The organism is Mycobacterium sp. 1245499.0 (genome assembly GCF_001673615.1).
Taxonomy (GTDB): domain Bacteria; phylum Actinomycetota; class Actinomycetes; order Mycobacteriales; family Mycobacteriaceae; genus Mycobacterium; species Mycobacterium europaeum_A.
This window is the reverse complement of record NZ_LZMG01000191.1, coordinates 1-55,877: the sequence shown is the minus strand read 5'-3', so window position 1 is coordinate 55,877 and position 55,877 is coordinate 1. Positions and strand designations below refer to the sequence as shown.

Here is a 55,877-nt window from a genome sequence, read left to right as displayed (position 1 = left end):
ACAGGTGCAGGTCGTGTTCCCAGGTGACACCGATACCACCGTGCATCTGCACACAGGCCTGGACGATCTGGCCCGCCATCTCTCCCACGTAGGACTTGGCGATGCTGGCCGACAGGTTCGCTTGCGGCGCGCGGGCCGCCACGTCGGCGACGGCCGCCGAGGTGGTGGCGCGACAGGCTTCCAGCCAGAGCTTCATGTCGGCGAACTTGTGTTTGAGGGCCTGGTAGGACGCCAGCGGACGACCGAACGTGTGCCGGTCGAGTGCCCACTGCACGGTGAAGTCGAACACCGTCTGCAAAGCGCCGACCACCTCGGCGCATTGCAGCACCTGAGCGATCTGGCTCTGTCGCTCGACGAGCACCGCCGCCTCGTCGGCGGTGCCGACGGCCGCGGAGTGCGGCACCACGACCCCGTCGAAGTGCACACGGGCGTATTGCTTGACCAGATCGACCGACTGCTGGGGTTCGATCCGGACGCCAGGGGCGTCCGTCGGGACCAGGAACTGACGGATCTGCGCGCCGCTGCGCGCCACCACGAGCAGCACCGCACTCTGGGCGCCCGCCTCGACGCGGTCCTTGCTGCCGTCGATGCGGTAACCGGAGTCGGTCTCGGTGGCCGTCACCGAGGGATTCAGCGGTGCCCAACCCTGCCCCGGCTCACACACCGCCCACGACGCCACGGTTTCACCGGAGACCAGCGCCTCGATGGTGTCGGCGTGCTCGCCGGAATTTGCGCACTCGACAAGGCCGGCGAGCACGGCGCTGACCGGATACAGCGGCCCTGGCGCCACCGTCTTCCCGAGTTGTTCGGCGACCGTGGCCAGGTCGGCGAAGCCGTTCCCCGACACGCTTCCGCCGCCCAACTCCTCCGGGACCAACAGCGCGGTCCAGCCGAGCTCCGCGGCGCGCCGCCACCATGCGGGGTCGAACGAGGTGCCCTCGGCGTGCAGCTCCCGCACCCGGCGCAGCGGCGCTTCCTTGTCCAAAAAGGCCTGGGTGGTCGAGGTGAAAAGAATCTTCTCCGGAGAGTCGAGGGTCGTCATGGTGCCGAGGGGATCCTTCTTGACATTCGATCGCTGCGGCTGCAACGGAAACGGTTTGAGTGTTTGATCATCCGCCCGATCGGTCCTCGGTTGGCTGGCGTTTCTGATGTTAGCAACGCGCAATACGGTAAGAGATACCGGAGCTCAGTCGGTAAAAATTGGGACGGGCACGCCCTCCGGTGAGTCCGCCTCGTCGCCCGGCATCACCGGGGCGCGGCTGCGCTACATGGCGAACACGCGGCGCAGGGCCTGCGCATGCAGCGCCCGATTCTCCTGGGAAACAATCCAATCCGGCACCATCGAGTCGAAGCCGTTGAAGGTCGCGGCGATCACATGCAATTCGGTATGGACGTATGCGTGCAACAGCCGGTTGGCGTAGTCGATGGCCTCGTCGCGACAGGGATCGATCTCGGAGCAGCTGACGAACGTCGGCGGCAGGCCTTCGAGGTTGGCGCGGTGCGCCGGCACGTGCTGACCGTTGGCGCTGGCGTGGCCGAGGTAGTGGTTCCACGCCCGGCTCACCGCCGGACCGTTGAGGCCGGGGGTCCGCTGGAATTCCCGACGCGAGGGCGTGGCGTCGGAATCGAGCATCGGCTGGTGCAGGATCTGCATCAGAATCGCCGGACCTTCCTGGTCGAACATGCGCTGGGTCAGTCCCGCGACCAGCGCCGCACCGGCGTCGCGGCCCATTACCGCGATGCGGGCGGCGTCGGCATCCAGCTCCGCGCTGTTGTCGACCGCGTAGCGCAAGGCCGCTTCGACGTCGTCGAGCGCCGCCGGGCACGGATGTTCCGGCGCGAGCCGGTAGTCGACCGAAACAACCAGGCAGCCGCCGTCACGGGCGAGCTCCACGCAGTGCGCGTGGTCGGTCTCCAGGTTTCCGGTGACGAACCCGCCGCCGTGGGCGTAGATCACCACCGGCGCGGCGGATTCGGTGTGGCCGCGATACAACCGCAGCTCCAGTTGCTGACCGTCCGGGCCGGCGATGGATCGGGAGTCGACGGACACGCCGGTGGTGTCGGCCGACGCGGCGCGCTGGGTGGCCAGCAGGTTGGCGTGTTCACGCTCGGCCGGAAGCGTCTCGGCGCGGAATTCGAAGGCACCCAACGCCACGGCGGCGTCGCGCAGCACCGGATCGATGCGAGTGAGGCCGTGTGGCCGGGCCAGATTCGTCTGTGTCATGTCCACTCATTTTTCGGGCTCGTCGGGCGGGCTCATCGGCGGTTTCGAAAGGTAGGCCTTACCGGAAACCATCTTCAAGGTAGACCCGCGTTTTCGGGGGTCGACACACGCGGTGCTCGTCGCGGGGGAACGTGCCAGGCGTCGCAGTGCGACGGAAAGCGTCCGAGCCATTGGGCTACGTTGCTATCTATACTATGATAGCTATTTTCCGCTCGGTTCCACCCGCCGTGGACTTCGCGGGCACTCGCTTTTGGTCCGCGTGAACGGCCTTATCGGTTGTCTCAGGAGGAGCGCTGATGACGCTCAGCACTGGCCCGAACGGTCAGCCCGTCGCACCTGCATTGGATTTCACCGGCGAAACCAGCCCCTATCCCTTCTTTGAGCACATGCGCCACACCGACCCGGTATGGCACGGTTCCCTGGGCGATAACAGCCAGCTGCCAGAAGAGCTGCGGCCCAACGACGAATGGGTCCTGTTCGGTTACGACGGTGTCTCGCAAGCTTTTCGCGACGACCGCGTCTTCACCTCGGCCGCGTACGACAAGACGATCGGGCTGGTGATGGGACACACCATCCTGGCGATGGGCGGCAGGGAACACCACGACCACCGCAACCTGGTGGCCAAAGCGTTCCGCGCGACGGCGCTGGAGCGCTGGGAGCCGAAGGTCATCGGGCCGGTCTGCGACCAACTCGTCGACGAAATCAAGAACGACGGTCACGCCGATCTGGTGAAGGCGGTGACCTTCGAATTTCCCACCAGAATCATCTCGACGCTGCTCGGGCTGCCCGCCGAGGATCTCGACCTGTTCCGGCGTCTGTCCCTCGACCTGATCTCGATCCCCACCGACATCGTGGCGGGATTGAACGCCGCCACCGAGCTCTACGACTACTTCCTCAAACAAGTCGAACAGCGCCGGCGCAAGCTGACCGATGACATCATCGGCGACCTGGTTGCCGCCGAGATCGACGGGGAAAAGCTCACCGACGAGGCCATCATCGCCTTCTTGCGGTTGTTGTTGCCGGCCGGCTTGGAGACCACCTATCGCTCGTCGGGCAATCTGTTGTACCTGTTACTCACCCATCCCGAACAGCTGGCCATGGTGTATCAGGATCGGTCGCTGATACCGATGGCGATCGAGGAAGGCCTGCGGTACGAGACGCCCCTGACCATGGTCATGCGCACCACGACCGAAGAGGTCGAAATCGGCGGCAAGACAATCCCGGCCGAGGCGCAGATCGACATGTGTATGGGTTCGGCCAATCGCGACGAGAGCCGCTGGACCGATCCGAACACCTTCGACATTCGCCGGCCGCGCCAGTCCCACATCGCCTTCGCCGGCGGTATCCACATGTGCCTCGGCATGCACCTGGCCCGGCTGGAAACGCGCGTCATGCTGAACAGCCTGTTCGACCGCGTCGAACGGCTGGCGTTCGTGCCCGACGACGGAACCGGCGAGGAATCCAGGATCGTCGGGCTCACCTTCCGGTCGCCGAACAAGCTTCCGGTCACGTTCGCCCCCGCCACATGAGAAGCCGCGCGGCGATCCTGCACGACGTCGGCGGGCCGTGGTCCGTCGAGGAATTCGAGCTCGATCCCCCCAAGGCCGGCGAGGTCCTGGTACAGATGGCAGCCGCCGGCCTGTGCCATTCCGACGACCACATCCTCAAGGGCGACATGTCGGCGCCCAATGAGGTGATGCGATCCATGGGGCTGCCGACCATGTTCCCGACGATCGGCGGTCACGAGGGATCTGGCATCGTGCGTGAGGTCGGCCCCGGCGTCACCGACTTCGCGCCGGGTGATCACGTGGTGATGTCGTTCGTCGCCGTGTGCGGCCAATGCCGTTGGTGCGCCAGCGGAATCGAATACCTCTGCGATGTCGGCATCGGCACCATGATCCCGGGGATGCCGACCGACGGCACCTTCCGCCACCACACCGCCGACGGCCGCAGCCTCGGCCACATCGCCAAGATCGGCGCATTCGCCGAACACACTGTGGTGTCGACGAATTCACTGGTGAAGATCGAGCAACACCTGCCGCTGACGTCGAGCGCGCTGCTGTCCTGTGCCATCCCAACCGGTTACGGCTCCGTCGCCAACCGGTCGAACATGCGCGCCGGGGACACCGTCGCGGTGATCGGTGTCGGCGGGATCGGGACGGGCGCGATCCAGGGCGCCCGGATCAACGGCGCCGCCCAGATCGTGGCCGTCGACCCGGTGGACTTCAAGCAGAAATCGGCGCTGCAGTTCGGCGCCACGCACACCGCGGCGACGATCGACGAGGCGCTGGACCTGGTGCGCGGTCTGACCTACGGAGTGATGGCCGACGCGGTGGTGGTCTCGCCGTCGCTGATCACTCCGGCAGACGTACGCGACGCGGTGAAGCTCACCCGCAAGGGGGGCACCTGCGTGCTCACCGGCATGACCTCGCAGTTGACCCGGTCGGTCAAGATCGACCTGCAGGACTTCATCCTGATGAACAAGACGTTGGCGGGCACCATATTCGGCTCGTGCAACCCCAAGGCGGACATCTCCAGGCTGGCCAAACTTTATGAGACGGGCCAGCTCCAGCTCGACGAGATGATCACCAAGCGCTATCGCCTCGACGAGGTCAACGACGCCTACGACGATTTGCTCAACGGCAGAATCGTGCGGGGCATCATCGATTTCGGGATCTGCTGAACCACGCCGGCTATATCTTGATCGCGGGAATCAGCCTGCTGAGATTCCAGAGCCGGTCTCTGCGCGCCGACAGGCACGAGATCGCCAGTGCGACAGCCGTTATCCCGGCCAGCACCGTGATCGCCTGCCATAGCCGGGCGTCGACACCACCGAGTATCAGCTGCCGGAGTCCGTTGACGCCGTAGGTCATCGGGTCGAAGCGGTGCAGGACCTGGAACGGCCGCGAAGTGGTCTCCACGGGGTACAAGCCGCCCGCGCTGACGAGCTGCAACATGAGCAGGGCCATGATCAGCACCCGGCCCACCGCCGGACCAACCAGCGCATTGATGGCTTGCGTGGCGGCCACGAACGCGGCGGAAATCAGCATCATGAACCCCAGCATGGCCGCCGGGTGCACCGCGTGCACACCGAGAGCGAACCGGACCACGCAGTAGAGAATGGCGGCCTGGAATACCGCGATCGCGGCGGCGGGCAGGTAGCTGGCGAGCACCACGCGGATCGCGAGCACCTCCGCGGCGATCGCGCGAGTCTGCAAGGGCCGCAGCACCATCCACAGCACCAAGGCGCCGAAGAACAGCGCGAGCGTCAGGAAGAACGGAGCCATCCCGGTGCCGAAGTTGGGCGCGGCGTTCTCATGTGAAGCCTCGAGTTGCACCGGACCGCCGATGGTGTCGGCGACCGCATCCTTTTGCTGGCTTGTCCAGTTGGGTACCTGCTTGGCCCCCTCGGCGAGTTTGGTCGCCAGCTCGGCCGATCCCGTTTTGAGCTGGCGCGCGCCGTCGTCGAGCTTGCCGATGCCGCCGGCCAATTCGGCGTTACCGGTAGCGACTTGCTGGGCCCCGTCGCGCAGTTGGGTGAGCTTGTTCGTCAACTCCTGTCCCTTACCGCCGACCTGGTCGAGAGCCGACGCGAGCGGACTGCCCGGGTTGCGCAATCCCGATGTCATGGCGATCGCCGCGTTCTGCGCATCGGTGAGCTGCTGGCGGATCTGGGGCGTGAACTGGTGGCCCCGCAGCTGATCCTGGATGCCGCGCAGGTTGTTCGCCAGCGGATCCTGTCGGGCGGCGAGCTGATCGATCACCGATGACAGCGAGCTCGCGGCGGCGTCCTGCGCCGCGGCGATGGTGCCGAGCTGATCGTTGGCCTGCGCAAGCGCGGTGGCACCCTGTTGCAATTGCTGCGTGCTGCCACCGATTTGGGACACCGCCTTGGTCACCGCGAGCAGCGGGTCGGTGGCCTGGTTGATTCCGTCTGACAGTTGCTTGGCACCGGCGGCAAGCGTCGCCGAGCCGGACCGCGCGCTGTCCAGGCCGGCCACCAGCTGACCGGCACCGTCATCGAGTCGGGCCGCCCCGTCCGCGGCCTGCTTGATACCCGATCCCGACGAAACCACCACCGACAACATCTGATTGACGGCCTGACCCGAGATCCGGCTGGATACGGCGTTGAGTACCTGGCCGATGGCGGTACGGCCGATACTCGTCGAGATGTAGTTGTTGGCGTCGTTGTAGACGGCGATCAGGTTGGCCTTCTTCGGTTGCCCGGTCACCGGCGACGCGATCGCCGCGCTGAAGTCCGGCGGCAGCTCGACCATGAAGTAGTACTTACCGTGGTCGACTCCGTTGCGCGCCTCGGCTAAGTCCACGACGTGCCAGTCCAGGCCGCCGTCCGCGGTCAGGCTCTTGGCGATCTCCGCGCCGGCGTTGAACTGCTGCCCGGACACGACGGCGCCACGGTCGGAGTTGACCAGCGCCACCGGCATCTTGTTGGTGTGGCCGAACGGATCCCAGAACGCCCAGAGGTACAGCGCCCCGTACACCAGCGGTAACAGCATCAGTACGACGATGGCCACGCGCGTCAATCGGCTACGGCCGAAGCGTTTGATCTCTGAGCCAAAGGCGAGTCCAGCCAGCATCTTTCAGCCCTCTCCGGTCAGGATGCGGTGATCGTGTAGTTCGTGGTCGGGTGCGTCCGTGCCGAGCGGGTTGGTCACCCCGACGACGACGGTGCGCTGTCTCGCGATCACGCCGAGCCGGTCGGCGGCGATCGTTCGCCGGGAATTGTCCCGAACCTGTTCGAGGTCGCCGACCACCAGGATCGGACGGTTCGACAGCAACGCCAGCGTGATTCGCAGCAAGAACAGTTCGAGGTCTGACAGTTCGACGATGTAGGTGTCGTTCGACGGCGGGGCCATCTCGCCGAAGACCTCGGTGAGCTCGGCCGGACCCGATTGCAGCGGCACCGATGAATACCACGGCGCCAGCCACCGGCGCTGCTCGGCGAGCACTGTCCCCACGGTCACCGAATCCTCCAGGTCATCGATGTCATCGAAGGCCGCGATGGAGCACTGCCGGCGAATCGCGCGCGGGGTTGTCTCGCCGAGGACGGTGAGCGTGCCGTGGCTCGGCTTGAAACGCCCCGCGAGTGTCAGCAGCAGGGTGGTCTGCCCGTGCCCGCCGGGCATCTGGATCGCGTGAAAACCCGGCGTCAGGGTCAGGTCGACCCCCGAGAACAACGGCCCGTGCTCACCGTCGACCCCCAATCCGGTGGCGGTGATGACCGGTGCGATGTCGTCCGGTTCGTCCTTGGCATCCATGGTGTGGCTTTCCCTAATACCCTTTAAACCGGAATCGATTCCAGTAGTGCGGTGATCAATTGCGCGAGCAGATCGGGGTTGATGGTTCCCGGACGCAACACCTCTTCCATCGCGACCCCCAGGTTGATCGTGACGACGAGCTGGGCTACGTCGGTCAGTCGCCGGTCGCCCGGCACGGCGTCGGTCGATTCGACGATGTGCAGTGCCTGGTCGGCCGCGGCGCGGCGGCGCCCGATCAGGCGTTCCCGTAACTGTGGATCGCGCTGGGCGCGCAACCAGTACTCGACGAGCAGTACGTAGTAGTCGGAATGTTCGCGGACCGAGTCGAGCACCGATCGGCTCACCTCTCGCGCGGCCGCGGCGCGGTCGCCGTCGCTGCGGCCCAGCGCAATCGCGATCTGCTCGCCGCGCAGCTCGAACTCGCGGTCGAGCAGGGCCAGGAACAGCTCGTCCTTGGATTCGAAATTCGAATACACCGCACCCTTGGTGAAGCCCGCGGCTTGGCCGATGGCGTCGATGGTGGCACCGGCGAACCCTTCGGCGGCGAAAACCTTCGACGCCGCGTCCAGGATCCGGTCGCGAACCTCGCCCCGGGTGGGGCGGCTGCGAAGCGGCTTGACAGGTGACATGTGCAGCAGCATACCGTTCGGTATCGGTTAGATACTACGGAGTATCGAAGATCACCCCGACGGAGCCGTCAGCCGAGCCTGAACGCGGTGCGCTCCCACAGTTCGGCGGCCAATCGCGGGTCCTCTGCCAGACGGCTGGTGTTGGCGACCTTGCGCTTGGCGTAGTACGCGCCGGGTGTCCACTCAGAACCGGGCGTGCTCGACGCCAGCCGCACCAACTGGTCGGCGCCCTGGTCCGGGGTCGAGATGAACAGCACCGCCGGGGTGTACCGCTGCATGAAGACCAGGAATCGCGAACCCGACGCGACACCGATGTTGGAGTTGACGTTGCCGGGATGCACGCTCGCGACGGAAAGTCCGCCGGCATGGTAGCGCCGGTGTAATTCCTTGGTGAACAACATGATTGCCAACTTCGACAACGCGTAGGCGGCGGCCGGCCGACGGCTGGCGGTGTTCTCGAGGTCGTCGACGGTGGCCCGGAAAATCAGCTTGTGCGACGAGCTGGTGGTGTTGACGATCGTGGCGTGCGACTGCAGCAGCACATCCAGCAATTGGGTGGTCAGCAGGAACGGCGCCAGGTAGTTGACCTGATAGGTGCGTTCGTAACCGTCGGCGGTCAGCTCGATCTTGCTGGCCATCCTGCCCGCATTGTTGAGCAACACGTCGATGCGCGGGTATTGCGAACGAATCTTTTCCGCCAGCGCCCGCACCTGGGACAGGTCGGCGTAATCGACGACGAAGTAGTCCGCGTCCAATTCGGCGGCCACCGCGGCGGTCTTGGTTGGGGAGCGGCCCACCACGACGATCTGGTCGCCGGTGCGGCTGAGGCGACGGGCCGCGGCTGCGCCGATGCCGTCGCTGGCGCCGGTGATGACAATCGTCCTGCGCGTCATTGCGAGACCTCCACACCGGAGTGTATCGAGGACCCCGACGCAACGGTGCGCCCGCGCTCAGGTCAGCGAGTAGCGCACCGGAAGGTGTTTGAGGCCGCCCACGAAGGTGGTGGCGACCAATTCCGGATCACCGGTCAGTTCAATGGATTCCAGGCGGGGCAGCAACTCGGAGAAGAAACTGTTGACCTCCATGCGGGCCAGCGCCGCACCCATGCAGAAGTGCACACCGTAACCGAAGGCAAGGTGCTTGTTGGGGTCGCGACCGACGTCGAAGCGGAACGGATCGCTGAAGACGTCCTCGTCACGATTGGCCGAAACATAGGACAGCAGCACCGAATCGCCCGCGGCGATGGGCACTCCCCGCACGGTGGTGTCTTTGGCGGCGGTCCGCATGAATTCCTTGACCGGTGTCACCCAGCGGATCATCTCCTCGGTGGCCAGCGGCATCAGGTCCAGGTTGTCGCGCAGGCGCCGGCATTGATCGGGGTTCTCGATAAGGGCGTGCAGCCCACCGGAAATGGTCGCGCTGGTGGTGTCGTGGCCCGCGGTGGCCACGATCAGGTAGTAGGACACCGTGTCGATGTCCGACAACGGTTCGCCGTCGACCCGGGCATTCGCGATCGCCGACGCCAGGTCCTCGGTCGGGTGCTCACGACGAGACGCCGTCACCCCGTTGAAGTACTGGAACATGTCGAACAGCGCCGGCAGCTGATCCTCGTTGGTGCTCCCGCGTTTGAATTCGGAGTCGTCACTGCCGAACAACTCCTGGGTCAGCTTGAGCATCCGCGGGAAATCGGCCTCGGGCAGCCCCAGCAGCGACATGATGACGTAGAGCGGGTAGTTGACCGCGACCTCCTGCACGAAGTCGCATTCTGGGCCGACCGCCATCATCTTGTCGACATAGGTCTTGGCCAGTTCGTCCACCCGAACCTTCAACGCCCGCATCGCCTTTGGGCGAAACCAGTCGGAGCCGATCGCGCGCACCACCCGGTGCTGCGGGTCGTCCAGGTGAATCAGCGTCCGCACCCCGGCGGCCGCCTGCATCTCGTCACCTTCGGCGGTGGTCAGCACCGGCCGGGGCCAGTTGGTGAAGAGCATGTTTTCGCGTTCGATATCCATGATGTCGGCGTGTTTGGTGATCGCCCAGAACGGCCGGTAATTCGGGACCTCTACCCACGACACCGGGGCGTTGGCGCGCAAGTGCGTCAGCGCGGCATGCAGCCGCCGCTCGTCGGTGTACGCCAACGGGTCCGCCAAGAGCTTCGCGGCCTCGTCCATCGTCGTTGCACTCACTGGTGAGACTCCTCGATTTGGGACGCCTGGTCGACCTCCCGACGAGCGGCGTCAGACATGCGGGTAACTTTACAGTAAGCAATCCAGTATGTGACCCTGCAACGTGGCGATCGCAAGCGCGGCGTAGCCGGGCGCGGCGGGTCGCCACCATAGGACCGGTGGCGATCGCAAGCGCGGCGTAGCCGGGCGCGGCGGGTCGCCACCAAAGGACTGGTCGCGCGACGAATCTCCGTGAGGTAGGACATAGGAATGGCGAAAGCCCAGGATTGGGGAGAAACGCTCAAGGATCTCGAGCGGCGCCGCCGGCAGGCGTGGGACATGGGCGGGCCGGAGCGGCTGGACAAGCATCGCGGCAAGGGCAAGCTCGACGCCCGTGCGCGCATCGACTACCTGCTCGACCCGGGCACGTTCCGCGAGCTGGGCACCCTGGTCGGCGGCGAGATCGCGGCCGACGGCCTGGTTGTCGGCTCCGGGGAGATCAACGGCTCACCGGTGATGCTGGGGGCCGAGGACTTCACCACCATGGCGGGCAGCATCGGCCCCGGTGGCAACTCGAAGCGCTACCGCATCGCCGAACTGGCGGTCCGGGACAAGATTCCGCTGGTGATGCTGCTCGAGGGGGCCGGCTTCCGGCCCACCGGCGGCCATTACGGCCGGACCCCCACCGACCTGCTGGCCCAGGCGCAATGCTCGGGCCGAGTCCCGACCGTCGCCGCCGTACTCGGCCCCTCGGCCGGGCACGGCGCACTGGTGGCGCCGGTCTGCGACTTCCGGATCATGAGCAGGCAGGGAGCGATCTTTACCGCCGGACCGCCTGTCGTCAAAGAGTCCACCGGAGAAGAGATTTCGAAGGAGGACCTCGGTGGACCGACCGTCGCCCTGCCGAGCGGCGTGATCCACAATGTCGCCGAGGACGACGAGGCCGTCCTCGACGACGTCCGCCGCTATCTGTCCTACTTCCCGCCGAGCGCATGGTCCTATCCGCCGCCGCTGCCCGCCGACGAGGCCGCCGAGCCGCGGCAGACGCCGGAGTTGCTCGACATCGTGTCTCGGGACAACCGCCGCGTCTACGACATGCGCGCCGTACTCGACGTCATCTTCGACAGCCCAGACTGGTTCGAGGTGCAGCCGCAGTACGGCAAGGCGATCATCTGCGGGCTGGCCCACCTCGGCGGTCACCCGGTTGCGGTGGTGGCCAACCAGCCTCAGGTGCTGGCGGGCTCCATCGACGCCGACGCCGCCGACAAGGCCGCGCACTTCATCATGGTGGCCGACTCGTTCCACCTGCCCATCGTCTTCCTCGCCGACAATCCCGGCATGCTGCCCGGCAGCCGCTCCGAGCGCAGCGGCGTGCTGCGTGCCGGCGCACGGATGTTCGCCGCGCAGACGGCCGCCACCACGTTGAAGCTGCATCTGACGCTGCGCAAGGCGTACGGGTTCGGGTCGATGGTCATGTCGCTGTTGGGCTTCGACCATCAGGTCGCGACCTTCGCCTATCCCGGGGCGACGATGGGCGCCATGAGCGCCGCGGCGCTCAGCCGCGCGTCACACGCCGGCGAGGACCTCTCGGCCAAGCTGCGCAACGCCGAGCTGGAGGCGTCCTTCCGGTCGGCCGAACACATGGGCTTCGACGAACTCATCGATCCCCGGGAGACGCGCGACGCGTTGCTCGCGTCCTTGAAGCGCGGCCTGTCCAGCAGGCAGGCCGCCGCCGAACCGGTCACCCGGACCGTCATCATGCCGTGATTTTTTCTGCACGCGCTACTTAGCGGCGCGGTAGGCCGCGACGATCGGCTCGAGCTCGTCGGGGGTGGCGCCGTGCATGATGAGCGCGTCGGCCCCGTAGTCGAATTCCTTACGGATGCGATCCACACACTGCTGCGCGGACCCGGTGGCCGAGGGCTCCAGCCATTCCTCGGGGATCAGCGTCGCGATGTGCTCGATCTGCTCGGCGGTGCCCTTGTGATCGATCCCGCCCGCGATCGAGGTGACCACCGGGTCGTCGCGAAACCGTTGCAGCACAGCGGGATCCCAGTTGTTGGTCTGCACCAGCAGATCGCCGTAGCCCTGCAGGTAGGTGGCCAGCCGCGCCACGGTCTTCTTCAGCCGCAGTTCTTCGGGCAGATGGTCACCGACGGTGGCGAAGCACGACCACACCCGCACGCTGTCCGGGTCACGGCCGGCCTTCTCGGCGGCCGACTTCACGATTTTGACGCTGCGCTGCAAGGTCTCCGGGGTGAAATAGGTGTGCAGTACGACGTCGTCAAACACGCGCCCCCCGAGCGCGAGGGTGTTGGGACCGAAGGCCACCAGCGCCAGTCGAATATCCTCGTTGAAGTCGGGATCGAGAAACAGGATGGGGTACTTGCCCATCGGGCCGTCGTGATTAAAGATCAGTTCGCCATGCCACAGCCGCCGCATGACCTGGGCCCAGTCCTCCATCTGCGCCGTCGTCACCGCCGGGATGCCGAAGGCCCCGTAGATCGCGGCGATGCCTCGGCCGACGCCCAGGGTGAACCGGCCGCCCGACAGGCGATGCATCGTGGTCGCCCACGACCCGGTGATCAGCGGATGACGGGTGTTGTGATTGGTTGCGGCGGTGGCGATCTGCATCCGGTTGGTCACCGCGCAGGCCGCCCCGACCAGAGACGACGCCTCCTTGACATTCCACCGCTCTGAGATGAAGGCGGTGCCGAAGCCGAGTTCCTCGCCGCGGCGGGCCTCGTCCATCAACGTCGCCGGGCCCTCACCGCCCGCCCCGGCCAACAGGTAGAACCCCAATTCATCAAGCGTCCGGTCAGTCAATTCCAAACCCCTTGCTGGTAGCCGCCGTTCCAAACCTCGGTTATCTTGCCATCGACGACGCGGAACACCTCGATGCTGGCGATATTGGTCTCGGTGCCGTCCTTGGTGGTGATCGTCGAGTCGTAGACGATCGCCACGTGCTCGCCGTCGTCGCCCTCGATGACGATGTTGAGGTCGAAGTGCAGCGAATCGGCCAGCTCCCACATGTCCACCACCCGCTGCACCGCTTCGGCGTGGGTCAGCGTGCGCGCACCACCGACCTCGTGTCGAATCACCGTGTCGCCCAACAATTCCTCGGCCAGCTCGATGTTGCGTTCGTTCCACACGACGAGGTTGTAGAGCTCGACCACGGTTCGCGCGGTCCAAGTGGGTGCCATCAGTCGGGCACCGAGTCGTCCGCTTTCAGCGCGGCCACCTCGCCCAGGAATCGGTCGGTGATGCGCTGCACCCGTCGCGAGAAGATGTGCCCGACGTGGCTGCCGTCGTACCAGTACAGTTGGCCGCACCAGCGCTCCTGCAATGCGTCGGTGGGCTCGCGCATCGCCATCCGGTCGTGCCACGCCCCGACGATGAGCCGGCGCTGCGGCGGCGGGGACGGAATGACCGCCAAGGGATCGATCACCGAGGTCAGCTTCGTGACCGCCGGCGATTCCAGCAGCTCGCGGAATCCCTCGCGCGATGAGCCCCACCGTTGCAGGTGCCGCGCGATCATGGCGTTGAGCCCCAGGATGGGCGTGTAGAGCGCGACCGCGTCGGTCTGCTTTTCCAGGTGGGAGACCAGCGCGGCCACCGGGCTTCCCATCGAAATCCCCGCCACCACAACGGCCGTGGCCTGCGGCCGCACCCAGCGCACGACGGCGCGCACCTCGGAAACCACGCGCATCATTCCCGCCACGTTGCCCAGCGGATCCATGTCGGGATAGGTCGGCCATTGGCGTCGCCGGCAACCGTGGCCCGGCTGCACCGGCATCGCGACGTTGTACCCCAGCTTGTGATGTATGCGTCCGATCCGGGACAGCAGCAGGTCCTCGGTGCCACCCTGGCCCGCGCCGTGCACCCACACCAGCCACGGCCTGGGCCCGTCGTGGTGCCGGCACAGGTGCACCACCGCCCGCGCCGGGCCGCCCAAACCCTCGGCCGCCAGCGTGGCCGGCAAGGCGGGGTCGTGCTCGAAAGCCATCCGCTCGTAGCCAAGGCCGGCGATGCTGCGCCTGCGAATCGACGTCGGCCGCAACGGGTTCGGTTCGGCGTGCGCCCGGTCGATGCCCAACGAGGAGAGCTCCTCGGCCGCCGCGGTACATCCATCCAACGGCCGCATCGGTGCAGGGCTAGCGCCCAGCAGCGAAAAGCCGCTCAGCACAAGTTCATCGAGCATCGCCTCGCCGAACTGACGCGCACCGCGCGGCGAGAGCGGGGACCAACCGGTCGACTCGCGCAGGCCGGCCACCGTGCGCGGCATCAGCATGCCCAATTCGCGGGCCACATCTCTGGCCAGGCTCAGCCCGCTCAACGCCGTCGCCATGTCGCTCACCTTCGCCAGCTAGACCAGTTTGAACCCGATGTATCCGCCGGCGGCGATTTCGTCGCAGCGGCGCCGGTATTCGGGTATCCCGCCGGTATAACCCATGTACATCCGTTTCTTGCCGGGCACGTTGCCACCGTTGTACCAGGAGTTGCACGACGGATGAACCAGCACGGTCGGCGCAACGAGCGCGGTGGCGTGGTCGATCCATTCCTGCTGGGCGCTGCTGAGCGCCTCGATGGTGCGGATGTCGTTGGCGCGCAGATACGCGATGCAGTCACCGATCCACTCCACGTGCTGTTCGAGGGCGGCGACGAAGTTGGTCGCGGCGCTCGGGCTGCCGGGCCCCTGAACCGTGAACAGGTTCGGGAAGCCGGCGACCGCGAGGCCGAGATACGACAGCGGCCCCTCGGTGGCCCAGAACTCGCCCAGCGACATTCCCCCGCGACCGCGCACATCGATGCGGCTGAGCGCACCGGTCATGGCGTCAAAGCCGGTGGCGTACACGATGACATCGAGTTCGTGCACCCGGTCCTCGGTGCGGATTCCGGTCGGTGTCACCTCGCGGATCGGCGACTTCCGCAGATCGACCAGGCTGACGTTGTCCCGGTTGAACGTCTCGTAGTAACCCTGGTCGATGATCGGCCGCTTACAGGCAAAGGGGTGTACCGGCACCAACGAGGCGGCCGTGTCGGGATCTTTGACGATCCGGGCCACCGCCTCGCCGTACAGCCTGGCGGCCATCCGGTTGGCTTCGATGTCGAAGAAGATGTCACCCCAGTTCAGCGCCCCCATCACGCCGTTCTCCTCGATGGCGCGCACTTGTTCTTCGCGGGTCGCCGACTTCAGCGGCGGCCGGCCGAGCATCTCCAGCAGCACGGAGAAGGCGCTCAACCGCGCCGCCCCGATCGGGTGGGCGCGTTGGGCCGCCCGGATGTCGGCGTAGCGGGCCTTCATGTCGTCCAGTTCGCCCGGTTCGAACCGATGTACCCGCCAGGGCAGGGTGTAGGCGGGCGAGCGCTGAAACACCGACAGGTGCAACGCTTCTTGGGCTACCACGGGGATGAGCTGAACGCCTGTCGAACCGGTGCCGATGACACCGACCCGCTGGCCGGTGAGGTCCACGCCGCCCTCCGGCCAGCGGCTGGTGAACAGGGAGGTCCCGGCGAAGGTATCCATTCCGGGGATGTCGGGTTCCAGCGGCACCGACAGAATTCCGGAGGCGGCGACGACGAACGGGACCCGGAAGGTTTCGCCGGTCTCGGTGCGCACCTGCCACCGGCCGGCTTCTTCCTCGAACGTCATCGCGACGACCTTGGCGCCGAACTGGATGTCGCGGCGAAGGTCGAGCCGGTCGGCCACGAAGTTCAGATAGGCCTCGATCTCGGGCTGGGCCGGCATCGACTCCGTCCATACCCACTCCTGCTGAATCTCTTCGGAGAAGCTGTAGGAGTATTCGATGCTCTCGATATCGCAGCGCGCGCCCGGGTACCGGTTGAAAAGCCAGGTTCCGCCCACCTTTTCGGCCATCTCCAGCACGCGCGTGCGCAGCTCGAGTTGCCGCAGCCGGTGCAGCATGTACAGCCCGGAGAAACCGGCGCCGATGACGAGCACGTCGAACGAGGTATCAGCTTTTGCCATCGTCACCGCCGGTGATCTTCAGGATGGTTCGGGTGAGGTGCAGCGACTTGATCTGCCAACGACCGTCCCGCTTCTGGTAGGTCTCGTGGTAGTGGCCGGCGCCGTACAACTCGCGGCCGTCACCGAAGATCAGCAGGTCCTCCATCGCCCAGATGCCGGCCGCGGTGGTCGCGGAGGTGAGCGTGATCTCGGGGGTGTGACAGTGATGTTTGGTGGCGACTCCCCCGAGCCCGCCCATCACCATCGGCGCAAAGTTCTGCACGCCTTCGATCGGTGGCGCGGTCTGCGGGTCGGCACCGGCGGTGGACACCGCCATATCGAGGGTCACCACGACATCGGTGGTGAACACGTCGCGCCAGGACTCGAGGTCTTTGGTGTCCAGGAAGCGGCAGTAGCGCGCCTTCAGTTGTCGGATGGCTTCCAGCTCGTCAGCCGCTGTCGTCATTTCACTCCTTGCCGTGCGCCGGCCGGACTGCTGAAATCTATACTGTAATGGATTTAGTATCAACGATGGCGAGAGGCGCTGGTGTGAAAGTCCCGTTCACCTGGAAGGTCACCGGCTGGTTCATGGTCGGCTGGTCCCCGGAGTTTCCCGTCGGCGAGGTGCGGCCGCTGCAGTATTTCGGCGAGGACCTGGTGGCCTACCGCGACGAGCAGGGCGAGCTGCACGTCCTGGAAGCGCACTGCAAGCACTTGGGCGCCCACCTCGGCCACGGCGGCAAGGTCGTCGGCGACTGCGTCGAGTGCCCCTTCCACGGCTGGCGCTGGGGCCCGGACGGCTGCAACAAATACATCCCCTACCAGCCCGACCGGCCCAACCGCGGGCTACGGCTGAAGGTGTATCCCGTCCGCGAGCAGTACGACTGCGTCTTCGTCTGGCACCATCCGGACGGCAAGGAGCCGCAGTGGGAGATGCCGGACATCTTTCACAAGTTCCCGCAATTCGAGACGGACCCCGCGGCCTATTACCGCGCATACCCGGAGTTCTCCCGGCGTGCGGAGCGCGAACCGGTGCACCCGCAGATCGTGGCCGAAAATGCGCCCGACAGTGCGCATTTCGAGTACGTGCACCACGCCACCGTGACGCCCAGGGTGCTGGAGTGGAGGATCGTCGACCAGGAATGGCAGTTCATCGCCGGCTGGCCCGACGCGCGCAGCGACAACCCGGACGACCTCGCATTGCGGTTCCACAGCCACCTGTTCGGACTCGGCGGCGCGATCAGCGTCTTCGAGGGCGCCCAGAATCATCGGCTGATCTTCACCTGCACGCCGGTCGACGACGAATGCTCCGACCTGTTCTACTCGATCTGGTGGCCGCGACTGCCCGGAGACACCGCGGACGTCCCCGAGGGCAAACTGCGGGAGGTCATCGAGAAGCAGTTCCTGTCCACCGTGTTCGACGATTTGCAGATCTGGCGCTACCAGAAGTACGTCGAACACCCCGCGCTGTCGAAGACGGACGCGAAAGGCTATATGGCGCTGCGGAAGTGGGCGACCCAGTTCTACGACGTCGCGCCGGTGGGCGCCCCCGCATGACGGATCGGCTGGCCGAACTGATCGCGCCCGCGCACACCGCGATCGTCACCCAGGAGTGCCAGGGCGCGGTGATGGGTCCCGACGCCGGGCTGGCGATGCTCGCCGAGGAAGCCCGCCGCGAAGCGCTGCCCAACATCGCGCGCCTGCTGCCGGCAGCCCGGGCGGCCGGGGTGCGCATCGTGCACTGCCTCGTGCAGCGCCGGTCCGACGGGCTCGGCTCCAACCACAACGCAAAGATCTTCGCGATGGGCGGCGGGAACCGGGTGGACATCACGCCCGGCACGCCGGGTGCGGAACTGCTGCCCGAATTGGGGCCGGAGCCTTCGGATTTGGTGTTGCGCCGCTGGCACGGCGTGGGCCCGATGGGTGGCACGGACCTGGACGCGGTGCTGCGCAATCTCGGGGTGTCGACCATTGTCGTGGTGGGCGTCTCACTGAACATCGCCATCCCCAACCTCGTCATGGACGCCGTCAACGCCGCCTACCGGGTGGTCGTCCCCCGCGATGCGGTCGCCGGCATACCCGCCGACTATGGTGCAGCGATGATCGCCAACACGCTGTCGCTGCTGGCCACCATCACAGGTACCGAGGACCTGCTGCGGGCCTGGGACGAAGGAACGCGATGACCGATACCGCGCCGGAAGTTCGTGGCGGATTTCCCGACGTCAGACCCGTCGAGAACGCCCCTGCGGAACTGGGCCCGTTCGTCGCCGCGCTGCGCCGGCTGCAGGACCTGACGGTGTCCACCAGGCCTGATCCCGAGTTGTGGGCCGCCGCGGCCGCGCACCTGGAGAACGCCTGCGCGCTGCTCGACGGCCACCAGGTCCCGGAGACCGAGGCGGTGGCCGGCCGGGTGCTGACGCTGCCCGGGCTGGCCCATCCCCTGATGCCGCCCTGGCTGGTGACCGAATCCGGTCCCGAGGGCGTGACGATGGCCGGTCACTTCACCACCTCGCACATCGGCGGGAACCGGGCCGTGCACGGCGGCATGATCCCGCTGTTCTACGACTGGCTGTTCGGCATGGTGGTGACCACCGCGGACATCCGCCCGACGCGCACCGCCTTCCTGCACGTCGACTACCGCAACATCACCCCGATCGACCAGCCACTGACGGCCCGGGGCCGCATCACCGACATCGAGGGCAGGAAGGTTTTCATTGACGCTACTATGATAGCCGCCGATGGAACCTTGCTCAGCGAAGCCAACGGCCTGATGGTCCGACTGCTCCCCCACCAGCCGTGAGAGGCACGATGTCCGACACCACAACAACATTCACGGTCCCGGCCGTCGCGAAGGCCGTTGCCGCCGCGATCCCCGATCGCGAGCTGATCATCCAGGGCGATCGGCGCTACACCTATGCGCAGGTGATCGAACGCTCCACCCGGCTGGCCGCGTACCTGCATTCGCAGGGGTTGGGCTGCCACACCGAGCGCTCCGCGCTCGGCGGTCATGAAGTGGGCCAGGATCTGCTGGGCCTCTACGCCTACAACGGCAACGAATTCGTCGAGGCGTTGCTGGGCAGCTTCGAGGCGCGCGTCGCCCCGTTCAACGTCAACTTCCGCTATGTGAAGAGCGAGCTGCAATACCTGCTGGCGGACGCCGGCGCGACCGCGCTGCTCTACCACGCCGCGTTCGCACCGCGAGTCGCCGAGATCTTGCCCGAGCTGCCACAGCTGCGCGTGCTGATCCAGATCGCCGACGACTCGGGTAACGAGTTGCTCGAGGGCGCGGTCGATTACGAGGCCGCGCTGGCGTCGGTGTCCCCGGAGCCGCCGCCCGTGCAGCACTCCGCCGACGACCTGTACGTCCTGTACACCGGTGGCACGACGGGAATGCCGAAGGGCGTGTTGTGGCGCCAGCACGACATCTTCATGACGTCCTTCGGCGGACGGAACCTGATGACCGGCGAGCCGTCGAGCTCCGTCGACGAGATCGTCGAACGCGCCGCCTCCGGGCCGGGCACCAAGCTGATGATCCTGCCCCCGCTGATCCACGGTGCGGCCCAGTGGAGTGTGATGACCGCGATCACCACGGGCCAGTCCGTCGTGTTTCCCACGGTCGTCGACCATCTAGACGCCGAGGACGTGGTGCGCACCATCGAGCGGGAGAAGGTCATGGTGGTCACGGTGGTCGGTGACGCGATGGCGCGCCCCCTGGTCGCCGCCATCGAGAAGGGGATCGCCGATGTGTCGTCGCTGGCGGTCGTCGCCAACGGCGGCGCCCTGCTGACCCCGTACGTCAAGAAACGCTTGATCGAGACGCTGCCGAACGCCGTCGTGGTCGACGGTGTCGGATCGTCGGAGACCGGGGCGCAGATGCACCACATGTCGACGTCCGGGGCGGTGGCGACGGGGACCTTCAACGCCGGGCCGGACACTTTCGTTGCCGCCGAGGACCTTTCGGCGATCCTGGCACCCGGGCACGACGGGATGGGCTGGCTGGCGCAGCGGGGCTACGTTCCACTCGGCTACAAGGGCGATGCGGCCAAGACGGCCAAGACCTTCCCGGTGATCGACGGCGTGCGCTACGCCGTCCCCGGCGACCGCGCGCGCCACGGCGCCGACGGCTCCATCGAGTTGCTCGGCCGCGATTCGGTGACCATCAACTCCGGCGGCGAGAAGATCTTCGTCGAGGAGGTCGAAACGGCCATCGCGTCACATCCCGCCGTCGCCGACGTGGTGGTCGCCGGCCGGCCCAGCGAACGGTGGGGCCAGGAGGTCGTCGCCGTGGTGGCGCTGGCTGAAGGTGCCAGCGCCGAAGCGGCGGAACTGGTGGCCCACGCCGCGCAGACGCTGGCGCGCTACAAGCTCCCCAAAGCGATCGTGTTCCGCGCGGCCATCGAGCGGAGCCCGTCCGGCAAGGCCGACTACCGGTGGGCGCGCGAGCAGGCGGTCAATGGCTGACCGGCAGCGCCGGTAGCCGCTGAGGAGGGCGCAGGCCATGTCATTGCTGCAGAAGGACGAGACGCTGACGGCCTCGGCCCAGGTGCGCGCGTCGGCCGACCAGGTTTACGCCGTGATCGCCGACGTCACCAGGATCCCCGAGTGGAGTCCCGAGACGCGACGCGCAACGTGGCTGTCGCCCAACCGTTTTCGCGCTTGGAACCGCCGACGGCTCGGCCGGTGGCGGACGGATGCCGAAGTCGTCGACGCGTGGCCCGGACACAAGTTTTCGTTCGTGGTGCAGGCCATGGGCGGCGACTGGACGCAATGGACATACCTGATCGAACCCGGTACCACTGCGGGTACCGCGCGCCTCACCGAAACCTTCCGGATGTGCGTGCCGTTGCCGCTCGGCGCTGTGGTTTTCGAGCGCCTGTTCCTGTTCGTCCGGGATCGTCGTAGCGATCTGCAAAAGAACCTCGAGACGTCCGTGGGTCGGATCAAAGCGATTGTGGAGGCAGGGAACTCATGAAGTACCAAGGCCGTGTCGCCGTGGTGACGGGTGCCGGCTCGGGCATCGGCCGCGCCTTGACGCGGGCACTGACCGAAGAAGGCGCGCACGTCGCGGCGTCCGACATCGATCCGAATGGCCTGGCCGAAACCCAGGCCGGGTGTCCGCCCGGGCAGGTCACGCCGTATCGGGTCGACGTCGCCGACCGGGATGCGGTGCTGGGCTTCGCCGACGAGGTGCACCGGCAACACGGGCCCGCCTCGCTGGTGTTCAACAACGCCGGAGTCGACCTGTTCGCCGGCGTGGCGGACATGTCCTGGAAGGACTTCGATTGGCTGATGGGCATCAACGTCGGCGGCGTCGTCAACGGCACCAAAGCCTTTCTGCCGCAACTGATCGAGGCAGGCTCCCCCCGGAGCCCCTCCCGACTGGTGAACCTGTCCAGCGCGTTCGGTCTCATCGCGATTCCCTACCAGGGCGCTTACAGCACTTCAAAGTTCGCGGTGCGTGGCTTCACCGAGGCGCTGCGCCAGGAGATGATCATGGAAGGCCGTCCGGTGACCGTGCACTGCGTGCATCCCGGCGTGGTGCGGACCAACTTCGGCGCGAACATGCGCACCTCGGATACCGAGGATCCCGATCTCGCGGCCAAGCTCTTCGACCGGACGGCGCTGACCTCGCCCGCCAAGGCCGCTCGGCTCATTCTGCGTGGCGCGGAGAAGAATCGGGCCCGGATCCTCATCGGCCCCGACGGGCGGGCGATGGCGGCGATGCCGCGGCTGCTCGGCGTGCGCTACGCGGACCTGCTGGCCCGCGCCGCGAGGCTGACCAGCCCGGGATCCGCACGCGCCGACCGCTAGACCTCGCTAGCCGCGCGGGTGGCCGCGGAGCCGCCGGCGGGTGCGAGCGCGTGTCATGCGCATCATCACCTCGGCGCCCAGCCGCAGGGGCCGGCCGAACGGCGGCGCCGCGCTTCCGGTGATGCTGAAGGGCAGGTCATTGCCCACCACCGTGCGGTGATGACTGAACGCATCGAAACCGGCCTTGCCGTGGTAGGCGCCCATCCCGCTGCGGCCCACTCCCCCGAACGGCGCCGCCGACGGGATCATCTGCGCCGCAAAGTCATTGCGGGCGACCCCACCGCTTCGGGTGCTGCGGACGAAGGCCCGGAATTCGGCATCGTCGGGTCCGTACCAGTACGCCACCAGCGGCGTCGGTCGGGCATTGATGTATTCGATGGCCTCGGCCGGCCGCGAATACGCCTTGACGACGAGAACCGGACCGAAAACCTCCTCGCCGGCGATCTTCATGCCGTCGTCGACATCACGGATGATGGTGGGTGCGATCTTGCGGGAGGCACGGTCCGGCAGCGACTCCCCCACCGGCGCAATGGTTTCCACCGTGGCACCCCTGCCCCGCGCATCCTCGATCAGCCCGACGACTCGGTCGAAATTCGCCTGATTGACACTCGAGCAGTAGTCCTTGTTCGCCACGATCGTGGGGAACATGTCCCGCAGGGTGTGTCGCGCGGCGTCAACGAAGGCCTCCAGCTTCTCCTCGGGCACGAACACGTAGTCGGGGCACACGCAGACCTGGCCCCCGTTGACCATGCGAGCCTGGGCGATCCGTGCCGCCGCGCGCCGAACGTCGGCAGCCGGTGCGACGACGACGGGGTTCTTGCCCCCGAGCTCCAGCGTCACCGGAACCAGATTCTGTGCCGCCGAGCGCTGCACCAGCGCCCCGACCGACGGTGAGCCGGTGAAGAAGAGATGGTCGAACGGCAACCCTGCGAAGGCCGCCGCCACGTCGGCACCACCGGTGACGACGTGCAACTCGTCGGGGTCGAAGTACTCCGGTGCCAGCGAGGCCATCAGATCGGCGGTATGCGAGGTGACCTCCGACATCTTGATCATCGCCCGGTTGCCGGCCGCGAACGCGGTGGCCGCGGGCAGGACAACGAGATTGAGCGGGAAGTTCCACGGCCCGATGATTCCGATCACCCCGAGTGGTGAGGGCTGAACCTCCGCCCGCAGTCCGCACAGCCGCGCGGCCGGCAGCAGCTTGGTGGGCCGCATCCACTGGGCCGCATGGGATCTGGTGTGCTCGATGACCGAGAACATCCCGATGACCTCGGTGAACAAGGTAGCGGCCTTGGAGCGGGTGCCGAAGTCCGCCGCCATCGCCTCCACGAACGCATCGGTGTGGTCCACCACGAGTGCCATCAACCGATCGATGCGGTTGCGCCGCACCGCCAGCCCGGGCGGCCCCTCATCCACGAACGCCTGGCGCTGCCGCGCAAGGACGGCGCCCAGCTCAGCGACCCGCCGTTCGAGTGCGGCGGGAGCGTGTCCGTCGAGTGTGCTCATGAATCACCTTCGGTATCCAACCCGCGAGCGACCTCGCCGGTAATGCCCATATTGCCTACTGTAATAATTACAGTACGATCTTACGAAGAAGTGTTCGATCGTGCTGAGATCAAGATGCTGGAGATCAGGTGACGACCAACGTTCACACCGCCGCCGGTGCCGGCGACGAAACCGTCAGCCTGCGAGACCCCTACCCGTTCTTTGCCCGCAAACGGCGGGAGGCCGGCGTGTTCGCCGGCACGGTGATGGACTATTCCAAGACCCCGGAGTCGCTGCTGCCCAAGCAGGAGTACTCCGCGATGTCGTTCGACGCCGTCAACACGGTGTTCCGGGACGGCCGGGTGTTCAGCTCCAAGCCGTACGACAAGACCATCGGCCTGTTCATGGGGCCGACGATTCTGGCGATGGAGGGCAAGAAGCACCGTGAACACCGCAACCTGGTGTCCGCGGCCTTCAAATCCAAGGCGCTGGCCCGCTGGGAGCCGACCATCGTGCGGCCGATCTGCAATGCCCTGATCGACGAGTTCATCGGAACCGGCACAGCCGACCTGGTCCGGCAGTTCACGTTCGAGTTTCCCACCCGAGTCATCGCCCGGCTGCTCGGGTTGCCCGACGAAGACCTGCCGATGTTTCACACCCGCGCCGTGCAGTTGATCAGCTACCACGTCAACTACGAACGCGCCTTCGAGGCTTCGACGGCGCTCAAGGACTATTTCGTCGAGCAGATCGAACAGCGCAAGTCCAAGCCCACCGAGGACATCATCGGCGACCTGGTCACCGCGGAGATCGACGGCGAAAAGCTCACCGACGAAGCGATTTATTCGTTCCTGCGGCTGCTGCTGCCCGCCGGCCTGGAGACCACCTACCGCTCCTCGGGGAACCTGCTGTATCTGCTGCTCACCCACCCGGAGCAGTTCGCCGCGCTGCAAGCCGACCGCGAGCTGCTGGCACCGGCCATCGAGGAAGGGCTGCGCTACGAGACACCGCTGACCACCGTGCAACGCTTCACGACCGAAGACACCGAGTTGGAAGGCGTGCAGATTCCGGCCCGTTCGGTGATCGGGGTGTGCATCGGTTCGGCGAACCGCGACGAGCGGCGCTGGGACCGCGCCGAAGAGTTCGACATCTTCCGCAAGCACACGCCCCACATCTCGTTCGCCGCCGGGGAGCACACCTGCCTGGGTTTGCATCTGGCGCGGCTGGAAACACGCGTCGCGATGGAATGCCTGCTGAACCGGCTGACCAACCTCGCCCTGTTGACAGACGATGACCCGCACATCCACGGTCAGCCCTTCCGGTCCCCGAATGCGCTTCCGGTGACGTTCGACGCGAAGTAGGGTCGGCAAAATGGTCAAAGTCATGTCGGGCTTCCGGGTCTTGGAGCTTGCGCAGTTCACCTTCGTTCCGGCGGCGGGAGCCATCCTGGCCGACTGGGGAGCGGACGTCATCAAAGTCGAACACCCGGCCCGCGGCGACACCCAGCGCGGGTTCTTGAATATGGGTGGCATTCAAGTCGATCCGGAACGACACCCGCTGATGGAACATCCCAACCGCGGCAAACGCAGCGTCGGCATCGACGTCTCCACGCCCGGCGGTCAGGAGGTCATCTACGAGCTCGCCAAGACCGCGGACGTGTTCCTCACCAACTACATGCCCGCGCAGCGCCAGAAGCACAAGTTCGACGTGGAGCACATTCGGGCGGTGAACCCGAACATCGTGTACGCCCGTGGCTCGGCCTACGGCGACAAAGGCGCCGAGCGTGACACCGGCGGCTATGACGGCACGGCGTTCTGGACGCGCAGCGGCATCGGGTACGCCCTGACCCCCGAGGAGCTGGGCGGCGCACTGGGACAAGGCATTCCCGCGTTCGGCGATTCGATCGGCGGCATGTTCATCGCCGGTGGCATCTCGGCCGCGCTGCTGCATCGCGAGCGCACCGGTGAGGCCGTCGAGCTCGACGTGTCGCTGCTGAGCACTGCCTGGTGGGCGGCCGGCGCCAGCGTGACGCAGGGCATGGAGACCGGCGAGGTCATGCGCACCCCCATGCCGGGTTCCGGCGCGCCGTCGGTGAATCCCTTCATGGGCAACTACGAAACGTCCGACGGCGGCACGATCAACCTGTGCATCATCAGCCCGACCGGGCTGATCCGCGACACGTTCGAACACCTGGGCATCCCCGAGGCGGCCGACGATCCCCGCTTCTCCGACGTGCTCCCGCTGATCCAGAACGCCGACGCCGCCGCCGAACTGATCGCAAAAGCTTTCGCCGCCAAGCCCTTTGCCTATTGGCGACAACACCTTAAGACCATGAAGGGCCAATGGGCGCCGTTCCAGAGCCTCATCGACCTGGTCGACGACGAGCAGGCGATCGCCAACGACATGATCGCCGAAGTCGAGCTCGCCGGCGGCGGCAAGCCGTTCCGCGTGGTCCGCGGCCCCGTCCAGTTCAACCACGAGCCGTTGACGACGACGCGGGCGCCGCAGGCCAGCGAGCACACCGAGCTGGTCCTGATGGAGCTCGGCATGGACTGGGACCGGATCGACGAACTCAAGAATGCAGGAGCTATTGCGTGAGGAGTGGCGCGGCGTGAATGATGTCGCCATCATCGGCGTGGGCTTACACCCGTTCGGGCGCTTCGAGGGCAAGTCGGCGATGCAGATGGGCGTCGACGCGATCCACGCCGCTGTCGCCGACGCCGGTATCGCTTGGCGCGACGTCCAATTCGCCACCGGCGGCAGCTGGACGGTGGCCAACCCGGACGCGATCGTCGGCATGGTCGGGCTGACCGGCATCCCGTTCACCAACGTGTTCAACGCGTGCGCGACCGCGGCCAGCGCGGCCAAGGCGTGCGCCGACGGTATCCGACTGGGCGACTACGACATCGGCATCGCCATCGGACTGGACAAGCACCCGCGCGGCGCGTTCACCGAAGACCCCGCCCTGGTCGGCATGCCGCGCTGGTATGCGCAGAACGGGCAGTATCTGACCACCCAGTTCTTCGGCATGAAAGCCAACCGTTACCTGCACGACCACGGCATCTCGCAGCAGACCCTGGCCAAGGTCGCGGCCAAGAACTTCCGCAATGGGGCCATGAATCCCAACGCCTTTCGCCGCAAGCCGATCTCCGAGGAAGACATCCTCAACTCGACGATGCTCAATTATCCGCTGACCCAGTACATGTTCTGCGCGCCCGACGAGGGCGCCGCCGCCGTGGTCATGTGCCGGGCGGACATCGCGCACCGCTACACCTCCAAGCCCGTCTACCTGCGGGCGGTGGAGGTCCGCACCCGCCGCTACGGAGCCTACGAGGTGAACACCACGTGCGCCCCGGTCGAAGAAGACGTGGCCCCAACGGTTTACGCCGCCCGCACCGCCTTCGAGAAGGCGGGCATCGCCCCCGACGATGTCGACGTGATCCAGTTGCAGGACACCGACGCCGGCGCCGAGATCATTCACATGGCCGAGTGCGGGTTCTGCGAGCACGGCGATCAGGAGAAGCTACTGGCCGACGGCGCCACCGAGATCAACGGTGCGATGCCGGTCAACACCGACGGCGGGCTGATCGCCAACGGCGAGCCCATCGGCGCCTCCGGTTTGCGGCAGATCCACGAGATCGTGCGCCAGCTCCGCGGTGAGGCGGGCGATCGTCAGGTGCCCGGCAACCCCAAGGTGGGATTCACGCAGCTCTACGGCGCGCCGGGCACCGCCGCGGCGACCATCCTCACGACCTGACGGCGTCAAGAGGCTTTCTGCGCGACCGCGCGAAAGTGCACGACGTCTTCCCTGCGGTTTCCTGTTGCGTGGGTGAACTCGAAGCCCGCCGGTTCGGCGAGGTCGCGTAACTGCGGCACGCTCAGCCGGTCGGGATCGGACGGCATCTCCACGAAAACAAGTCGGCCGCCTGGCCTCAAGACGCGGTGCAGCGAGCGTAAGCATGCCTGCTGGTCGGGCACCTCCCCTATCACCGCCGCCAGAAACGCCACATCAAAAGCGTTGTCGGGGAACGGGAATTGCTCGCTTGCCTGCCCACTGGTGAAGCCGACATCAACGAAGCCGGCCCGCTCGAGTCGGCGCCGAGCCTTCTCCAGCATCTCCGGCTGGAGGTCGAACAAGTCGAGCCTGCCATCGGTGAGCTGGCGAGCGATCTCGACGCTGAAGAAACCCGGGCCCGGTCCGAGTTCGAGAACCCGCTCGGTGCCGGTCAGGTCCAAGGCGTCGATGATGCGCCGGGGCGGCATCAGCGCTCGCCGAACTGGATTGTCCAGAAGAAACGTCGCTTGATGCGGAAAGGGGGACGGTCCCGGATCGCGCCTTTTCCGCAGCAGCGCGCCCACCCATGTTGTCGCCATCAGACCTCCTTCCATCGAAGTTAGGGTAACCTAACTCGACGGCAGGAAGCAACGGCGTCGGCAAGCCGGGGGCGCGTCGAGTGTTAATCCTCGGCTTTGAGTGTCATTACCGGGCGACGACGCGCCGGCAAACCCCGCCGCAAATTCACACCCAAAGCCCTAGCTTCACATTGGATTTCGCTGGTGCGAAGCGCTAGCCGCGGCTACGAGGCTTTCTGCGCGACGGGCGCGTACGCCGGCTTGCCCAGACCCAGCACGTACTGCGCGATCATGTTGCGGAACACCTCGAGGGTGCCGCCATAGATCCCGACCAGCGGCGCGAACCGGTACACGTACTCGGCGGCGCCGTCGTCGGCCGCCCCGTCGGTGCCGACGGGCAGCGTCGACGCCGTGCCCAGGATGTCCATCAGATCCGGGGAGATGTCACGCATCGTCTGGGCCAGCGCGACGCGTCCGAAGATGCTGGGCGCGCTCAGGGAGGCTTCCATCCGCGCGGCGCTGCGGCCCAGGCGATAGGCCACCGCCGCGTCGTCGATAAGCCTGCGCCCGTCCGGGTCTGGCTGCGTTACTTTGGCCGCCGCCTTGTCCAGCGCGTCGGCCATGAAACCGGCCTGGTGCATCATGATCGACACGTCTTGCAGCCCGTCCGGTGCGGCCGCGACCGCCCCGTGCTCGGTGTTGAGGGGCTCGCGCAACACCGTCCAGCCCGCGTTCACGTCGCCCAGGCGATACTTGTCGTCGACGCGCACGTCGCTGTAGTAGACGATGTTGGTGCGGTCGCCGTCGACGGTGCGGATGCCCTGGATCTCGATGCCCGGGGAGTTCAGCGGAACCAGGAACATCGTGAGGCTCTTGTGCTTCTGCGCACCCGGGTCGGTGTTGGTGATGAGGAAGACGAACTGGCAGTTGTGCGCGCCGGTGGTGAACATCTTGGAACCGTTGATAATCCAGCCCCCATCTCCCGAGCCGTCACGCACCGCGCGGGTCTTGCAGGTGGCGATGTCGGACCCGCCCTCGGGTTCGGTGTAGCCCAGGCATAGCCGGACATGCCCGCTGAACACGCCCGGCAACACCTCGTCCCGCAGTTCGGCCGAGCCGAACTTCGCGACCGAGCGGGCCACCATGGCGGTGGTGCCCCAGGTCACCCAGGGCACGTGCGCGCGCCGTTTCTCCAGTTCCCAGATGCGCCGACGCACCCTGCTGAAGCCGCCGTCGGCCTCCGACTTCCATTCGCGTTCGAGGTAACCGGCGGCGCCCAATGCCAGGTGCACTCCTTCGTCGAAGTTGTCACCCGTTTCGCGGTCCCTGCGCTTGACGTCCTCGGTCACATGCGTGCGCAGGAAGTCGCGCGCTTCTTCGAGGAACCGCTGATCGTCGTCGGACAGCGTGACTCGTGAGAAATCCACTTAGGCGCCCTTTCCACTTTCGCGCGCGGCGACCAGCTCGCCGACATACTTGGCGCTGGCGCCGGGATCCCCGCCGGCCAATGCCCAGCCACGGGCTCGCACCAGATATGCCGTCGCGGCGGCCTCCGCCGAAACGCCAAGTCCCCCTTGGATATGCACCGCCATGGTCGCGGCCTTCGCCGCCTCCTCGGCCATGAACACGAACGCCGAGGGCGCCAGCTCCGGGCGCTCGTGCGGCTCGTTGTCCAGGAACCAGGCCGCGCGCCGCGCCAGGTTGCGACCGCCCTGCACGGTGATCGCGATGTTGGCCAGCGGATGCGAGATGCCCTGCAGCGTCGAAATCGGCACGCCCAACGTGTAGCGGGTCTTGGCGAATTCGGCGGCGATGGTCATGGTCTCCTCCACCAGGCCCACCAACGCCGCCGCGCTCAGCACCCGCCACTCATCCAGCGCCCGTTGATATTCGGCCAGCGCCTCGGATCCGCCGGCCAGCACGGTGCGGGTATCGGCGGACGCGGGATCCACCCAGGCCATCGGCAGCCGGCCGATGTTGTCCACCTTGGTCGGGCGCGTGCCGAACGTCAGCGCGACGACGTCGTCGCCGTCGCGCACGATGATCTGGTCGGCGATCGACCCGGTGGGCAAAAGCCGCGCCCCGGCGGCGCTGTCGTGCTGCGGGTCGAAGGCCGCGAGTCGCTTGCCGTGGACCACATCGGGTTCGACCGCGCCGAGGCGCGCGAGCAGCCGTGCGGTGCAAACCTGGTCGATCCACGGTACCGGCGCCAGCGACCGGCCGATCTCCTCGGCCACCAGGGTCAGGTCGACGAGCGTCGCCCCGTCCCCGCCCGCGTACTCGGGCACCGCCATGGTCGTTGCGCCCATGGCGCACAACCGTTCCCACAGATTCTTGTCGAAGCCGGTTTCCTCCGCGGCGCGCACGGTTTCGATCGAACAATGCGTCTTGAAGAAATCGCGGTAGGCGGCCTGCAACGCCTCGTGATCCGACGTCAGGCTGTAGTCGAGCCTACGTAGTTCATAGCGGTCCATCCTCAGCCTTCCTCCTGGCCACCGAAGAAGAATTCTTGGGCATTGTTGTAGAGATAGTTGTCGAGCACGTGGGCCGGCAGGTCCAGCCCGGCCGCTTCGGGAACCACGCGGTGCATTTTGAGCACCGGCCAGTCGGAAGCGAAGATCACCTTGTCCGGCCCGCGGGTCCGCATGTAGTGCAACAGGCTCTCCGGCAACCGTTTCGGCGACCACGCCGACGTCATCAACCGCAGGTTGGCATATTTGATCAACAGCCTGATCGCGATGTCCCACCACGGGTCCGCGCCGTGAATCATGCACAGCTTCAACTCCGGGAATCGCACGCAGACCCGGTCGAGGTGGATCGGATTCTGCACCTCCCCGGGGATGGGTGGTCCGGGGATGCCGGTGTTGATACACAGTGGCAGCTCGAGCTCGGCGCACTTGGTGTACAGCGGGTAATAGACGGCATCGCTGGGCGGGTATTGGCCGTCGCCCCAAAAGCTCGGTCCCACAGCGGCATAGGCGACGGGCAGGTCGTCGACGATGGCGGACAACTCACGCAGGGACGGCATCGGGCGCAACAGGTTGACCCCACCCATCGCCAGGGCGAACCGGTCGGGCTTCTCCTCGACGAATTTGCGCGCGGTCACCGACGGCGTGGCCAGGTTGTCCATCAAGATCGCCTTGCGCACACCCTGGGCGTCCATCTCCTCGAGCAGCTTCGACAACTCGACCGGTGCGAACATGGACTCCGGCCCCTTGAAGTAGTCGTCCCGCACCTTGAGCATCCAGGTCGGCTGCTGCTCGGTCTCGCCGAAGTGCACGTTGACCAGGCAATCGATAGCTTTCATGTCGACATCGGCGCCTTTGCTGTTGCGTGACGTTTCGCCCAACGGTAATCGGCCTTCCCGTTGCCCAAGCGCTGAACCCGCTCGACGACGAGGAACTCCTTGGGCGCCTTGAACCGCGCCAGTCGCGACGTGCACAGCGTGTGGAGCTCCTCGGCGGTTCCGGTGGCGCCGTCGCGCAGTTCGACGAGCGCGACCAGCTCTTCGCCCCAGCGCTCGCTGGGCCGGCCGACCACCAGCGCGTCGGCGACCGCCGGGTGGGCGCGCAGCACCTCTTCGACCTCCTCGACGAAGACCTTCTCGCCGCCGGTGTTGACCACCAGCGAGTCGCGGCCGTACAACCGCAACGCGCCGTCGGCTTCCAGTGCGGCGCGGTCACCCGAGATCACCACTCGCTTGCCGTCGATCTCGGGGAAGGTCTTGCGGGTGGCGTCGGGATCGTCAAAGTAGCCCAACGGTATTCGCCCTTCCCGGGCGACCCAGCCCACTTCCGGCTCGCCGGGGGAGAGGAAGTGGCTGTAGTCCTCGGAAAGCACCAAGCCGCCTTCGCGCAGCGTGAAGGTGTCGGCCTGGGAGCCGCGCCGGCTGTGGCCGAAGCCCATGTTCCCGGTCTCCGATGAGCCGTAACCGTTGATGAGGGTGATGTGGGGTAACAGCTCCAGCAGGGCTTGTTGATACTTGGGATTCGTTGCGGCGCCCCCGGTCCCGATGGCGTACAGCGAGGACAAGTCGTAGAAGCCGCCCTGCAGCTCGGCCACCAGTGGCGCGGCGTAGGCATCCCCCACCATGGTCATCAGGCCGACCTTTTCGCGCTGCGCGGTCTCCCACACCAATCGCGGTTCGAGCTTGCGGCCGGTGTCATACATCACCACGGTGGTGCCGGCCATGATCGCCGAGAAGGCCGTCCACATGCCGGCCGCGTGCATCAACGGCGAGACGGCGAACCATGGCGCACCGGCGTTACCGCGCACCTTGTCGTGGATCTCTTCCGCGCAGGCATGATCGGCCCCCACCATGGAGGACACATAGATGTCGGACTGTCGCCACAGCACGCCCTTGGGCCGACCAGTGGTGCCGCCGGTGCAGATCATCAGCAGATCGTCCGGGGACGCCGTCACCCCCCGGCCGGTATCCCCTTGCGCCAGTGCGTCATCCAACGACACCGCGCCCGACAGTTCCGCAGCGCCGCTGCCGTCATCCACGGACACCAACAGGTCGACGCCGGCATCCGTGAGCACGTCGGCGAATTTCGCGCCCAGCCCGCGGTGGTAGATGACCGCTCGGGGCTTGACGTAGTCGAGCAGCTCGCGGACCTCGTTCGGCGTGTAGTAGTAGTTGATGTTCACCGGGACGGTGCGGGCCTTGAGGCAGCCGATGACCATGTCCGGGTACAGGTCGTTGTGCATGACCAGCGCCACCCGGTCCTGCCCGCATTCCCAGTTCTGCAGCGTCGCGCGCTCCCGATGTGCCCCTAATCCGTTGCCCGCCAGGAAGTTTGCCAGCCGGCGGGTGCGCTCGGCCGACTCGCGAAAGGTGCTGCGGCGGCCGCCGCATACCGTCATCGTCCGGTCCCCGACGACGTGGGCGATTTCGTCGAGAACCGCCCCTATGGTCCATTCGCTCACTGGTGTAGCCGGCCTCGGGTGATCAAGGGAGGTCAAGCGGCCGAGCCGACTTGGACGCCGAGCAAGTCTAACGCATTGTCCCGCATGATCTTTCGAACGTCGGACTCGCTGAAGCCCTTTAGCTCCTCGGCGAACGACACCGGCGATTCGAGGCCTTCCCCGTGCGGCCAGTCGGAACCGAACAGGATCTTGTCGACGCCGATGGCGCCGGCGAGGTCGGCCAGATCGTCCTCGTAGTAGGGCGCGATCCAGACGTTGTTGCGCAACTGCTCCACCGGGTCCTCGGGGAAGTACTGGGGTTGGGTGTTGGCCGCCTTCTTCAATCGCTTGATCAGCCGGTGCACGAAGTACGAGCCGTTCTCGATGCTGACCGCCTTGAGTTTCGGGTGACGGGTGAACACGCCGTGCACGATCATCGACGCCATCGTGTCGTGAATGGCGCGGTCGTCGAGCAGCACCTGATCCAGCGGATCCTTGGCGCCGAAGCCCTCGAACGTCGCTTTGCCGCCCCAGGCCGCCGCGATGTGCAGATAGCCGCTGTCGGACAGGTGGAATCCGACCGGCACCCCTGCCTCGGCCAGCCGCGCCCAGACCGGGTCGTGGCTGCGATCGCCCAGCGACCGCGGCTTGACCAAGCCGGGCACCGGCGCCGGGCGCACCAGCACCAGCTTGGCGCCGCGCGCGAGCACGAACTCCACCTCTTCGATGGCCTTGTCCGGGTCGGCCAGCGAGATGATCGGTGCGGCAATGATTCGGTGATCGGGACGGTCGAAGCCCCAGTCCTCGTCGAGCCACAGATTGAACGCGTGCACCGACGCCATCGTCGCCTCGATGTCGTGCTTGAGCGCCTCCTCGACTCCGCATCCGAACGTCGGCAGCATGAACACCGTCTCGATGTCCTGGGTGTCCATCACCGCGATCCGGGCGTCGCGGTTCTGATACTCGGGGTGTTCCGCCAGCCGCTCGACCTTCATCAGCGAGGCCGGATCGACCCCGTCGGGGATCTCGCCGCGGAAGAGCAGGTCGAGGCAACCCGGCACGATGATCGGGTCGAAGGTGGGGTTGGGGATGAAATGGTTGATGCGGCCGCCGATCACGGCCCAGGTCCGCTTGCCCTCGTTGACCATCTGGACGCCCCGCCCCCTGAACTTCTTGTCCAGATGGCGGGTGAACGAGTCCAGCGGCTCGTAGTAGTGATTGTCGACGTCGATCGCCTGGTAACCCAACTCAGCCATGATCATCCTTTCCGCCATTACCGGCGAACACTAAGCGTCGGTCGAATCGAGCGACGGGAATTGCGGCGGCCGCTTCTCGAGAAAACTGGTGATGCCCTCGATGACATCGGGGCGCGGCATCGCCTCGTGCAACAAAACTTCGGCGAGCGAATTGGCCTGCTCGACGTCGCGGGTCGCGTCGCCGTATACCTGCCTCTTGATCACCGCCATCGACGCCGGGGAGCAATTCGCGGCGATGTCCTCGGCGTATTCCAGCGCGCGCTTCATCAAATCGTCCGGCGCGACAACCTCTTTGACCAGACCCAACTCGGCCGCCTCCTCGGCGAGAAACGTCCGCCCGCTCAGCAACAGATCGAGGGCGACGCCCCAGCTGGTCAGCCGCGGCAGTATCCAAGAGATGCCGAACTCCGCGATCAGACCCCGACGCGCGAACACCGCGCCGAACTTCGCGCCGGCGGCCGCGAACCGGACATCGCACATCAGCGCCTGGGTCAACCCGATGCCGACACACGCCCCGTTGACGGCCGCGATGACGGGCTTGCGCAACGTCGTCACAAAGTGCGGCGGGCGCTCCCCGACCAACTCGGCCAGATTCGTCTGACCGGCCTTCTCCATCGTCTCGCCATAGCCGGGTGCCGAACTTGGCGCGCCCAAATACGCGCCCGCGCAAAACCCCCGGCCCCGGCCGGTCAACACGATGACCCGGACGGCCGGATCCTGTTCGGCGCGATCGATCGCCGCATAAAACCCGGCGGCGATGTCGGGGCCCCAGGCGTTGAGCCGATCCGGGCGATTGAACGTCAGAACCGCCACACCGGTTTCAGTGGTCTCATACAGCACCGCCGCATCGGTGACCACGCGGTCGGCGGCGCTCATCAGACCGTCCCCTCATAGCTGATCGACTGGCGAGTTTGTACCCATACTGTATACCTATCGGTACTGCATTCCACAACTGCCGCGATCCGGCGGCGAAACCCCGACTAAACAGCGGTTTCACGCACCGCGACGCCGACTCGGGCGCCCGCGGGTCGACGGCCGGGCGGGCGACGATTTTGACGCGGTCGTAACCGCCGAATCGGGTGCCGGAAATGAATTTTCGGCGGCAACCGGCCGCCGACGTGGCAAGACTTAAATGTTGTGGTGTGGGACACGTTGCTGCCACGTTTGCGTCGGCCGCGCGATCGGGAATCCCGGAACAAGCCAGCCAGTCGACAAGGGAGGTAGACGCAATGGTTGACGTCAAGAGTGGTCCGATCGAACTCGTCCGTGGCATCGTCGAGGATGCCCTCGGGAAGACCAAGCAGGTCATCGGGATCATCATCGGCAATGACAGCCTGGCCGAAGAGGGCAAGGCTCAGCAGGACAAGGCGGAAGCGCAGCGCAACGCCGGCAAGAAGGAAGCCGCCGCCGAGAAAGCCCGCGGCAAGGCCAAGGCCTACGAGGAGCGCGAGCGGGCCGAGCAGCAGTAAACGGTCAGCTAGTCGAGCGGGCCCGGTCACTGACCGGGCCCGCTTCGCTGCGTAAACCCTGCTACCGCAACGCGGTTTCCAGCAGGCCCAACCGCTGGTAGGCGTTTTCGATCTGGGCTTTCGCCTCGGCGGGCAGCTCGGCCTGCGGGGGGCGGGAGTGCGGATACGCGCCGATGGGCAGGCCCAGCAGCGATGCGGCGTACTTGAATGCGCCGCCCCAGTGGGTGAAGTAATCCGCGCGGCCGGGGTAACAGGTCCACCAGGATCCGACGTCGAGGTCGAACTGGTCCAAGCCCGACTCACGGCCGTAGTCCATGGCCTCGACGAGTTTGTCGCTCTGGATGAGATCCCAGTATTCGGAGAACAGTCGCCGGGTGGGCGTCTCGAAAAGGTAGCCGGCGGTACCCAATTGCGCCGGACAGACGATCCCGTCGCGCAGCCAGCCGGCCCGGTAGACGGTCTTGTCGCATTCCCACACCGCGAGGCCGGGCGCCAGCTCATGCAGCATCCGGCTGCTCGCCGGCCGGAAGGCGCCTTCCTTGGTCGCGCACACCGCGGGAACTTCGTCGTAGATCCGGGCGCTCTCGGCGGGCGTCAAGACGTAACCCGAGGACGGCGAGTTGAACATGCCCAGGGCGATATCCGTCCGCGCCGCCACGTATTTGAAAAAGCGCAGCACGCCGTCACCCCCGTGCGCCTCCATCATCGGCGTTTGGATGTAGGCGATGTCGGCCCCCGCCTCCTGCGCGTGCAGCGTCAGGTCCAGGCAGTCCTTCGCCGACATCGCCGCCGTGCACGCCTGCACCACCACGTCGGGATTGATGCCGCGCGCTTCCTCGACGGCCACCTCCAGCAGGCGTTTGCGTTCCTCGATGGTCAGCGACCAGAACTCCGCGATCCCGCTGGTACACCACAACATCGGATGCCCCAGATCACCGACGCAATAGCGCACCAGCGTCCGATAGGCCTCCCAGTCGATGTCATCGCCGTCGGTGCCGCAGAACGGCGTGTAAAGGGAGTCACCGATCCCCCGCAATGCGCCCGACGCCCACGCCCGCGCCTCCGCTGCCGTAGCCACAATCGACTCCTTTTGTCTGCCAATCGATTTCTTCGACCCGTCGTCAGGTGAAGTCCGAACCGCCGTCGACGTTGATGTTGGCGCCGGTCATGTAGGAGTTGCGCCGCGAGGCGAGGAACGCGGCGACCGGGCCGATTTCCTCCGGCAAGCCCGCACGCGGCATGTGCGCCGGATGACCGAAATGCTTGCCGATGGCGTCCATCAGGGCGTAAGGGTCATTGCCGTCGACCCCCACCGAATTCGCCCAGCCGATCAGCGATTCCGATGCGATGCTGCCCGGCGACACCACGTTGACCATGATCTCGTCCTTGGCCAGCAGCAGAGACAGGTTTTTCGACACGCTGGTCAGCATCGACTTCGCCGCCGTGTAGGCGGGCAGCATGACGCTTTGCCGCTGCGTCGAGTGTGCGGAGAAGTTCACGATCCGGGCCCATTGCGCCTTGCGCAACAGCGGAAGCGCCGCGCGGACGCAGCGCACCATTCCCAGCACGCCGTCTTCGACGGATTGCCGCCACTGGTCGTCGGTCAGCTGCTCGAACGTGCCGGCCGCGCCCGGTCCCACCGTGATAACCAGCGCGTTGAGTTCGCCGTCCCATCGCCGGGCGAGCTCGCCGAACACCTCGCTCACCGCACCGTCGTCCCCGATGTCCGCCGTCAATCCGATCGCGTCCGGGCTACCGCGCTGCGTGAGATCGGTCACCGCGGCGTCCAGGGCGTCGCGGCTGCGGCCTATCACCGCGACCCGGGTGCCTTCGTCGGCGAAGCAGCGCGCCGTTGCCAATCCCATGCCGCGGCTACCGCCGACTACCACCGCCGTGGCATTCGCCAGCCCTAGATCCATTGCGTAATCCGTAGCCCCAGTCTGGTCATTTTCGCCTGTCCAGCCGCTTTACCAAAAAGCCTACGATAGGTATTACAGTAGCAGAGGGATAATGTGACACGAAGGCGTATACGCAGGTCAAAAAAGAAGTGCCGGTAAATTCAATCGTACCGGCAGCACGGCTGCCAGACCGCATACCCGGAACGGATTTTGATGGAGGTGCCCGTAGTGGCAAAACAGGCAACCGCCGATAAGCGTCAACGACGCGAACGCGGGTCCATCAATCCCGACGACATCATCAGCGGCGCATTCGAACTCGCGGAGCAGGTGTCGATCGACAACCTGAGCATGCCGCTGCTCGGCAAACATCTCGGCGTGGGTGTGACGAGCATCTACTGGTACTTCCGCAAGAAGGACGACCTGCTCAACGCGATGACCGACCGCGCGCTGAGCAAGTACGTGTTCGCCACGCCCTATGTCGAGGCCAGCGACTGGCGTGAGACCTTGGCCAACCACGCGCGCTTGATGCGTAAGACGTTCATGGGCAACCCAATTCTGTGCGACCTGATTTTGATTCGAGCCGCGCTTTCGCCGAAGGCGGCGCGGATGGGCGCTCAGGAGATGGAAAAGGCGGTCGCCAATCTGGTGCAGGCCGGGCTGTCGCCGGAGGATGCCTTCGACACCTATTCGGCGATTTCGGTGCACGTGCGCGGTTCAGTGGTGCTGCAACGGCTCTACGAAAAGAACCAGTCCTCGGACGTCGGTCCCCGGGCCATCGAGGACGCGGTTGCGATTGACCCGGAGAAGACGCCGCTGCTCGCTCAGGTGACCGGGATAGGCCACCGCATCGGCGCCCCCGACGAAACGAATTTCGAATACGGACTCACCTGCATCCTCGATCACGCCAGCCGGCTGATCGACGAGAGCAACGGATCCAAGGGCGGCAAGGCGGCGCCGTCGCGGCAGCGCAAGCCGGCCAAGTCGGCGCCGGCCCGGGGCCGGACCAAGGCGACAGCGGCTCGCTAGCGCCCCGAAAGGGCTTGTCAGCCCTCGGGTTCCGGGACGTGGAAGTGCTCGTCGCGTAACCGGAACGCCTCCCTGGCGCCGTGCTGCGCGCGGGTCTTGACGAAGTTGAATTCGCCCGGCCCGAATTGCAGGTTGGTGCCGAACGCGTGGAACAGATAGCTGGCGACCTCTTCGCCCTGATACGCCTGGCTCTGCTCGACCAGCCGGAATGCCTCCTTGGCGATGACGACCCCGTCGGCGGGCATCTTCGCCGCCTTCTCGGCCCAGTAGCGCGCGCGGGCCGTCACCGCACCGGGTGCGCAGGTGTCGGTGAAGATTCCCAGGTGCTCGATCTCGCCCGCCTCGATGATGTCGCCGGTCAACAGCAGGCGCCGGGCCAGCACCGGCCCGAGCCGGTGAAAGAACATGTGCAGGCTGCCGAGGGCGGGGCCCAGGAACCGGGTCGCGGGCATGCCGATCTTGGTGTCACGCGCGATGACCGAGATGTCGGTCATCAACGCCATCTCGAAACCGCCGCCGAGCGCGTAACCGGCGATCTCCCCCACCGTCACCTTCGGGAATCCCATGAAATTGTGGTAGAAGCCAAAAGACTTGCGGTCCACCGTAAGTCGTCGCCGCTGACTGGGGCGACGTTTGGCGGGCCGGTCGGCACCGGCCGCCTGGTCCGGTGGCGCGGACGAGCCGTACCATCCGTAGGCGTTGTTCATGTCCGCACCGGTGGAGAACACCCCCTCTGCCCCGCGCAGTAGCACCACCGTCAGGTCGTCGTCCTCGGCCACCTGATCAAGGCATCGGGCGACGGCCTCACGCATCGCCGCGTCATAGGAGTTGCGTTGTTGGGGATTGTTCAGCGTGATGGTCGCGATGCGCCGATCGGGATCGATGTCGAAGAGCACGCGATCGTCAGAGGTGCTCGAGGCGGTCATGTATCGGACTCCTTTCGGCGCCTGCCGAACCGCGATCCGGCAAGCTTTTCCGGCCGTGACGCCAACGTGTTGACCTCGCCGGTACAGAGGACTTCGTCGTGAAGCGACAGCCGCCCGGTCGACGTGATGCCGCGTTCACCCTCCGTGCGGGCTATGTCGAAGCGCAGCTCGGTCAACACCGGGGTCGGCCGGCGGAAGGTTACGACCAGGGATCGTGTCTTGCCGGACAGGCCGGTGACGCAATTGTGGTGCTGGATGACGCAGTCGAAGAAGACGCCCAGGAAGCCGCCGTGCACCAGGCCCGGCGGCCCTTCGTACACCAGGGGGAATTCGACAGTGCCCGTAGCGTTCTCGGCGTCGAGTCCGTCGAACCGGTACTCCGGAAAGCACGGGTTGTATGCACCGATGTCGGTCGCGTGGTTGAGGTAGACGCGGCGCGGATCGTCGGGCAATTCGCCGATGCGCGGTGCGTTGTCCGCGGGCGCCGCGGCGACCAGCTCGCCTTCCCACTCGGCGAATTTCTCCAGCATGGCGTCCACCGCGGGGTGTGGGTGCTCGAGGGACACCAGCAGCGAACTCAGGCGCCGCATGGCGGCAGCGGCGGCCACGGTCTGGGCAAGCGGCGCCTCGCCGAATCTGGCGTCGCCGTTGCCCGTCGACGCGCGCGCGGCATGCCCCTCCGACAAAGTCATCGCGCCACTCCTCCTCATCGCTGTGCTCTGCATCGTCGCCGGCGCGGTCATCGCGCCACTCCTCCTCATCGCGGCGTCCCCCGCAAGCGGGCGGGGGTACCTCCCACTTGTGGGGGCGTGCCCCGCCGCATCGTCGCCGGCGCGGCCATGGTTCCCTCTTTCACCCCGGGTTGTTTCGCAGGCAGCGTATCCTTGCTAACTTATACAGCGTATCAATCGTATTGCCTACTGTATGGGTAACCGTATCGGCGGAGAAAGGCCGGATTCGACGGTGAGTCAGGGGGCCGACACGGCCGGTGCCGAGGGTTCGGTGACAGTGCACCGCGAGGGTGCGGTGTTACTGGTGACGCTCGATCGCCCATCGCGGCGTAACTCGTTGACGCAGTTGATGATCGGGGCTTTAGTCGAAGCCCTGACCGATGCCGCTTCCGACGATTCGCTGCGGGCCGTGCACATCCGGGGAGCCGGCGGTGACTTCTGCGCCGGCGCCGACTGGGTCGCCGCCAACGACCCCGGCGCCCCGCGTCCCCGCACCGGTGATCTGGTGCGGCGGATTCCCCACGCCGCTCACCGCGTGATCGAGCTCGTCGCGTCCATCCAGCTGCCGGTGGTGTGCAGCGTGCGGGGCTGGGCGGTGGGATTCGGCTGCAACCTCGCGCTGGCCGCCGACTTCACCGTGGCCGCCGACGATGCCGTGTTCTGGGAGCCCTTCATCGACCGGGGGTTCAGCCCGGATTCGGGCTCCACCTGGCTGCTGCCGCGGCTGATCGGCCTGGCGCGGGCCCGGCGAATGCTGCTGCTGGGCGAGAAGGTGGGCGCGCCGGATGCGGCCGACTGGGGATTGATTCACCAAGCCGTCAGCGGCCCCGAGCTCGACCGCGCCGCCGAAGAGTTGGTGGGCCGACTGGCCGCCGGGCCGACGGCCGCGCTCGGACTGGCCAAACAGGCTATCAATTTCGGCCAGCAGGCAACGCTGAGCCAGTCGCTGACCCAGGAGTTGTTCAACCTGGAATTATCTTGCCGAACAAGCGATTTCAAGGAGGGCCTGGAGGCCTTCCGGCAGCGACGGGATCCGGATTTTCGTGGACGCTAGTTCGGGGGCGTCGAGTGTGGGCCGTACGCACGGGAACTGCCTCGAATTCGTCCATATGCCCCACGCTCGACGTGCAAAACAACACGAAGGGATGACCCATGCCCACTGATTCGTTCGACACCATCAAATACGAAGTCGATGGGCACACCGCGACGATCACCCTGAACCGCCCGGACGCCCTCAATGCGCTCAGCCCGCACATGATCACCGAGCTGCGGGCCGCCTACGACGAGGCCGAAAACGACGACGCTGTCTGGTTGACCATCGTCACCGGCACCGGCCGCGCGTTCTGCACCGGTGCTGACGTCAAGGAGATTCCCGAAGACGGCAAGGTGATCTACGAGCGGCCCTACCTGTCGACATACGACCAGTGGGAGGCGCCGCAGGAGGGCACCCCGCCGTTTCGCACCATGGCCAAGCCGGTGCTCACCGCCGTGAACGGGATCTGCTGTGGCGCCGGCATGGATTGGGTCACCACGACCGACATCGTCATCGCGTCCGAGCAGGCCACCTTCTTCGATCCGCACGTCAGCATCGGGTTGGTGGCCGGCCGGGAATTGGTGCGGGTGTCTCGGGTGTTGCCTCGCTCGATCGCGCTGCGAATGGCCCTGATGGGCAAGCACGAGCGGATGAGCGCGCAACGCGCCTACGAGCTTGGGTTGATCAGCGAGATCGTGGAACATGACCGCCTGCTGGAGCGCGCCCACGAGATCGCCGACATCGTCAATTCCAATGCACCGCTGGCCGTCCGGGGCACCCGGCTCGCGATTCTCAAGGGACTCAACGTGCCCCTGCACGAGGCGGAGATACTCGCCGAGACCTTCCGCGAGCGGGTGCTGCGCACCGAGGACGCGGCCGAAGGACCCCGGGCCTTCGTCGAGAAGCGCAAGCCGAATTGGCAGTGCCGATGACGTTCGAAACCATTCTGTTCGAGGTCGACACGCGCGACCACGTCGCCACCATCACACTGAATCGCCCCGAACAGCTCAACGCGTTCAACCGCACCATGTGCGAGGAGATGGCCCGCGCGTGGCGCACCGTCAAACTCGACGATTCGGTGCATGCGGTCGTGTTGCGCGCCGCCGGCGACCGGGCGTTCAGCGCCGGGCTGGACATCAAGACGCCATACGGTCAGCCCGAAAACATCTGGAACCACGAGGATCCCGGCGAAGCGCTGAGTCCCAAGTGGCAGAAGATGTGGAAGCCCGTGGTATGTGCGGTCCAGGGCATATGCACCGCGGGCGCGTTCTACTTCGTCAACGAATCCGACGTGGTGATCTGCTCCGAGAACGCCACCTTCTTCGACTCTCACGTGTCGGCGGGCCTGGTGTGCGCTTTGGAGCCGATCGGCCTGATGCGCCGCATCGGCCTGGGTGAAACGTTGCGAATAGCATTGATGGGCAACGACGAACGGGTCGGCGCCGAGACCGCGCTGCGGATCGGGCTGGTCTCCGAGGTCGTCGCCGCCGACCAGCTTTGGGACCGCGCCCACCAGATCGCGGCGACCATCGCCGCCAAGCCGCCGACCGCGACAGCCGGCACGGTGAAGGCGATCTGGGAATCGCTGGACAAGCCGTACCGCGCGGCGATGGAGCAGAACCTGATCTATACCCGGCTGGGAAACCCGTTGGGCACCGCGGAGCTGGCCGCTGGAAACGATTCCGGGGCGCCGAGCGCGGCCCGCACCCCGAAGATTCGCTGATGTCGCCTCACCCGCTGGCCCAACGCATCGCCGACGTGCTCGACCTGCAACCGGACTCGCGCGCCATCGAGTATGGCGGCCAATGGATCTCCTGGGCACGAGTCGGGGCGCTGGCGCGGCGTATCGCCGCGATTACCGGCGGGGCCGAAGTCGGGATGCTGTTGCGCAACCGCCCGGGGCACGTGGCCGCCTTTCTGGGCGTGCTGCTGGGCGGCGGAACGGTCGTGGTCATCAACCCTGCCCGAGGTGACGAACGCACCAGGGCCGACATCGCGGGCCTGCGGCTTCCCGTGATCGTCGGCGAGGCAAACGATCTGAGGGCCCTGGTGCCCGCGGGCACGCCGACGGTCGCGATTTCGGGCGGGTTGGACGACGCCGACGTCACCGCGCCGCGCGTCGACCGCCCCGGCCGGCGGTCCGGCACCGCCGTGCGCATGCTGACCAGCGGCACTACCGGGCCGCCCAAGCGTATCGACCTGGGCTACGACATGCTGGCGCGCAGCGTGATCGGTCCGGATCCCGAACATGCGGTCTCGCCCGCAGAGCTGCGCCGCGGCGTCGCGATCGTGAACTCGCCGCTGGTGCACATCGGCGGGGTGTTCCGGGTGCTGCAATGCATCGCCGAGGCGCGGCCGTTCGTGCTGCTGGAACGATTCGAGCTGAACGCCTGGGCCGAGGCGGTGCGCAAGCACCGGCCCCGCGCGGCGTCCCTGGTGCCGGCGGCGCTGCGCACGGTCTTGCACTCCGATATCCCGCGTGCCGACCTGGCGAGTCTGCGGGCCGTTACCTGCGGCACGGCCCCGTTGTCGGCCGAGGACGCCGATGCCTTCACCGAGAAGTATGGCGTTCCGGTGTTGACCTCTTATGCGGCAACCGAATTCGGTGGCGGGGTGGCGGGCTGGACCCTGCCCGACCATCAGCGGTACTGGAAGACCAAACGGGGCAGCGTCGGCCGGGCCAACCCCGGTGCCCGGCTGCGGGTGGTCACCGAGGACGGAACACCGCTGGGCCCGGACGAGGTCGGCCTGCTGGAGGTCAAACCGGGCCAGCTGGGGCCGACCGCACCGTGGATGCGGACCACCGATCTGGCGCGCATCGACGCCGACGGGTTCTTGTGGATCGTCGGCCGTGCCGACCAGGCGATCATCCGCGGTGGTTTCAAGGTGATGCCCGACGACGTCCGCGCCGCGCTGGAGAGCCACCCCGCGGTGGCCGGCGCGGCCGTGATCGCCCGCCCCGACGAGCGGCTGGGCGAGACGCCGGTCGCCGTGGTAGAGCTGCGCGAGGGGGCATCGGCCGACGCCGAAGCCCTGGTCGAGTATCTGCGAGAGCGTTTGGCGCGCTACGAGATTCCGACCGAAATCGCGATCGTCGACAGCATCCCCCGAACACCGTCGGGCAAGGCCGATCTCGGCGCCATCCGGGGCGTCTTCGGCGAGGCCGCAGCGCAGCGCGACCATGCCCGTTGAGCCTTCGACGGTCGCCCAGGTGCTGCGGCATCAGGTCGGCCGGCGCGGCGATCACCCCCTGCTGGTGTGTGACGGTGACCGCATCAGCTACGCCGAGGCCGAGCGCCGGTCGGCGGAGCTGGCCCGCGGCCTGATCGCGCTGGGCGCCGGCAAGGGCACCCATGTGGGGCTGCTCTATCCGAACGGAGCCGAGTTCGTCGTCGGGATGCTGGCAGCGGCGCGCATCGGTGCGGTGGTGATCCCGTTCTCCACCTTCGTCACCGCACGCGAGCTGCGCGAGCAGCTCGTCGACAGCGATGTGGAAATCTTGTTGACCGCGGCGCGCTTTCGCTCGCATGACTACGTGCAACGACTCTCCGAGCTTCTGTCGGGCGCCGATCTCGATTCCCGATTGTTCTGTGCCGCAGCACCGCAGCTGCGTCGCGTCGCGGTCACCCACCAGAAGGTGTGCGGGTTAGCCGATTCCGTCGACCCCGCGCTGCTGACGGCGCTGGAGGACGACGTCGCGCAGTGCGACGCGCTGACGATCGTGTACACCTCGGGCTCCACCAGCGCCCCGAAGGGGGTCGTGCACACCCACGGCGCCCTGCTGGCGCACCAACGGAATCTCAACCTGATCCGTGGTTTGACGGTCGACGACAAACTGTTCTGCAATTCGCCGTTCTTCTGGATCGGTGGACTCGCCTTCGGCCTCCTTGCCACGCTGGTGGCCGGGTCCACCTTGGTGTGTTCTAACGCCACCGATGCCGGGGAGACGCTCGACCTGCTGGAAGCCGAAAAGCCCACCATGACCAATGGATTCGCGGCCGGGATCGCCCACCTCGCGGAACACCCGAGCTTCCCGCACCGCGACCTGTCGTCGATGCGGCGGGGCAATCTGTACCCGATCATGGCTCCCGACGCCCGCCCGGCCGACCCGCAGTTGCGGCACAACATGCTGGGCATGACCGAGGCCGGCAGCGTCGTGCTGATCGGCGATGACGAATCCGACCAGCCCGAGCACCGGCGCGGCTCATTCGGCAGGCCGGCACCCGGCTTTGAGATCAAGGTCGTCGATCCCGACACCACGGCCGATGTCGTCGCGGGCGAAGTCGGCGAGCTGTGCCTGCGCGGGCCGCACCTGATGCAGGGCTACCACAAGCGCAGCCGCGAAGAATGTTTCGATCCCGACGGCTGGTTCCACACCGGCGACCTGGTGCGCGTCGACGCGGACGGATTCGTCTATTTTGCCGGCCGGCTCGGCGCGATGATCAAAACGGCGGGCGCCAATGTCTCGGCGGCCGAAGTGGAGAAGGCCATTGGCAGGGTCACCGGCGGAGCGCCGGCTTACGTGTTCGGCCTGCCCGACGCCCGGCGCGGGCAGGTCGTCGCCGCGGTGGTCGTCCGGGCCGACGGTCCAGCGGGGTTCGACGAAGCCGCCCTGGTTTCGCTGCTCGAAACGGAACTGTCCGCCTACAAGATTCCCAAGCGGTTCGTCGCCCTCCGCGGCGACGACGTTCCGGTGCTGTCCAGCGGCAAGGTCGACATGCGACGTCTCAGGGAGCTGTTCGGTGTCTAGCACCATTGACCGGCTGGTGCGGCTTCGGGCCGACCGCGATGGCGACAAGCCGATGGTCATCGACCCCACCTCCCGGCTGACCTACCGCGAACTCGACCTGGCCACCCGCGATTTGGCCGCGACGTTCGTCGAGGCCGGCATGGCCAAGGGCACCCGGGTGGGGCTCATCATGCCCAATAGCACCCGGTGGGTACGGGTCGCCGTCGCGCTTACCCGCGTCGGCGCGGTCCTGGTCCCGCTGAGCACCCTGCTGACGGCCGGAGAGCTCGCCGCCCAGCTGCGGGCGGCCTCCGTGCAATTCTTGATCAGCGTCGAGGAGTTCCGCGGCCACCGCTACCTCGATGACCTTCCGACGGCGGGGCGATCCGAATTGCCGGCGTTGCACCAGGTTTGGTCGGCCGACCAAGTCGATGGCGCGTCCGCGAGTGCGGGTGCCCGCAACATCGTGGATGCCATGACGGCAACGGTCGCCCCGGCCGACCCGCTGGTCATCATGTTCACCTCCGGCAGCAGCGGGGCGCCCAAGGGCGTCATCCACTCGCACGGCAATGCGCTGGGCGCCGTGCAGGCCGGCCTTGCGGCGCGCTGCATCACCGCCGAGACCCGCCTGTATCTGCCGATGCCCTTCTTCTGGGTGGGCGGTTTCGGCAGCGGAATACTGTCCGCGCTGTTGGCCGGCGCCACCCTGGTGACCGAGGAGATACCGCGGCCGGAAACCACCCTGCGATTGTTGGAAGACGAACGGGTCACGCTGTTTCGGGGCTGGCCGGACCAGGCCGAGACGTTGGCACGGCACGCCGCAAAGGCCGGTGCCGACCTCTCGGCCTTACAGGCGGGAAGCCTGCAGGCCCTGCTGCCGCCCGGGCAACGCGCCCAGCCCGGGGCGCGCGCGACGCTGTTCGGCATGACCGAGGCCTTCGGGCCGTACTGCGGTTATCCCGCCGACACGGACATGCCCGCGTCCGCTTGGGGTAGCTGCGGAAAGCCGTTCGAGGGCATCGAGGTTCGCATCGTCGACACCGACAGCGGCGCGCCGGTGGCGGCCGGCGTCACCGGAATGATTCACATCCGCGGACCGCACACGCTGCGCGGCATCTGCGGGCGCACCCGGGAGGACCTGTTCACCGCCGACGGCTTCTACCCCACCGGCGACCTCGGGCACCTCGACGAAGACGGATTCCTCTTCTATCACGGGCGATCCGACGACATGTTCAAAGTCAGCGGCGCGACCGTCTACCCCAGCGAGGTCGAACGGGCGCTGCGCAGGATCGACGGCGTCGACAACGCCGTCGTCACCAACGTGCCGGGCGGCTCGGGTGAACGGGTCGGCGCGGCGGTCGTGGGCGCACTGACCGCCGAGCAGCTGCGCGCCTGCGCACGAACGGTGTTGAGCGCCTTCAAGGTTCCAACGGTGTGGTTACTGCTGGACTCCGACGACGACCTGCCGCGCGGCGGTACCGGCAAGGTCGACGTCCGCCGGCTGCGCAAGATGTTGGCCGAAGCGGACCGGTCCTAGGGCACCCGCGTCCACGGTTGGCAGTTCTGCGACTCGAACGCCTTGATCGTGGTGTTGATGTTCGCAAACATCGGACCGACGGACATGTTCGTCTGCACCACATGGTCCTTGTTCGCGTCGGGCGTGCTGTAGGTGAACCACGCGCACATCGAGTCCTGAGTCGGCACATTGTTGATCCACACCCCGAAGGTCGATGCCGAACCGGCCGTTCGGTACAGCCCCGGTGCAATATCGGGGCCGACGACGAAGACACCATTGCCGGGGATCGGGTCCACCGGGTCGGCGACGACCCTCGGCGCGACGGCAATCGCCGTCACGGTCGCGACGAGTAGGGCCGATGCGCGAAGCGTTGCGGGCATCTTCGTTTCTCCGTCCGTGGCCCACCCTGCTGGCAGCGTATGCCCCAACCTCGCTGCGCGACAAGAGATGGCGGCGACTAGGTCAGGCCATTCTCGTCGGCGACCACCCCGCGGGCCACCAGATGGTCGATCAACGGAACCGCGCCGGCCGCAAGGTGTTCCGACATCGCCACGCGGGCGAGCTTGTCGTCGCGTTTCTTCAGCGCGGACAGGATCCGCCGATGGTCCTGCATCGATTGCTCCGGCCAGCCCTCGATGGCGGGAAACACAGACTCGGGGGCGTAGCGGGTGATCTGCGACATCAGCTGGGCGAGCTTGGGCGAGTCCGCCGCGACATTGATGGCGCGGTGAAACTCGTGGTTCAGCCGGACGGTGCGCTCGTGGTCATCACCGGCGTAGGCGTCTTCCAGCTGCGCCTGGATCTCCTTGAGCTCGTGCAGTTGGCTGTCGGTGATGTTGCTCGCCGCCCGCGCGGCCAGTTCGCCCCCGACATGCGCCTGCACGTTCGCCACGTCGGTGACGTCGCGTCCGGTGACCGGCAACACCGCGAAGCCCCGACGGGGCTGCTGGTTGATCAGTCCTTCGGCGCACAGCGCGAACAGCGCCTCGCGCACCGGTGTGACGCTGATACCCAACTCCGCGGCCAATTGGTCCAGCCGGACGTACGACCCGGCGGCGTACGTGCCGTCGAAGATCCGCCCGCGGATGATCCGCGCGACGTCCTCCGAAAGTTGAGGCCGCGCAGCGAAATCCGGAACGCTCATCCGTCTATACCTGATACTCGGCGAGCAGTCGCTTGCTGATGATGTTCTTCTGGATCTCGCTGGTGCCCTCGCCGATCAGCAGGAACGGCGCGTCGCGCATCAGCCGCTCGATCTCGTATTCCTTGGAATATCCGTAGCCGCCGTGGATCCGGAAACTCTGCTGGGTGACCTCGGCGCAATATTCGCTGCACAAATACTTGGCCATCCCCGCGGCGACGTCGTTGCGCTCGCCCGAATCCTTCAGGCGCGCGGCGTTGACCATCATCAGGTGGGCCGCTTCGACCTTGGTCGCCATCTCGGCCAATTGGAACGCGATGCCCTGGTGCTCGGCGATCGGCTTGCCGAAGGTCTCGCGTTGTTGGGCGTAGCGCACCGCGAGCTCGAAGGCGCGAATCCCCACACCGCACGCCCGCGCCGACACGTTGACGCGGCCGACCTCGATGCCGTCCATCATCTGGAAGAAGCCCTGCCCCGTGGTGCCGCCGAGGACGTCGTCAGCTTCGGCCCGGTAGCCGTCGAAGATCATCTCGGTCGTCTCGATACCCTTGTAGCCCAGCTTTTCGATCTTGCCCGGAATATGCAGGCCCGCAACGACTTCGCCGAACCCGACCGGCTTCTCGACGAGGAACGCGGTGAGGTTGCGGTGCGGCTTGTCCGAGCCCTCGTCGGTGCGCACCAGCACCGCCACCAGCGTGGAGGTGGCGCCGTTGGTCAGCCACATTTTTTGGCCGTCGATGGTGTAGGTGCCGTCGTCGTTGCGCCGGGCGCGGGTGCGAATCGCGGCCACGTCAGAACCCAGCTCCGGCTCCGACATCGAGAAGGCGCCGCGGGTCTCGCCGACCGCCATCCGCGGCAGGAACCGCTGCTTTTGTTCGTCGGTGCCGTGCTGGCGCAGCATGTACGCCACGATGAAGTGGGTGTTGAGCACGCCGGACACGCTCATCCAGCCCCGCGCCAGCTCCTCGACGCACAGCGCGTACGTCAGCAGCGACTCCCCCAGCCCGCCATACTCCTGCGGGATCATCAGACCGAACAGGCCCATCTCCCGCATCTGATCGACGATCGCCTGCGGGTAGGTGTCAGCGCGCTCCAGCTCGACCGCGTGCGGAATGACCTCCTTCTCGACGAATTTCCTTACCGTGGCGATGATCTCGGTCTGGAACTCCGTCAACCCGAGGGTCTGGGCCAGTTTGGTCATGTGCTGCGTTCCCTTCCGGCTGCTCAGCAGGCGATGGTCTTGGCGTCCGTCAGGCGCGCGATGTCGGCGGCGCTCAACCCCAGCCGCGCAAGGACGTCGGCGGTGTCTTGTCCCAGCGCCGGCGCCGGCGCGCTGGGCGGATGGCTGCCGTCGAACGCGGCCGGCAGGCCGGGCGCGAAGTAATCGCCGAGACCGGGCTGGTGCAATCGGGAAAACAGCGGATTGGCGGTGACTTTCGGCCCCGCGGCGACCTCGGCGAAGGTGCGGTACCGCTCGAAGAGCACCGTGGTGTCGGCCAGCGCGGCGGTGATCTCGTCGGCGGTGTGATCGCCGAACCACGTGGCGAACAGACTCGACAGCACGTCGCGATAGCGGTAGCGATCGCCTTCTGACCCGAAGTCGGCGCCGAGCGCCTCGGCGAGCGCCGACACCGCGGCGCCGGTGCCCGTCACCGCGAGCAGGTCACGGAAGTGCCGACCGGTCAGCGCGACCACCATGAACCTGGCCCCGTCACTGCTGGTGAAGTCCTGCCCGTACTGACCGTAGATGGCGTTGCCCAGCCGTTCGCGTTGTGTCCCAGTGACTTGCGGCTCGGTCAGCAAGCCCAGGTTGGCCGCGGTGGCCAAAGCGACGTCCTCCAGCGCCAGGCTGATCTGCGCCCCCGCCCCGGACCGCTCGCGGTGGCGGACCGCGGTGACGACGGCCAACGCTGCGTACAGTCCGCAGCACACGTCCCAGGCCGGGAGCACGTGGTTGATCGCGCCGCCATGCTCGGCCGGACCGGTAACGAGCGGATAGCCCAGCCCGGCGTTGACCGTGTAGTCCACCCCGGTGGAACCGTCACCGCGCCCGAGCAACTGCACGTGAATCACGTCGGGGCGCTTGGCCGCCAGCACGCCGTGGCTGAGCCAGGACAAGCCCGCGGCGTTGGTCACCACGACGCCGTCGCCCTCGACGATCAGCCGCTGGACCAGTTCGTGGCCGTCGGGAGACCGCAGGTCGATGGTGGCCGACCGCTTCCCCTTGTTCAGGCCGGTCCAGTAGATCGAGGTGCCGTCCGCCGCCAACGGCCACCGCTGGACGTCGGACGCGCCGCCGATCGGGTCGACTCGAATGACCTCCGCACCAAGCTGATTCAGCGTCATGCCGCACAGTGGCGCGGCGACGAAACTCGACACCTCAACGACGGTGAGACCGTCCAGCGGCAATCCCGGCTCGGTCATGTCGATGCGACCCGCTCGAAGACGGCAGCCAAACCCTGGCCGCCGCCGATGCACATGGTTTCCAGACCATAGCGCGCCTCGCGGCGATCGAGTTCGCGCGCCAAGGTGGCCAGCATCCGCCCGCCCGTCGCGCCGACCGGATGTCCCAGCGAGATGCCCGAACCGTGCACGTTGGTGCGGTCGTGATCGGCGGCGCCGAAGTTCCATTCCCGCATCACCGCAAGCGCCTGCGCGGCGAAGGCCTCGTTCAGCTCGATGAGGTCGATGTCGGATAGCCGCAGGCCCGCCTTGGCCAGCGCCACCTCGGTCGCGGGCACCGGCCCGATGCCCATGACGTGGGGCGCCACCCCGGCCACACCCCACGACACCAGGCGCACCAACGGCTTCAGGCCGTATTCCTCGGCCTTCTCCGGCGTGGTGACCACGCACATCGAGGCCGCGTCGTTCTGCCCGCTGGCGTTGCCGGCGGTGACCGAGGACTCTGGATCCTCTTTCGCCAGAATGGGTTTGAGCTTGCCCAACGACTCGACCGAGGTGTCCGCGCGTGGATGCTCGTCGGTGTCGATGAGCTCGTCGCCACTGCGGGTGCGGACCGCGACCGGCACGATCTCCTCGGCCAGGATGCCGTCTTTCTGCGCGGCGACGGCACGCTGGTGGGATCGCACCGCGAGCTCGTCTTGCTCCTGGCGCGAAATGCCGTACTGGCGGCGCAGGTTCTCGGCCGTCTCCAGCATTCCGCCCGGCACCGGGTAATTGCGGCCACCGGCGGTCGTGCGTCCCCGGGCCAGCCCGTCGTGCACCTGCACACCGGTGCGGGCCCCGCCCCACCGCATGTCCGTGGAGTAGAAGGCCACGTTGCTCATGCTCTCGCAGCCCCCGGCGACCACGAGGTCGTTGTCGCCGGCGCCCACCTGCAGGCACGCCTGGATGACCGCCTGCAGGCCCGAGCCGCACCGCCGGTCGACCTGCATGCCCGGAACCGTCACCGGCAGGCCGGAATCCAGCGCCACCACGCGTCCGATCGCGGGCGCATCGCTGTTGGGATAGCAGTGGCCGAGGATCACGTCCTGCACGGCGTCGGGCGCCAGCCCGGTTCGCTGCAGCAGGCCCTTGAGCGCGGTGACGCCGAGGTCGACGGCGCTGCACGCCTTGAACATTCCGCCGTAGCGGCCGATCGGGGTCCGAACGGGTTCGCAGATGACGGCCTCGCGCACCGCACTCATAGGTGGCGGCCGCCGGTGATTTCCATGACGGTGCCGGTCATGTACGACGACAGGTCGGAGGCGAGGAACAGCGCGACGCTGGCGACCTCACTGGGCTCACCGGCCCGGCCCAACGGCACCTCGGCGACCTTGGAGTCCCAAATGCGCTGTGGCATAGCCTCTGTCATCGCGGAGCGGATCAGGCCGGGGGCGATCGCGTTCACCCGCACGCCGAGGTAGGCCAGCTCTTTGGCGGCGGCCTTGGTCATGCCGACGATGCCGGCCTTGGCCGCCGAGTAGTTGGTCTGGCCGATCATGCCCACCTTGCCGGACACCGACGACATGTTGATGATGGCGCCGCGCTTGTTCTCCCGCATGACGGCCGCGGCCAGCCTGGTGCCGTTCCAGGTGCCCTTCAGATGCACGTTGATGACCTGATCGAACTGCTCCTCGGTCATCTTGCGCATCGTCGCGTCGCGGGTGATGCCGGCGTTGTTGACCATGATGTCCAGGCCGCCGAAGCGCTCGACCGCGGTCTGGATCAGGGTTTCCACGTCGGACGACTGGGTGACATCGCACCGAACCGCCACCGCCACGTCGTCGCCGCCCAATCGCTTGGCCACGACCTGGGTTTCCTCGAGATTGACGTCGCCGAGCACCACTCGCGCGCCCTCGGCGACGAAGCGCTCCGCTATGGCCAGCCCCAGCCCCTGCGCTCCGCCGGTGATTACCGCGGTCTGCCCTGTCAACATCGCCACTGCCGATCACCCATCCTTCACTGTCGTCGCCTCCACCGGGCACGTCTGAGGCAAATATCATATTTGATATAGGATCCTGCTCTGAACCGGGGTGCCCCGGATCCGGAGAGGAGTGTGGAGCCCATGGCCACCGCCGAAGTCGCGGAAGTCTCCGACGAGGACTTCCGCGAGATCCTCGCTCAGACAAGGCAATTCGTCCGCAGCGTGGTCGTCCCGCGCGAGCAGGAGATCCTCGACACCGATCGCGTGCCCGACGACCTGCGCGACGAAGCCAAGAAGATGGGATTGTTCGGCTACGCGATCCCCCAGGAGTGGGGCGGCCTCGGCCTCAACCTGAGGCAGGACGTCGAGCTGGCGATGGAGCTGGGCTACACGTCGCTGGCGCTGCGGTCGATGTTCGGCACCAACAACGGCATCGCCGGACAAGTCCTGGTCGGCTTCGGCACCGACGAACAGAAATCCCGCTGGCTGGAGTCGATCGCGTCCGGCGACGTCGTCGCCTCCTTCGCGCTGACCGAACCGGGCGCCGGATCGAACCCGGCCGGCCTGCGCACCAAAGCCGTTCGCGACGGTGACGATTGGGTGATCTCCGGGCAGAAGCGCTTCATCACCAACGCGCCCGTCGCCGACCTTTTCGTGGTGTTCGCGCGGACCCGGCCGGCCGACGAGAAGGGACCGGGGATCGCGGTCTTTCTGGTGCCGGCGGACGCCGCGGGCGTCGAGGTGGGCGCCAAGGACGCCAAGATGGGCCAGGAAGGAGCCTGGACCGCCGACGTCAACTTCACCGACGTCCGCGTCGGTCCCGACGCACTCGTCGGCGGCAGCGAAGACCACGGCTACCGAGCGGCGATGACCTCGTTGGCCCGCGGCCGGGTGCACATCGCCGCCCTCGCGGTGGGCGCCGCGCAACGCGCGCTCGACGAATCGGTGTCCTACGCCGCCACCGCGACGCAGGGCGGCACGCCGATCGGCAACTTCCAGTTGGTGCAGGGCATGCTTGCCGATCAGCAGACCGGCGTGATGGCCGGGCGTGCCCTGGTGCGCGAGGCCGCCCGGCTGTGGGTCGCCGACGAGGATCGTCGGATCGCGCCCTCGGCCGCCAAGGTCTTTTGCACCGAGATGGCCGGCAACGTCGCCGATCTCGCGGTGCAGATCCACGGCGGCACCGGTTACATGAGAGGCGTCGCCGTCGAACGGATTTACCGCGACGTGCGCCTGTTGCGGCTGTACGAGGGCACCAGCGAGATCCAGCGGTTGATCATCGGATCGAACCTGGTCAAGGCGGCACAACGATGAGAGTGGCTGGACCCAACAGAGGAGAACTATGAGCGGCAAGCTTGCCGGAAAAGTGGCATTCATTACCGGCGCGGCCCGCGGTCAGGGCCGGGCGCATGCGGTGCGCCTGGCGTCCGAAGGCGCCGACATCATCGCCGTCGACATCGCCGGCAAGCTCCCGTCCTGCGTGCCCTACGACCCGGCGACTCCCGACGACCTGAGTGAGACGGTGCGGCTGGTCGAGGCCGCCAACCGCCGGATCATCGCCTCAGTCACCGACACCCGCGACTTCGACGGCCTGCGAAAGGTCGTCGCCGACGGCGTGGCCGAGCTGGGCCGGCTGGACGTCATCGTCGCCAACGCCGGGGTCGCCGCCCCGCAGGCGTGGGATGAGATCACCCCGGAGAACTTCCGCGACGTCATGGACATCAACGTGACCGGCACCTGGAACACCGTGATGGCCGGCGCGGACAAGATCATCGAGGGGGGCCGGGGCGGGTCGATCATCCTGATCAGTTCGGCGGCCGGCATGAAGATGCAGCCGTTCATGATCCACTACACCGCCAGCAAGCATGCCGTCACCGGGCTGGCGCGGGCCTTCGCCGCCGAACTGGGCAAGCATTCGATCCGGGTCAACAGCGTGCACCCGGGACCTGTGAACACCCCCATGGGCTCCGGGGACATGGTCACGGCGGTCGGCAAGACCATGGAGACCAACCCGCAGCTGTCGCACGTCCTCACCCCGTTCCTGCCCGACTGGGTCGCCGAGCCGGAGGAGATCGCCGACACCGTGTGCTGGCTGGCCAGTGACGAATCGCGCAAGGTCACCGCGGCCCAGATCCCGGTGGATCAGGGCTCGACGCAGTACTGACCGCCCCCTGGGCGGATCGGGAATAGCTTCACCGCCCGGGCGTTGGCACTCGGCATGAAAGCCTTCAGCGAATCCGAGCGCCAGGAGTTCCTCGCCGACAAGCATGTGGCCGTGCTGTCCGTCGCCGCCACCGAAGGCCGGCCGCCGGCCAGCGTCCCGATCTGGTACGACTACACCCCCGGGGGAAACATCCGGATCATGACCGGGGCGTCGAGCCGCAAGGCTCGCCTCATCGAGCAGACGGGGGCGGTGACGCTGGTGGCGCAGCGCGAGGAGCCGCCCTACCAGTACGTGGTGGTCGAGGGCTCGATCGTCGAGACCACCAAGCCGGCCCCGCTCGACGTGGCCGAGGCGGTCGCCATCCGTTATCTCGGCGAGGAAGGTGGGCGGGCGTTCGTGCGCAGCATGGAAGGCGTCGAGGAGGTGCTGTTCACCATCCGCCCGGACCGCTGGCTCAGCGCCGACTTCACCGGCGACCTGTAGAGCCGAAAGATATACGCGCATCCGCCGATGTTTTGCGGCATGCGCTCAGCTCATGCTGGCTAACATGAGCGAAGTCGATCCACGTGCGGACGTGCCGCCGTTGGACTGGAGCGAGCTAGGCATGAACGAGCCCTTGCCGACGGGCACGGTGACGTTGCTGCTGGCCGACGTCCAGGGTTCGACGCAACTGTGGGACACCCAGCCGCAGTTGATGTCCGCCGCGATCGCGAAATTGGACCAGACCCTCGCCGAGTTGGTCGGCGCCCATCACGGAATTCGTCCGGTCGAGCAGGGTGAGGGTGACAGCTTCGTCATCGCTT

General features: G+C 66.8%; 54 protein-coding genes (1 of these 54 running past the window's edge). 24 read left to right on the top strand and 30 right to left on the bottom strand.

Features of this window, described 5'->3' with window-relative positions; translation table 11 throughout:
* Positions 1-1,042, bottom strand: the 5' portion of a protein-coding gene (locus tag A5646_RS11100; RefSeq protein ID WP_067021734.1) for an acyl-CoA dehydrogenase family protein. It extends 101 nt beyond the left edge of the window; the window shows 1,042 of its 1,143 coding nt (coding positions 1-1,042); its start codon is at positions 1,040-1,042; the stop codon falls past the left edge of the window.
* Positions 1,043-1,264: 222 nt separating this feature from the next.
* Positions 1,265-2,224, bottom strand: coding sequence for an alpha/beta hydrolase (locus tag A5646_RS11095; RefSeq protein ID WP_067021707.1), 960 nt, complete (start codon positions 2,222-2,224; stop codon positions 1,265-1,267).
* A gap of 296 nt (positions 2,225-2,520) precedes the next feature.
* Here A5646_RS11095 and A5646_RS11090 point away from each other — a divergent pair, with 296 nt between their 5' ends.
* Positions 2,521-3,753, top strand: coding sequence for a cytochrome P450 (locus tag A5646_RS11090; protein WP_067021705.1), 1,233 nt, complete (start codon positions 2,521-2,523; stop codon positions 3,751-3,753).
* Positions 3,750-4,907 (top strand): Zn-dependent alcohol dehydrogenase, encoded by a 1,158-nt coding sequence (locus tag A5646_RS11085; RefSeq protein WP_066866597.1) that lies wholly within the window; start codon positions 3,750-3,752, stop codon positions 4,905-4,907. The genes A5646_RS11090 and A5646_RS11085 overlap by 4 nt, the downstream gene beginning before the upstream one ends.
* A 10-nt stretch (positions 4,908-4,917) precedes the next feature.
* Here the strand turns inward: A5646_RS11085 and A5646_RS11080 are convergent, their stop codons facing one another.
* Genes A5646_RS11080 through A5646_RS11060 form a run of 5 tightly spaced genes read right to left on the bottom strand, consistent with a single transcriptional unit; the run spans position 4,918 to position 10,303 of the window.
* A complete protein-coding gene (locus tag A5646_RS11080; RefSeq protein WP_066866595.1) occupies positions 4,918-6,822 on the bottom strand; it encodes a YhgE/Pip domain-containing protein in 1,905 nt (634 codons plus the stop codon).
* A 3-nt stretch (positions 6,823-6,825) separates the two neighbouring features.
* Positions 6,826-7,503, bottom strand: coding sequence for a hypothetical protein (locus tag A5646_RS11075; RefSeq protein WP_066866593.1), 678 nt, complete (start codon positions 7,501-7,503; stop codon positions 6,826-6,828).
* Positions 7,504-7,526: 23 nt separating this feature from the next.
* On the bottom strand, positions 7,527-8,144 hold the full coding sequence (locus A5646_RS11070; protein WP_067021703.1) for a TetR/AcrR family transcriptional regulator: 618 nt from the start codon (positions 8,142-8,144) through the stop codon (positions 7,527-7,529).
* A 56-nt stretch (positions 8,145-8,200) separates the two neighbouring features.
* Entirely contained in the window at positions 8,201-9,025 is an 825-nt protein-coding gene (locus A5646_RS11065; RefSeq protein ID WP_067021701.1) for an SDR family NAD(P)-dependent oxidoreductase, read from the bottom strand.
* Between the two features lie 57 nt (positions 9,026-9,082).
* Positions 9,083-10,303 carry a cytochrome P450 gene (locus tag A5646_RS11060; RefSeq protein ID WP_066866589.1) on the bottom strand — a complete coding sequence of 407 codons (1,221 nt, stop codon included), beginning with the start codon at positions 10,301-10,303 and terminating at the stop codon, positions 9,083-9,085.
* A 264-nt stretch (positions 10,304-10,567) separates the two neighbouring features.
* Between A5646_RS11060 and A5646_RS11055 the strand changes: the two genes are divergently transcribed.
* Positions 10,568-12,064, top strand: coding sequence for an acyl-CoA carboxylase subunit beta (locus tag A5646_RS11055; RefSeq protein ID WP_066866588.1), 1,497 nt, complete (start codon positions 10,568-10,570; stop codon positions 12,062-12,064).
* A gap of 15 nt (positions 12,065-12,079) precedes the next feature.
* Here the strand turns inward: A5646_RS11055 and A5646_RS11050 are convergent, their stop codons facing one another.
* From A5646_RS11050 to A5646_RS11030, 5 genes are read right to left on the bottom strand one after another with little or no spacing between them, the layout of a single operon-like run.
* Positions 12,080-13,123, bottom strand: coding sequence for a TIGR03857 family LLM class F420-dependent oxidoreductase (locus A5646_RS11050; protein ID WP_066866587.1), 1,044 nt, complete (start codon positions 13,121-13,123; stop codon positions 12,080-12,082).
* Complete coding sequence (locus A5646_RS11045; protein WP_066866585.1) at positions 13,120-13,500, bottom strand: nuclear transport factor 2 family protein; 381 nt, start codon at positions 13,498-13,500, stop codon at positions 13,120-13,122. Before A5646_RS11045 ends, A5646_RS11050 begins: the two co-directional genes overlap by 4 nt.
* Positions 13,500-14,645, bottom strand: a complete 1,146-nt coding sequence (locus A5646_RS11040; RefSeq protein ID WP_067021699.1) for a PHB depolymerase family esterase — start codon at positions 14,643-14,645, stop codon at positions 13,500-13,502. The genes A5646_RS11045 and A5646_RS11040 overlap by 1 nt, the downstream gene beginning before the upstream one ends.
* Before the next feature lie 18 nt (positions 14,646-14,663).
* Positions 14,664-16,286, bottom strand: a complete 1,623-nt coding sequence (locus A5646_RS11035; protein ID WP_067021697.1) for an NAD(P)/FAD-dependent oxidoreductase — start codon at positions 16,284-16,286, stop codon at positions 14,664-14,666.
* Positions 16,273-16,731: a nuclear transport factor 2 family protein gene (locus A5646_RS11030; protein WP_066881920.1), complete on the bottom strand. Its 459-nt coding sequence runs from the start codon at positions 16,729-16,731 to the stop codon at positions 16,273-16,275. The genes A5646_RS11035 and A5646_RS11030 overlap by 14 nt, the downstream gene beginning before the upstream one ends.
* An 83-nt stretch (positions 16,732-16,814) precedes the next feature.
* On the opposite strand from A5646_RS11030, the gene A5646_RS11025 reads away from it, so the two are divergent.
* From A5646_RS11025 to A5646_RS11000, 6 genes are read left to right on the top strand one after another with little or no spacing between them, the layout of a single operon-like run.
* Complete coding sequence (locus tag A5646_RS11025) at positions 16,815-17,822, top strand: Rieske 2Fe-2S domain-containing protein (RefSeq protein WP_067021694.1); 1,008 nt, start codon at positions 16,815-16,817, stop codon at positions 17,820-17,822.
* Positions 17,819-18,448: a cysteine hydrolase gene (locus A5646_RS11020; protein WP_067021692.1), complete on the top strand. Its 630-nt coding sequence runs from the start codon at positions 17,819-17,821 to the stop codon at positions 18,446-18,448. The genes A5646_RS11025 and A5646_RS11020 overlap by 4 nt, the downstream gene beginning before the upstream one ends.
* Positions 18,445-19,065 (top strand): PaaI family thioesterase, encoded by a 621-nt coding sequence (locus A5646_RS11015; RefSeq protein WP_066881926.1) that lies wholly within the window; start codon positions 18,445-18,447, stop codon positions 19,063-19,065. Before A5646_RS11020 ends, A5646_RS11015 begins: the two co-directional genes overlap by 4 nt.
* 8 nt (positions 19,066-19,073) lie before the next feature.
* Positions 19,074-20,726, top strand: coding sequence for an acyl-CoA synthetase (locus A5646_RS11010; RefSeq protein WP_067021689.1), 1,653 nt, complete (start codon positions 19,074-19,076; stop codon positions 20,724-20,726).
* 37 nt (positions 20,727-20,763) lie between these two features.
* Complete coding sequence (locus tag A5646_RS11005; protein WP_067021686.1) at positions 20,764-21,237, top strand: SRPBCC family protein; 474 nt, start codon at positions 20,764-20,766, stop codon at positions 21,235-21,237.
* Positions 21,234-22,076, top strand: a complete 843-nt coding sequence (locus A5646_RS11000; protein ID WP_067021684.1) for an SDR family oxidoreductase — start codon at positions 21,234-21,236, stop codon at positions 22,074-22,076. The genes A5646_RS11005 and A5646_RS11000 overlap by 4 nt, the downstream gene beginning before the upstream one ends.
* Before the next feature lie 6 nt (positions 22,077-22,082).
* On the opposite strand, the gene A5646_RS10995 is transcribed toward A5646_RS11000, so the two are convergent.
* Positions 22,083-23,582 carry an aldehyde dehydrogenase family protein gene (locus tag A5646_RS10995; RefSeq protein ID WP_082984705.1) on the bottom strand — a complete coding sequence of 500 codons (1,500 nt, stop codon included), beginning with the start codon at positions 23,580-23,582 and terminating at the stop codon, positions 22,083-22,085.
* A gap of 128 nt (positions 23,583-23,710) precedes the next feature.
* Here A5646_RS10995 and A5646_RS10990 point away from each other — a divergent pair, with 128 nt between their 5' ends.
* Genes A5646_RS10990 through A5646_RS10980 form a run of 3 tightly spaced genes read left to right on the top strand, consistent with a single transcriptional unit; the run spans position 23,711 to position 27,315 of the window.
* Complete coding sequence (locus A5646_RS10990; protein ID WP_066881934.1) at positions 23,711-24,919, top strand: cytochrome P450; 1,209 nt, start codon at positions 23,711-23,713, stop codon at positions 24,917-24,919.
* A 22-nt stretch (positions 24,920-24,941) separates the two neighbouring features.
* Positions 24,942-26,156 (top strand): CaiB/BaiF CoA-transferase family protein, encoded by a 1,215-nt coding sequence (locus tag A5646_RS10985; protein WP_066881952.1) that lies wholly within the window; start codon positions 24,942-24,944, stop codon positions 26,154-26,156.
* A gap of 13 nt (positions 26,157-26,169) precedes the next feature.
* Positions 26,170-27,315 carry a thiolase family protein gene (locus A5646_RS10980; RefSeq protein WP_066866648.1) on the top strand — a complete coding sequence of 382 codons (1,146 nt, stop codon included), beginning with the start codon at positions 26,170-26,172 and terminating at the stop codon, positions 27,313-27,315.
* A gap of 5 nt (positions 27,316-27,320) precedes the next feature.
* On the opposite strand, the gene A5646_RS10975 is transcribed toward A5646_RS10980, so the two are convergent.
* From A5646_RS10975 to A5646_RS10945, 7 genes are all read right to left on the bottom strand, one after another.
* A complete protein-coding gene (locus A5646_RS10975; protein ID WP_197497884.1) occupies positions 27,321-27,917 on the bottom strand; it encodes a class I SAM-dependent methyltransferase in 597 nt (198 codons plus the stop codon).
* Positions 27,918-28,135: 218 nt separating this feature from the next.
* Positions 28,136-29,338 (bottom strand): acyl-CoA dehydrogenase family protein, encoded by a 1,203-nt coding sequence (locus tag A5646_RS10970; RefSeq protein ID WP_067021683.1) that lies wholly within the window; start codon positions 29,336-29,338, stop codon positions 28,136-28,138.
* Positions 29,339-30,385 (bottom strand): acyl-CoA dehydrogenase family protein, encoded by a 1,047-nt coding sequence (locus tag A5646_RS10965; protein WP_066866558.1) that lies wholly within the window; start codon positions 30,383-30,385, stop codon positions 29,339-29,341.
* Between the two features lie 2 nt (positions 30,386-30,387).
* Positions 30,388-31,218, bottom strand: coding sequence for an amidohydrolase family protein (locus A5646_RS10960; protein WP_066866556.1), 831 nt, complete (start codon positions 31,216-31,218; stop codon positions 30,388-30,390).
* Entirely contained in the window at positions 31,215-32,840 is a 1,626-nt protein-coding gene (locus A5646_RS10955; RefSeq protein ID WP_066866554.1) for an acyl-CoA synthetase, read from the bottom strand. The genes A5646_RS10960 and A5646_RS10955 overlap by 4 nt, the downstream gene beginning before the upstream one ends.
* 32 nt (positions 32,841-32,872) lie before the next feature.
* Positions 32,873-34,075: an amidohydrolase family protein gene (locus A5646_RS10950; RefSeq protein WP_067021732.1), complete on the bottom strand. Its 1,203-nt coding sequence runs from the start codon at positions 34,073-34,075 to the stop codon at positions 32,873-32,875.
* A 30-nt stretch (positions 34,076-34,105) separates the two neighbouring features.
* A complete protein-coding gene (locus tag A5646_RS10945) occupies positions 34,106-34,951 on the bottom strand; it encodes an enoyl-CoA hydratase (protein WP_066866552.1) in 846 nt (281 codons plus the stop codon).
* Between the two features lie 353 nt (positions 34,952-35,304).
* Between A5646_RS10945 and A5646_RS10940 the strand changes: the two genes are divergently transcribed.
* A complete protein-coding gene (locus A5646_RS10940) occupies positions 35,305-35,544 on the top strand; it encodes a CsbD family protein (RefSeq protein WP_066866550.1) in 240 nt (79 codons plus the stop codon).
* Between the two features lie 61 nt (positions 35,545-35,605).
* Here A5646_RS10940 and A5646_RS10935 read toward each other — a convergent pair whose 3' ends face one another.
* Positions 35,606-36,622, bottom strand: a complete 1,017-nt coding sequence (locus tag A5646_RS10935) for a dihydrodipicolinate synthase family protein (RefSeq protein ID WP_066866548.1) — start codon at positions 36,620-36,622, stop codon at positions 35,606-35,608.
* Between the two features lie 43 nt (positions 36,623-36,665).
* A complete protein-coding gene (locus tag A5646_RS10930) occupies positions 36,666-37,463 on the bottom strand; it encodes an SDR family NAD(P)-dependent oxidoreductase (RefSeq protein WP_066866546.1) in 798 nt (265 codons plus the stop codon).
* Between the two features lie 192 nt (positions 37,464-37,655).
* Between A5646_RS10930 and A5646_RS10925 the strand changes: the two genes are divergently transcribed.
* Entirely contained in the window at positions 37,656-38,468 is an 813-nt protein-coding gene (locus A5646_RS10925; protein WP_066866544.1) for a TetR/AcrR family transcriptional regulator, read from the top strand.
* Positions 38,469-38,485: 17 nt separating this feature from the next.
* Here A5646_RS10925 and A5646_RS10920 read toward each other — a convergent pair whose 3' ends face one another.
* Positions 38,486-39,394, bottom strand: coding sequence for an enoyl-CoA hydratase/isomerase family protein (locus A5646_RS10920; protein ID WP_067021681.1), 909 nt, complete (start codon positions 39,392-39,394; stop codon positions 38,486-38,488).
* Positions 39,391-40,086 (bottom strand): hypothetical protein, encoded by a 696-nt coding sequence (locus A5646_RS10915; protein ID WP_197505165.1) that lies wholly within the window; start codon positions 40,084-40,086, stop codon positions 39,391-39,393. Before A5646_RS10915 ends, A5646_RS10920 begins: the two co-directional genes overlap by 4 nt.
* Positions 40,087-40,357: 271 nt before the next feature.
* Between A5646_RS10915 and A5646_RS10910 the strand changes: the two genes are divergently transcribed.
* From A5646_RS10910 to A5646_RS10885, 6 genes are all read left to right on the top strand, one after another.
* Entirely contained in the window at positions 40,358-41,179 is an 822-nt protein-coding gene (locus A5646_RS10910; RefSeq protein ID WP_067021679.1) for an enoyl-CoA hydratase/isomerase family protein, read from the top strand.
* A gap of 98 nt (positions 41,180-41,277) precedes the next feature.
* A complete protein-coding gene (locus A5646_RS10905) occupies positions 41,278-42,090 on the top strand; it encodes an enoyl-CoA hydratase/isomerase family protein (protein ID WP_066862536.1) in 813 nt (270 codons plus the stop codon).
* Positions 42,087-42,881: an enoyl-CoA hydratase/isomerase family protein gene (locus A5646_RS10900; protein ID WP_066862539.1), complete on the top strand. Its 795-nt coding sequence runs from the start codon at positions 42,087-42,089 to the stop codon at positions 42,879-42,881. The genes A5646_RS10905 and A5646_RS10900 overlap by 4 nt, the downstream gene beginning before the upstream one ends.
* Complete coding sequence (locus A5646_RS10895; protein WP_067021677.1) at positions 42,881-44,350, top strand: class I adenylate-forming enzyme family protein; 1,470 nt, start codon at positions 42,881-42,883, stop codon at positions 44,348-44,350. Before A5646_RS10900 ends, A5646_RS10895 begins: the two co-directional genes overlap by 1 nt.
* The gene (locus A5646_RS10890) at positions 44,340-45,908 is read left to right on the top strand and encodes a class I adenylate-forming enzyme family protein (RefSeq protein ID WP_067021675.1); all 1,569 of its coding nucleotides are present in this window, start codon (positions 44,340-44,342) and stop codon (positions 45,906-45,908) included. The genes A5646_RS10895 and A5646_RS10890 overlap by 11 nt, the downstream gene beginning before the upstream one ends.
* Positions 45,901-47,424, top strand: coding sequence for a class I adenylate-forming enzyme family protein (locus tag A5646_RS10885; protein WP_067021674.1), 1,524 nt, complete (start codon positions 45,901-45,903; stop codon positions 47,422-47,424). Before A5646_RS10890 ends, A5646_RS10885 begins: the two co-directional genes overlap by 8 nt.
* Here the strand turns inward: A5646_RS10885 and A5646_RS10880 are convergent.
* From A5646_RS10880 to fabG, 6 genes are all read right to left on the bottom strand, one after another.
* A complete protein-coding gene (locus A5646_RS10880) occupies positions 47,421-47,783 on the bottom strand; it encodes a hypothetical protein (RefSeq protein ID WP_066867303.1) in 363 nt (120 codons plus the stop codon). The genes A5646_RS10885 and A5646_RS10880 overlap by 4 nt on opposite strands.
* Positions 47,784-47,860: 77 nt before the next feature.
* Complete coding sequence (locus tag A5646_RS10875; protein ID WP_067021672.1) at positions 47,861-48,547, bottom strand: GntR family transcriptional regulator; 687 nt, start codon at positions 48,545-48,547, stop codon at positions 47,861-47,863.
* Between the two features lie 4 nt (positions 48,548-48,551).
* Positions 48,552-49,745: an acyl-CoA dehydrogenase family protein gene (locus A5646_RS10870; protein WP_066879095.1), complete on the bottom strand. Its 1,194-nt coding sequence runs from the start codon at positions 49,743-49,745 to the stop codon at positions 48,552-48,554.
* 23 nt (positions 49,746-49,768) lie between these two features.
* The gene (locus A5646_RS10865; protein WP_067021670.1) at positions 49,769-50,968 is read right to left on the bottom strand and encodes a CoA transferase; all 1,200 of its coding nucleotides are present in this window, start codon (positions 50,966-50,968) and stop codon (positions 49,769-49,771) included.
* The gene (locus A5646_RS10860; RefSeq protein ID WP_067021668.1) at positions 50,965-52,191 is read right to left on the bottom strand and encodes an acetyl-CoA C-acetyltransferase; all 1,227 of its coding nucleotides are present in this window, start codon (positions 52,189-52,191) and stop codon (positions 50,965-50,967) included. The genes A5646_RS10865 and A5646_RS10860 overlap by 4 nt, the downstream gene beginning before the upstream one ends.
* Positions 52,188-52,922 carry a 3-oxoacyl-ACP reductase FabG gene (fabG, locus tag A5646_RS10855; RefSeq protein ID WP_066867358.1) on the bottom strand — a complete coding sequence of 245 codons (735 nt, stop codon included), beginning with the start codon at positions 52,920-52,922 and terminating at the stop codon, positions 52,188-52,190. Before fabG ends, A5646_RS10860 begins: the two co-directional genes overlap by 4 nt.
* A gap of 129 nt (positions 52,923-53,051) precedes the next feature.
* Here fabG and A5646_RS10850 point away from each other — a divergent pair, with 129 nt between their 5' ends.
* The 4 genes from A5646_RS10850 to A5646_RS10835 form a co-directional block, all read left to right on the top strand.
* On the top strand, positions 53,052-54,224 hold the full coding sequence (locus A5646_RS10850) for an acyl-CoA dehydrogenase family protein (RefSeq protein WP_066867313.1): 1,173 nt from the start codon (positions 53,052-53,054) through the stop codon (positions 54,222-54,224).
* A gap of 28 nt (positions 54,225-54,252) precedes the next feature.
* Positions 54,253-55,074 carry a mycofactocin-coupled SDR family oxidoreductase gene (locus A5646_RS10845; RefSeq protein WP_067021666.1) on the top strand — a complete coding sequence of 274 codons (822 nt, stop codon included), beginning with the start codon at positions 54,253-54,255 and terminating at the stop codon, positions 55,072-55,074.
* Positions 55,075-55,128: 54 nt separating this feature from the next.
* Positions 55,129-55,557 (top strand): pyridoxamine 5'-phosphate oxidase family protein, encoded by a 429-nt coding sequence (locus A5646_RS10840; RefSeq protein ID WP_067021665.1) that lies wholly within the window; start codon positions 55,129-55,131, stop codon positions 55,555-55,557.
* Positions 55,558-55,621: 64 nt separating this feature from the next.
* Positions 55,622-55,877 (top strand): adenylate/guanylate cyclase domain-containing protein (locus A5646_RS10835; protein WP_231998288.1); only part of this gene is annotated, 256 nt, incomplete at its 3' end.

Excerpts from the sequence above, each read along its gene's own strand:
- A5646_RS10905 (WP_066862536.1), top strand. The coding sequence starts at position 41,278 with ATGCCCACTGATTCGTTCGACACCATCAAATACGAAGTCGATGGGCAC.
- A5646_RS11085 (WP_066866597.1), top strand. The coding sequence starts at position 3,750 with ATGAGAAGCCGCGCGGCGATCCTGCACGACGTCGGCGGGCCGTGGTCC.
- A5646_RS10915 (WP_197505165.1), bottom strand. The coding sequence starts at position 40,086 with ATGACTTTGTCGGAGGGGCATGCCGCGCGCGCGTCGACGGGCAACGGC.
- A5646_RS10880 (WP_066867303.1), bottom strand. The coding sequence starts at position 47,783 with ATGCCCGCAACGCTTCGCGCATCGGCCCTACTCGTCGCGACCGTGACG.
- A5646_RS10895 (WP_067021677.1), top strand. The coding sequence starts at position 42,881 with ATGTCGCCTCACCCGCTGGCCCAACGCATCGCCGACGTGCTCGACCTG.
- A5646_RS10985 (WP_066881952.1), top strand. The coding sequence starts at position 24,942 with ATGTCGGGCTTCCGGGTCTTGGAGCTTGCGCAGTTCACCTTCGTTCCG.
- A5646_RS11055 (WP_066866588.1), top strand. The coding sequence starts at position 10,568 with ATGGCGAAAGCCCAGGATTGGGGAGAAACGCTCAAGGATCTCGAGCGG.
- A5646_RS10875 (WP_067021672.1), bottom strand. The coding sequence starts at position 48,547 with ATGAGCGTTCCGGATTTCGCTGCGCGGCCTCAACTTTCGGAGGACGTC.
- A5646_RS10940 (WP_066866550.1), top strand. The coding sequence starts at position 35,305 with ATGGTTGACGTCAAGAGTGGTCCGATCGAACTCGTCCGTGGCATCGTC.
- A5646_RS10865 (WP_067021670.1), bottom strand. The coding sequence starts at position 50,968 with ATGACCGAGCCGGGATTGCCGCTGGACGGTCTCACCGTCGTTGAGGTG.
- A5646_RS11095 (WP_067021707.1), bottom strand. The coding sequence starts at position 2,224 with ATGACACAGACGAATCTGGCCCGGCCACACGGCCTCACTCGCATCGAT.
- A5646_RS10950 (WP_067021732.1), bottom strand. The coding sequence starts at position 34,075 with ATGGCTGAGTTGGGTTACCAGGCGATCGACGTCGACAATCACTACTAC.
- A5646_RS10900 (WP_066862539.1), top strand. The coding sequence starts at position 42,087 with ATGACGTTCGAAACCATTCTGTTCGAGGTCGACACGCGCGACCACGTC.
- A5646_RS11010 (WP_067021689.1), top strand. The coding sequence starts at position 19,074 with ATGTCCGACACCACAACAACATTCACGGTCCCGGCCGTCGCGAAGGCC.
- A5646_RS11035 (WP_067021697.1), bottom strand. The coding sequence starts at position 16,286 with ATGGCAAAAGCTGATACCTCGTTCGACGTGCTCGTCATCGGCGCCGGT.
- A5646_RS10965 (WP_066866558.1), bottom strand. The coding sequence starts at position 30,385 with ATGGACCGCTATGAACTACGTAGGCTCGACTACAGCCTGACGTCGGAT.
- fabG (WP_066867358.1), bottom strand. The coding sequence starts at position 52,922 with ATGTTGACAGGGCAGACCGCGGTAATCACCGGCGGAGCGCAGGGGCTG.
- A5646_RS11070 (WP_067021703.1), bottom strand. The coding sequence starts at position 8,144 with ATGCTGCTGCACATGTCACCTGTCAAGCCGCTTCGCAGCCGCCCCACC.
- A5646_RS11080 (WP_066866595.1), bottom strand. The coding sequence starts at position 6,822 with ATGCTGGCTGGACTCGCCTTTGGCTCAGAGATCAAACGCTTCGGCCGT.
- A5646_RS11015 (WP_066881926.1), top strand. The coding sequence starts at position 18,445 with ATGACCGATACCGCGCCGGAAGTTCGTGGCGGATTTCCCGACGTCAGA.
- A5646_RS10890 (WP_067021675.1), top strand. The coding sequence starts at position 44,340 with ATGCCCGTTGAGCCTTCGACGGTCGCCCAGGTGCTGCGGCATCAGGTC.
- A5646_RS11090 (WP_067021705.1), top strand. The coding sequence starts at position 2,521 with ATGACGCTCAGCACTGGCCCGAACGGTCAGCCCGTCGCACCTGCATTG.
- A5646_RS11005 (WP_067021686.1), top strand. The coding sequence starts at position 20,764 with ATGTCATTGCTGCAGAAGGACGAGACGCTGACGGCCTCGGCCCAGGTG.
- A5646_RS10995 (WP_082984705.1), bottom strand. The coding sequence starts at position 23,582 with ATGAGCACACTCGACGGACACGCTCCCGCCGCACTCGAACGGCGGGTC.
- A5646_RS10960 (WP_066866556.1), bottom strand. The coding sequence starts at position 31,218 with ATGAAAGCTATCGATTGCCTGGTCAACGTGCACTTCGGCGAGACCGAG.
- A5646_RS10860 (WP_067021668.1), bottom strand. The coding sequence starts at position 52,191 with ATGAGTGCGGTGCGCGAGGCCGTCATCTGCGAACCCGTTCGGACCCCG.
- A5646_RS11065 (WP_067021701.1), bottom strand. The coding sequence starts at position 9,025 with ATGACGCGCAGGACGATTGTCATCACCGGCGCCAGCGACGGCATCGGC.
- A5646_RS11060 (WP_066866589.1), bottom strand. The coding sequence starts at position 10,303 with ATGGACGAGGCCGCGAAGCTCTTGGCGGACCCGTTGGCGTACACCGAC.
- A5646_RS10845 (WP_067021666.1), top strand. The coding sequence starts at position 54,253 with ATGAGCGGCAAGCTTGCCGGAAAAGTGGCATTCATTACCGGCGCGGCC.
- A5646_RS11000 (WP_067021684.1), top strand. The coding sequence starts at position 21,234 with ATGAAGTACCAAGGCCGTGTCGCCGTGGTGACGGGTGCCGGCTCGGGC.
- A5646_RS10925 (WP_066866544.1), top strand. The coding sequence starts at position 37,656 with ATGGAGGTGCCCGTAGTGGCAAAACAGGCAACCGCCGATAAGCGTCAA.
- A5646_RS11020 (WP_067021692.1), top strand. The coding sequence starts at position 17,819 with ATGACGGATCGGCTGGCCGAACTGATCGCGCCCGCGCACACCGCGATC.
- A5646_RS10930 (WP_066866546.1), bottom strand. The coding sequence starts at position 37,463 with ATGGATCTAGGGCTGGCGAATGCCACGGCGGTGGTAGTCGGCGGTAGC.
- A5646_RS11045 (WP_066866585.1), bottom strand. The coding sequence starts at position 13,500 with ATGGCACCCACTTGGACCGCGCGAACCGTGGTCGAGCTCTACAACCTC.
- A5646_RS10870 (WP_066879095.1), bottom strand. The coding sequence starts at position 49,745 with ATGACCAAACTGGCCCAGACCCTCGGGTTGACGGAGTTCCAGACCGAG.
- A5646_RS10840 (WP_067021665.1), top strand. The coding sequence starts at position 55,129 with ATGAAAGCCTTCAGCGAATCCGAGCGCCAGGAGTTCCTCGCCGACAAG.
- A5646_RS11030 (WP_066881920.1), bottom strand. The coding sequence starts at position 16,731 with ATGACGACAGCGGCTGACGAGCTGGAAGCCATCCGACAACTGAAGGCG.
- A5646_RS10945 (WP_066866552.1), bottom strand. The coding sequence starts at position 34,951 with ATGAGCGCCGCCGACCGCGTGGTCACCGATGCGGCGGTGCTGTATGAG.
- A5646_RS11040 (WP_067021699.1), bottom strand. The coding sequence starts at position 14,645 with ATGGCGACGGCGTTGAGCGGGCTGAGCCTGGCCAGAGATGTGGCCCGC.
- A5646_RS10850 (WP_066867313.1), top strand. The coding sequence starts at position 53,052 with ATGGCCACCGCCGAAGTCGCGGAAGTCTCCGACGAGGACTTCCGCGAG.
- A5646_RS10920 (WP_067021681.1), bottom strand. The coding sequence starts at position 39,394 with ATGACCGCCTCGAGCACCTCTGACGATCGCGTGCTCTTCGACATCGAT.
- A5646_RS11075 (WP_066866593.1), bottom strand. The coding sequence starts at position 7,503 with ATGGATGCCAAGGACGAACCGGACGACATCGCACCGGTCATCACCGCC.